Source organism: Pseudomonas sp. KCJK9111 (assembly GCF_046231935.1).
GTDB lineage: Bacteria > Pseudomonadota > Gammaproteobacteria > Pseudomonadales > Pseudomonadaceae > Aquipseudomonas > Aquipseudomonas parafulva_B.
Map to the genome: position 1 here is coordinate 1 of NZ_JBJJMO010000026.1, position 54,520 is coordinate 54,520.

Annotated in this window: 52 protein-coding genes and 1 pseudogene; 38 read left to right on the top strand and 15 right to left on the bottom strand. The window is 62.8% G+C overall.

What is annotated here, in order from left to right:
• From ACK59L_RS11070 to ACK59L_RS11095, 6 genes and pseudogenes are all read right to left on the bottom strand, one after another.
• A pseudogene (locus tag ACK59L_RS11070) lies at positions 1–472 on the bottom strand (electron transfer flavoprotein subunit beta); the annotation flags it as partial.
• 10 nt (positions 473–482) lie between these two features.
• Positions 483–1,715: an electron transfer flavoprotein subunit alpha/FixB family protein gene (locus tag ACK59L_RS11075; protein ID WP_100852396.1), complete on the bottom strand. Its 1,233-nt coding sequence runs from the start codon at positions 1,713–1,715 to the stop codon at positions 483–485.
• Complete coding sequence (gene dgcB, locus ACK59L_RS11080; RefSeq protein ID WP_196141917.1) at positions 1,715–3,670, bottom strand: dimethylglycine demethylation protein DgcB; 1,956 nt, start codon at positions 3,668–3,670, stop codon at positions 1,715–1,717. The genes ACK59L_RS11075 and dgcB overlap by 1 nt, the downstream gene beginning before the upstream one ends.
• A gap of 206 nt (positions 3,671–3,876) precedes the next feature.
• The gene (gene dgcA / locus ACK59L_RS11085) at positions 3,877–5,937 is read right to left on the bottom strand and encodes a dimethylglycine demethylation protein DgcA (protein ID WP_027913555.1); all 2,061 of its coding nucleotides are present in this window, start codon (positions 5,935–5,937) and stop codon (positions 3,877–3,879) included.
• 15 nt (positions 5,938–5,952) lie between these two features.
• Complete coding sequence (locus tag ACK59L_RS11090; RefSeq protein WP_013970507.1) at positions 5,953–6,483, bottom strand: DUF5943 domain-containing protein; 531 nt, start codon at positions 6,481–6,483, stop codon at positions 5,953–5,955.
• 77 nt (positions 6,484–6,560) lie between these two features.
• Positions 6,561–7,538, bottom strand: coding sequence for a dipeptidase (locus ACK59L_RS11095; protein WP_023532386.1), 978 nt, complete (start codon positions 7,536–7,538; stop codon positions 6,561–6,563).
• Positions 7,539–7,823: 285 nt separating this feature from the next.
• On the opposite strand from ACK59L_RS11095, the gene ACK59L_RS11100 reads away from it, so the two are divergent.
• The 3 genes from ACK59L_RS11100 to ACK59L_RS11110 all read left to right on the top strand — a co-directional run bounded on the left by ACK59L_RS11100 (position 7,824) and on the right by ACK59L_RS11110 (position 9,666).
• Complete coding sequence (locus ACK59L_RS11100) at positions 7,824–8,225, top strand: lysozyme inhibitor LprI family protein (RefSeq protein ID WP_409273579.1); 402 nt, start codon at positions 7,824–7,826, stop codon at positions 8,223–8,225.
• Between the two features lie 116 nt (positions 8,226–8,341).
• Complete coding sequence (locus ACK59L_RS11105; RefSeq protein WP_196134783.1) at positions 8,342–9,058, top strand: hypothetical protein; 717 nt, start codon at positions 8,342–8,344, stop codon at positions 9,056–9,058.
• A gap of 62 nt (positions 9,059–9,120) precedes the next feature.
• A complete protein-coding gene (locus ACK59L_RS11110; RefSeq protein WP_409273582.1) occupies positions 9,121–9,666 on the top strand; it encodes a hypothetical protein in 546 nt (181 codons plus the stop codon).
• Here the strand turns inward: ACK59L_RS11110 and ACK59L_RS11115 are convergent.
• Positions 9,663–10,619, bottom strand: coding sequence for a GlxA family transcriptional regulator (locus ACK59L_RS11115; protein WP_409273584.1), 957 nt, complete (start codon positions 10,617–10,619; stop codon positions 9,663–9,665). The two genes, ACK59L_RS11110 and ACK59L_RS11115, sit on opposite strands and share 4 nt — an antisense overlap.
• A 142-nt stretch (positions 10,620–10,761) precedes the next feature.
• Here ACK59L_RS11115 and choX point away from each other — a divergent pair, with 142 nt between their 5' ends.
• From choX to ACK59L_RS11135, 4 genes are all read left to right on the top strand, one after another.
• The gene (gene choX / locus ACK59L_RS11120) at positions 10,762–11,706 is read left to right on the top strand and encodes a choline ABC transporter substrate-binding protein (protein WP_409273586.1); all 945 of its coding nucleotides are present in this window, start codon (positions 10,762–10,764) and stop codon (positions 11,704–11,706) included.
• Between the two features lie 119 nt (positions 11,707–11,825).
• Entirely contained in the window at positions 11,826–12,710 is an 885-nt protein-coding gene (locus tag ACK59L_RS11125) for a 3-keto-5-aminohexanoate cleavage protein (protein WP_058638099.1), read from the top strand.
• A gap of 18 nt (positions 12,711–12,728) precedes the next feature.
• A complete protein-coding gene (locus ACK59L_RS11130; RefSeq protein WP_409273589.1) occupies positions 12,729–13,694 on the top strand; it encodes an L-carnitine dehydrogenase in 966 nt (321 codons plus the stop codon).
• Positions 13,695–13,704: 10 nt separating this feature from the next.
• A complete protein-coding gene (locus ACK59L_RS11135) occupies positions 13,705–14,184 on the top strand; it encodes a thioesterase family protein (protein WP_409273591.1) in 480 nt (159 codons plus the stop codon).
• A gap of 93 nt (positions 14,185–14,277) precedes the next feature.
• Here ACK59L_RS11135 and ACK59L_RS11140 read toward each other — a convergent pair whose 3' ends face one another.
• Entirely contained in the window at positions 14,278–16,671 is a 2,394-nt protein-coding gene (locus tag ACK59L_RS11140; protein ID WP_409273593.1) for a zinc-dependent metalloprotease family protein, read from the bottom strand.
• 374 nt (positions 16,672–17,045) lie between these two features.
• Between ACK59L_RS11140 and ACK59L_RS11145 the strand changes: the two genes are divergently transcribed.
• Complete coding sequence (locus ACK59L_RS11145; protein ID WP_196134777.1) at positions 17,046–17,303, top strand: hypothetical protein; 258 nt, start codon at positions 17,046–17,048, stop codon at positions 17,301–17,303.
• Positions 17,304–17,397: 94 nt separating this feature from the next.
• Here ACK59L_RS11145 and ACK59L_RS11150 read toward each other — a convergent pair whose 3' ends face one another.
• Together ACK59L_RS11150 and ACK59L_RS11155 are read right to left on the bottom strand one after the other, a co-directional pair.
• Positions 17,398–18,504 carry a GlxA family transcriptional regulator gene (locus tag ACK59L_RS11150; protein ID WP_023532694.1) on the bottom strand — a complete coding sequence of 369 codons (1,107 nt, stop codon included), beginning with the start codon at positions 18,502–18,504 and terminating at the stop codon, positions 17,398–17,400.
• A 447-nt stretch (positions 18,505–18,951) separates the two neighbouring features.
• Positions 18,952–20,328, bottom strand: coding sequence for an L-serine ammonia-lyase (locus ACK59L_RS11155; protein WP_409273596.1), 1,377 nt, complete (start codon positions 20,326–20,328; stop codon positions 18,952–18,954).
• A gap of 440 nt (positions 20,329–20,768) precedes the next feature.
• Here ACK59L_RS11155 and ACK59L_RS11160 point away from each other — a divergent pair, with 440 nt between their 5' ends.
• The 7 genes from ACK59L_RS11160 to trxC all read left to right on the top strand — a co-directional run bounded on the left by ACK59L_RS11160 (position 20,769) and on the right by trxC (position 31,148).
• Positions 20,769–21,716 (top strand): choline ABC transporter substrate-binding protein, encoded by a 948-nt coding sequence (locus ACK59L_RS11160; protein ID WP_023532510.1) that lies wholly within the window; start codon positions 20,769–20,771, stop codon positions 21,714–21,716.
• A gap of 82 nt (positions 21,717–21,798) precedes the next feature.
• On the top strand, positions 21,799–22,647 hold the full coding sequence (gene choW, locus ACK59L_RS11165; RefSeq protein ID WP_178102701.1) for a choline ABC transporter permease subunit: 849 nt from the start codon (positions 21,799–21,801) through the stop codon (positions 22,645–22,647).
• Positions 22,644–23,822 carry a choline ABC transporter ATP-binding protein gene (choV, locus tag ACK59L_RS11170; protein WP_023532472.1) on the top strand — a complete coding sequence of 393 codons (1,179 nt, stop codon included), beginning with the start codon at positions 22,644–22,646 and terminating at the stop codon, positions 23,820–23,822. Before choW ends, choV begins: the two co-directional genes overlap by 4 nt.
• A gap of 196 nt (positions 23,823–24,018) precedes the next feature.
• Complete coding sequence (locus ACK59L_RS11175; protein WP_058602953.1) at positions 24,019–25,761, top strand: potassium/proton antiporter; 1,743 nt, start codon at positions 24,019–24,021, stop codon at positions 25,759–25,761.
• Between the two features lie 35 nt (positions 25,762–25,796).
• Positions 25,797–29,105 carry a mechanosensitive channel MscK gene (mscK, locus tag ACK59L_RS11180; protein ID WP_409273599.1) on the top strand — a complete coding sequence of 1,103 codons (3,309 nt, stop codon included), beginning with the start codon at positions 25,797–25,799 and terminating at the stop codon, positions 29,103–29,105.
• A gap of 121 nt (positions 29,106–29,226) precedes the next feature.
• Positions 29,227–30,687, top strand: coding sequence for a protein adenylyltransferase SelO (gene selO / locus ACK59L_RS11185; RefSeq protein WP_409273601.1), 1,461 nt, complete (start codon positions 29,227–29,229; stop codon positions 30,685–30,687).
• Between the two features lie 26 nt (positions 30,688–30,713).
• Positions 30,714–31,148: a thioredoxin TrxC gene (trxC, locus tag ACK59L_RS11190; RefSeq protein ID WP_409273603.1), complete on the top strand. Its 435-nt coding sequence runs from the start codon at positions 30,714–30,716 to the stop codon at positions 31,146–31,148.
• A 2-nt stretch (positions 31,149–31,150) separates the two neighbouring features.
• Here the strand turns inward: trxC and ACK59L_RS11195 are convergent, their stop codons facing one another.
• Genes ACK59L_RS11195 through ACK59L_RS11205 form a run of 3 tightly spaced genes read right to left on the bottom strand, consistent with a single transcriptional unit; the run spans position 31,151 to position 32,639 of the window.
• The gene (locus ACK59L_RS11195; RefSeq protein WP_409273605.1) at positions 31,151–31,507 is read right to left on the bottom strand and encodes a type II toxin-antitoxin system HigA family antitoxin; all 357 of its coding nucleotides are present in this window, start codon (positions 31,505–31,507) and stop codon (positions 31,151–31,153) included.
• Positions 31,497–31,805, bottom strand: coding sequence for a type II toxin-antitoxin system HigB family toxin (locus ACK59L_RS11200; RefSeq protein WP_409273607.1), 309 nt, complete (start codon positions 31,803–31,805; stop codon positions 31,497–31,499). The genes ACK59L_RS11195 and ACK59L_RS11200 overlap by 11 nt, the downstream gene beginning before the upstream one ends.
• A gap of 60 nt (positions 31,806–31,865) precedes the next feature.
• The gene (locus tag ACK59L_RS11205; protein WP_058602947.1) at positions 31,866–32,639 is read right to left on the bottom strand and encodes a ParA family protein; all 774 of its coding nucleotides are present in this window, start codon (positions 32,637–32,639) and stop codon (positions 31,866–31,868) included.
• A gap of 267 nt (positions 32,640–32,906) precedes the next feature.
• Between ACK59L_RS11205 and ACK59L_RS11210 the strand changes: the two genes are divergently transcribed.
• The 22 genes from ACK59L_RS11210 to ACK59L_RS11315 are packed head-to-tail and all read left to right on the top strand — an operon-like array spanning position 32,907 to position 51,821.
• The gene (locus ACK59L_RS11210) at positions 32,907–33,659 is read left to right on the top strand and encodes a beta-ketoacyl synthase chain length factor (protein ID WP_409273609.1); all 753 of its coding nucleotides are present in this window, start codon (positions 32,907–32,909) and stop codon (positions 33,657–33,659) included.
• On the top strand, positions 33,635–34,453 hold the full coding sequence (locus ACK59L_RS11215; protein ID WP_409273611.1) for a lysophospholipid acyltransferase family protein: 819 nt from the start codon (positions 33,635–33,637) through the stop codon (positions 34,451–34,453). The genes ACK59L_RS11210 and ACK59L_RS11215 overlap by 25 nt, the downstream gene beginning before the upstream one ends.
• Positions 34,422–34,694 carry a phosphopantetheine-binding protein gene (locus ACK59L_RS11220; RefSeq protein WP_058602945.1) on the top strand — a complete coding sequence of 91 codons (273 nt, stop codon included), beginning with the start codon at positions 34,422–34,424 and terminating at the stop codon, positions 34,692–34,694. The genes ACK59L_RS11215 and ACK59L_RS11220 overlap by 32 nt, the downstream gene beginning before the upstream one ends.
• Before the next feature lie 9 nt (positions 34,695–34,703).
• A complete protein-coding gene (locus ACK59L_RS11225; protein WP_023532695.1) occupies positions 34,704–34,958 on the top strand; it encodes an acyl carrier protein in 255 nt (84 codons plus the stop codon).
• The gene (locus ACK59L_RS11230; RefSeq protein ID WP_409273614.1) at positions 34,955–35,500 is read left to right on the top strand and encodes a hypothetical protein; all 546 of its coding nucleotides are present in this window, start codon (positions 34,955–34,957) and stop codon (positions 35,498–35,500) included. The genes ACK59L_RS11225 and ACK59L_RS11230 overlap by 4 nt, the downstream gene beginning before the upstream one ends.
• Positions 35,497–37,176, top strand: a complete 1,680-nt coding sequence (locus ACK59L_RS11235) for an AMP-binding protein (protein WP_409273616.1) — start codon at positions 35,497–35,499, stop codon at positions 37,174–37,176. Before ACK59L_RS11230 ends, ACK59L_RS11235 begins: the two co-directional genes overlap by 4 nt.
• Complete coding sequence (locus tag ACK59L_RS11240) at positions 37,169–37,903, top strand: glycosyltransferase family 2 protein (protein ID WP_167340054.1); 735 nt, start codon at positions 37,169–37,171, stop codon at positions 37,901–37,903. The genes ACK59L_RS11235 and ACK59L_RS11240 overlap by 8 nt, the downstream gene beginning before the upstream one ends.
• Positions 37,900–38,838, top strand: a complete 939-nt coding sequence (locus ACK59L_RS11245; RefSeq protein WP_100852412.1) for a glycosyl transferase — start codon at positions 37,900–37,902, stop codon at positions 38,836–38,838. The genes ACK59L_RS11240 and ACK59L_RS11245 overlap by 4 nt, the downstream gene beginning before the upstream one ends.
• Positions 38,819–40,363, top strand: coding sequence for a histidine ammonia-lyase (gene hutH, locus ACK59L_RS11250; protein ID WP_409273618.1), 1,545 nt, complete (start codon positions 38,819–38,821; stop codon positions 40,361–40,363). The genes ACK59L_RS11245 and hutH overlap by 20 nt, the downstream gene beginning before the upstream one ends.
• Positions 40,356–40,781 carry an acyl-CoA thioesterase gene (locus ACK59L_RS11255; RefSeq protein WP_409273620.1) on the top strand — a complete coding sequence of 142 codons (426 nt, stop codon included), beginning with the start codon at positions 40,356–40,358 and terminating at the stop codon, positions 40,779–40,781. Before hutH ends, ACK59L_RS11255 begins: the two co-directional genes overlap by 8 nt.
• Entirely contained in the window at positions 40,778–41,392 is a 615-nt protein-coding gene (locus ACK59L_RS11260) for an outer membrane lipoprotein carrier protein LolA (protein WP_409273622.1), read from the top strand. The genes ACK59L_RS11255 and ACK59L_RS11260 overlap by 4 nt, the downstream gene beginning before the upstream one ends.
• A complete protein-coding gene (locus tag ACK59L_RS11265) occupies positions 41,382–43,703 on the top strand; it encodes an MMPL family transporter (RefSeq protein WP_409273639.1) in 2,322 nt (773 codons plus the stop codon). The genes ACK59L_RS11260 and ACK59L_RS11265 overlap by 11 nt, the downstream gene beginning before the upstream one ends.
• Positions 43,700–44,857, top strand: coding sequence for a sodium:proton antiporter (locus tag ACK59L_RS11270; RefSeq protein WP_409273624.1), 1,158 nt, complete (start codon positions 43,700–43,702; stop codon positions 44,855–44,857). Before ACK59L_RS11265 ends, ACK59L_RS11270 begins: the two co-directional genes overlap by 4 nt.
• Positions 44,844–46,091 (top strand): NAD(P)/FAD-dependent oxidoreductase, encoded by a 1,248-nt coding sequence (locus tag ACK59L_RS11275; RefSeq protein ID WP_409273626.1) that lies wholly within the window; start codon positions 44,844–44,846, stop codon positions 46,089–46,091. Before ACK59L_RS11270 ends, ACK59L_RS11275 begins: the two co-directional genes overlap by 14 nt.
• A complete protein-coding gene (locus ACK59L_RS11280; RefSeq protein WP_144964060.1) occupies positions 46,088–46,819 on the top strand; it encodes a class I SAM-dependent methyltransferase in 732 nt (243 codons plus the stop codon). The genes ACK59L_RS11275 and ACK59L_RS11280 overlap by 4 nt, the downstream gene beginning before the upstream one ends.
• Positions 46,816–47,301 carry a hypothetical protein gene (locus ACK59L_RS11285; protein ID WP_409273628.1) on the top strand — a complete coding sequence of 162 codons (486 nt, stop codon included), beginning with the start codon at positions 46,816–46,818 and terminating at the stop codon, positions 47,299–47,301. Before ACK59L_RS11280 ends, ACK59L_RS11285 begins: the two co-directional genes overlap by 4 nt.
• Complete coding sequence (locus tag ACK59L_RS11290) at positions 47,298–48,491, top strand: beta-ketoacyl-[acyl-carrier-protein] synthase family protein (protein WP_409273630.1); 1,194 nt, start codon at positions 47,298–47,300, stop codon at positions 48,489–48,491. Before ACK59L_RS11285 ends, ACK59L_RS11290 begins: the two co-directional genes overlap by 4 nt.
• Positions 48,488–48,955 (top strand): hotdog family protein, encoded by a 468-nt coding sequence (locus ACK59L_RS11295; RefSeq protein WP_023532704.1) that lies wholly within the window; start codon positions 48,488–48,490, stop codon positions 48,953–48,955. The genes ACK59L_RS11290 and ACK59L_RS11295 overlap by 4 nt, the downstream gene beginning before the upstream one ends.
• A complete protein-coding gene (gene fabG, locus ACK59L_RS11300; RefSeq protein ID WP_409273633.1) occupies positions 48,952–49,680 on the top strand; it encodes a 3-oxoacyl-ACP reductase FabG in 729 nt (242 codons plus the stop codon). The genes ACK59L_RS11295 and fabG overlap by 4 nt, the downstream gene beginning before the upstream one ends.
• On the top strand, positions 49,680–50,906 hold the full coding sequence (locus ACK59L_RS11305) for a beta-ketoacyl-ACP synthase (protein WP_058638110.1): 1,227 nt from the start codon (positions 49,680–49,682) through the stop codon (positions 50,904–50,906). Before fabG ends, ACK59L_RS11305 begins: the two co-directional genes overlap by 1 nt.
• Positions 50,907–50,927: 21 nt before the next feature.
• The gene (locus ACK59L_RS11310; RefSeq protein WP_058638111.1) at positions 50,928–51,359 is read left to right on the top strand and encodes a hypothetical protein; all 432 of its coding nucleotides are present in this window, start codon (positions 50,928–50,930) and stop codon (positions 51,357–51,359) included.
• A 15-nt stretch (positions 51,360–51,374) separates the two neighbouring features.
• Positions 51,375–51,821, top strand: a complete 447-nt coding sequence (locus tag ACK59L_RS11315) for a hypothetical protein (RefSeq protein WP_027913518.1) — start codon at positions 51,375–51,377, stop codon at positions 51,819–51,821.
• A 27-nt stretch (positions 51,822–51,848) separates the two neighbouring features.
• Here ACK59L_RS11315 and ACK59L_RS11320 read toward each other — a convergent pair whose 3' ends face one another.
• Positions 51,849–52,742, bottom strand: a complete 894-nt coding sequence (locus ACK59L_RS11320; protein WP_058602927.1) for a LysR family transcriptional regulator — start codon at positions 52,740–52,742, stop codon at positions 51,849–51,851.
• A 199-nt stretch (positions 52,743–52,941) separates the two neighbouring features.
• Between ACK59L_RS11320 and ACK59L_RS11325 the strand changes: the two genes are divergently transcribed.
• Positions 52,942–54,099, top strand: a complete 1,158-nt coding sequence (locus ACK59L_RS11325) for an MFS transporter (RefSeq protein WP_409273641.1) — start codon at positions 52,942–52,944, stop codon at positions 54,097–54,099.
• 11 nt (positions 54,100–54,110) lie between these two features.
• Here ACK59L_RS11325 and ACK59L_RS11330 read toward each other — a convergent pair.
• Positions 54,111–54,520 (bottom strand): cytochrome b/b6 domain-containing protein (locus ACK59L_RS11330; protein ID WP_409273636.1); only part of this gene is annotated, 410 nt, incomplete at its 5' end.

Below are 54,520 nucleotides of genomic sequence, written 5' to 3' on the forward strand. Positions count from 1 at the left end.
CCGTCGCCACCATGGGTAGGCGTACTTTCAAACGCCGGCGCTGACCGCGCGGTAGCGCCTGCAACACCTGGGCAGTACCGTTCTCGATGGATTCCACCTCGGCCAGCCCCACCACCAACGGCCAGCCAAGTTTTTCGGCGAGCAGGAACGGCAACATGCCCGACCCCTCCCCCGTCTCGGCCTGGCTGCCAGTAAGTACCAGTTGCGCACCGGCACCGCGCAGGTAATCGCCTAGCACTCCCAGCACATCGGCGCCAGCGGGTTGCTCAAGCACATCCAAATGTTCCAGGCCCATCCCCAGGTAACCGCGCAACGCTTCCTCACGGGGATCCCCTGCGTGCACGACTTGCAGGTCTTCGCCGGCCAGTTGCAGGCCCAACTCGACTGCCCGCGAGTCCTGCTCGGCGCGCCGCGTGCGACCGGAGCTTGGATGCGCACCGATCGAAACCAGGCTGATGACTTTCGTACTCATGCTCGTGCCCTTATGCCGCGTCACGCTGGGCGCCGTTGCGGAACTGTTCCACAGCGTCGATCAGTGCCTGAAGAATCGCCGCGCTGTCGCCAATCACCGACAGGTCGGCGCGTTTGATCATGTCGCAGCCTGGGTCCATGTTGATCGCCACCACCTTGTCACAGGCGCCGATGCCCTGCAGGTGCTGGATAGCGCCAGAGATACCTACCGCCATGTACACCCGAGCCGTTACCCACGTACCCGTGGCGCCGACCTGGCGATCACGGGGCATGTGGCCATCATCCACCGCCACCCGCGATGCGCCTTGGGTCGCGCCCAGTGCCGTGGTCGCCTTGTGGAACAGGGCCCAGTCCTTGACCCCGTTACCGCCGGATACGATGAACTCGGCTTCGGCCATGGCGATCTTGGCCGGGTCGACGGCCACCGAGCCCAGGTCCTCGATGCGCGAGATACTGCGCGCCACACTGCCGGACAATTCGACCGGCAAAGCCTCGTGACGGGTTTCGCTGACAGGCTCTGCACATTCGGCCGCAGCCAGGATCAGGCGTGGCAGCGCGCGTTGCATGTCTTGCTGGCCCGCACCGGCGCGGCCGATGCACTGCCCGTCCTTGACCTGCCAGACGCGTGTTGCCGGGCGCTCACCCAGCGCAGCACCCAGGCGTCGGCCGAGCTCGCCACCGCCGGTCCGGCTGTCTGGCAGCAGCCAGTGGCGCGGAGCGAACTGGTTGTCGACAGCGCGCAAGCCCTGCACCAACTGCTCCGGTGCATACCCTTGATACGCCTCGCCTTCGATGACCAGCAAGCGGTCCACACCTGCGCCGGCAAAGTTGGTTTCCTTGTGCTCGCCGAACACGATTGCCAGTACCGCACCGTCGCTGCCCGCCAGCCCATGGGCTAGGCCCAGCAGGTCGCGGTCATGGCTACCCAGGCGCCCGCCGATCATGTCCGGTACTACGGCAATGTAGAACGCAGGCTCTGGCACCTGGTGCAGCGGCAACTGCACTTCGGCCGCAGCGCTACGCCGTGCGCCACCACTGGTACCCTGCTGGGCCCCCGAGCGGTCGATGCGCTTGAGGCCGTTGGGGCCGATGAAGCCTGCTGCACTGGCGTGCGGGTTCTTGCGCACGAGGCCGTTGGGCCCCATCCAGCTGGTCTGTTGCGTCTGCATGGCCGCATGCAGCGGATGCAGACGGTTACGGGCGATCCACTCGGCGCGAGGGTCGCGGCGGATGATGTCGCTCATCAATGCACCTCCGCAGGTTCACGTTTGGATTTCGCAGGCTTGGCAGCCGCTGGCTGGGCCTCTTCCTCGATCAGTACATCGGCCACCAGTTCGGCCAGGTCCTTGATCAGCGGCCGTGGCTCTACTACACCCTCAAGCATGGCCGTGCACTGCGGGCAGCCCACGGCGACCACTTCGGCTTCGGTGGTACGGATGTCGTCCATGCGCATGTCGGGAATACGCTGTTTGCCAGGGATGTCAGTGATCGGCGCACCGCCGCCCCCGCCACAGCAACGTGAGCGAAAGCCCGAGCGCTCCATTTCGCGAACTTCGATGCCCAGCGCGCGGAGCACCTCGCGAGGCGCCTCGTACTCGCCGTTGTAGCGGCCCAGGTAGCACGGATCGTGGTAGGTGACGCTGCCGCCCTTGTGCTGTCCCAGGTTGAGCTTGTTGGCGCCAATCAGCTCGGCGATGTAGGTGCTGTGGTGCTGCACCTGGTAGTTGCCGCCCAGCGCGCCGTATTCATTCTTGAGCACATGGAAGCTGTGCGGGTCGCAGGTGACGATGCGCTGGAACTTGTACTTGGCCAGGGTCTGGATATTGCGTTTGGCCAGTTGCTGGAACGTCGCTTCGTCACCCAGGCGGCGCGCCACGTCGCCGCTGTCGCGCTCCTCCAGGCCCAGCACGGCGAAGTCCACACCCGAAGCCTTGAGTACCTTGACGAACGAACGCAGCGTGCGCTGGTTGCGCATGTCGAACGCGCCGTCGCCCACCCAGAACAGCACCTCGGTGCTCTTCACCTCGGACAGCAGCTTGAGGTTCAGGTCGGCAGCCCAGTTCATGCGGCCACCTGGTGCGAAGCCACCGGGGTTGTCAGTGGCAATCAGGTTGTCGAGCACCTCGGCACCCTTGTTCGGGGTGGCGCCTTTTTCCAGGGTGAGGTGGCGGCGCATATCGACGATGGCATCGACGTGCTCGATCATCATCGGGCACTCTTCAACACACGCGCGGCAAGTGGTGCACGACCACAGTGTCTCGGCATCGACCAGACCATTGACGATGGGCTGGTGGGGGTGGCCGCCGTGCTCACCCAATGGCTTGCCAGGATAGGGGCTGCCAGCGAACTTGGCGTCGGTCCCGCCCGCCAGGCCGATGACCATGTCCTGAATGAGTTTTTTCGGGTTCAACGGCTGCCCAGCGGCGAAGGCCGGGCACATGGCCTCGCACTTGCCGCATTGCACGCAGGCGTCAAAGCCCAGCAGCTGGTTCCAGGTGAAGTCCACCGGCTTTTCCACGCCAAGCGGCGCACGTGGGTCTTCCAGGTCCAACGGCTTGAGGCCGGTTGAGCGGCCTCCACCGAAACGCTCGGCGCGCCGGTGCCAGGCCAGGTGCAGGGCACCGGCGAAGGCGTGCTTCATGGGCCCGCCCCAGGTCATGCCGAAGAAGAGCTCCGACACGCCCCATAGCACGCCCAGGCCCAGAATGCCGACCATCACCCAGCCGCCCGTGTTGGCCGGCAGAATACCGGCCACTGGCAAGGTGGCGATGAAGAAGCTGGCAGCAAATACCAGCAGGCTCTTGGGCAGGCGCATCCACGGGCCCTTGGACAGGCGCGAAGGCGGGTTCAGGCGACGCTTGAAGACGAAGATGGCGCCGGTGAACATGATCACCGTGGCCAGCAGCAAGGCGTAACCCAGGATCTTGCTCTGCAGGCCGAAACCATGCACCAGGATCGCCAGCAGCGCCGAGAGCACGAAACCACCAGCGGTGGCCACGTGGGTGTTGGACATGTACTTGTCGCGCTCGACCACATGGTGCAGGTCCACCAGATAGCGGCGCGGCATGGCCAGCAGGCCGCCGACCAGGTCCACCTTGGAGGGCCGGCCACGGCGCCACATGTTCACACGGCGCAGCGCACCGAGCACGGCAAGCCCGAGCGCGGCGAACAGCAGGATGGGTAGAAGGGTGTTCAACATGGGAAGCTCCCACAACAGCTAGATTCTTGCGCCACCCCGAAGGCCAGCGCGGACCCCTGTAGGAGCGGCCTGTTACCGCGAAAAGGCTGCGAAGCGGCCCCAGCATCCTTGGTACTGATGAAATGCTGGGGCCGCTTCGCGATCCTTTCGCGGCGCAAGGCCGCTCCTACAGGGGGGCCAGTCCCGCTTTCAGAAAGGCGGTGCGATCAGAAGTCCTTGCACAGCCGCAAGGCATCGTAGATCGCCGCATGCACGTTACGCTGGGCTACACAGTCGCCGATGCGGTACAGCAGGTAGCCTTCGCCTGGCTGGCTCAGGATCGGCTGTGGCTTGATGGCGAACAGCGCCTCCACGTCGATCTGGCCCTTGTTGCGCGAGCCGTCCTTGAGGGCGTAGTACAGCTGCTCGTCCGGACGCACGCCGTTCTCCACCACCACCTGATCCACCACCCGCTCTTCCTTGGCGCCGGTGTACTCGTTCTCCAGCACAGCGACCAGCTTGTCGCCCTCGCGGTAGACTTTCTCCAGCATCATGTCCCCGGTCATGATCACTTCCTTGGGGTACATGCTGCGGTAGTAGGTCGGGAAGGTCGTACCGCCCATGGCCACACCCGGCTTGATGTCGTCGGTGACGATCTCGACCTGGCTCCCCTTGTCAGCGATGAAGTCGGCCACCGACATGCCGGTGAACTCGCAGATGGTGTCGTACACCAGCACGTTCTTGCCCGGCGCGACCTTGCCATCGAGCACGTCCCAGCTGCTGACCACCAGCCCTTCTGCTGCACCCCAATGTTCGTTCTGCTCCAGGAACGAATGCCCGCCCACGGCCAGCACAATGATGTCCGGGCGCAGATCCTGGATGGTGTCTACATCGGCCGCAGTGCCCAGGCGCAGGTCCACCTTCAGGCGGGCCAGCTCCAATTGGTACCAGCGGGTAATGCCAGCAATCTGGTCACGTTGCGGCGCCTTGGCCGCGATAGTGATCTGGCCACCGATCTGGTCGCGTTTTTCGAACAGGGTCACATCGTGGCCACGCTCGGCGGCCACGCGCGCCGCCTCCATGCCTGCAGGGCCGGCACCGACGATGACGACCTTGCGCTTGGCGCCGGTGGTCTTCTCGATGATGTGCGGCACACCCATGTACTCACGGGAGGTCGCGGCGTTCTGGATGCACAGCACGTCCAGGCCTTGGTACTGGCGGTCGATGCAGTAGTTGGCGCCGACGCACTGCTTGATCTGGTCGATCTGGCCCATCTTGATCTTGGCGATCAGGTGCGGGTCGGCCATGTGTGCACGGGTCATGCCGACCATGTCCACATAACCACCTTCGAGAATCCGGGTAGCCTGGTTCGGGTCCTTGATGTTCTGCGCGTGCAGGACCGGGACCTTGACCACTTCCTTGATGCCAGCTGCCAAATGCAGGAACGGCTCTGGCGGGTAGCTCATGTTCGGAATGACGTTGGCCAGAGTATTGTGGGTATCGCAACCCGAGCCCACCACACCGATGAAGTCGAGCATGCCGGTGCCATCGTAGTAGGCAGCGATCTGCTTCATGTCCTCGTGGCTGAGGCCATCGGGGTGAAACTCGTCGCCGCAGATCCGCATGCCCACGCAGAAGTCGTCGCCCACTTCGGCACGCACGGCCTTGAGCACTTCCAGGCCGAACTTCATGCGGCCTTCGAAGCTGCCGCCCCACTCGTCGGTACGCTTGTTGACGCGCGGGCTCCAGAACTGGTCGATCATGTGCTGGTGCACCGCCGACAGCTCGACGCCATCGAGGCCACCTTCCTTGGCACGGCGGGCCGCCTGCGCGTAGTTACCGATCACACGCCAGATCTCTTCCACCTCGATGGTCTTGCAGGTGGCGCGGTGCACCGGTTCGCGGATGCCCGAGGGCGACATCAGGGTCGGCCAGTTGAAGCCATCCCAGCGCGAACGACGACCCATGTGGGTAATCTGGATCATGATCTTGGCGCCATGCTTGTGCATGGCGTCGGCCAGGTTCTGGAAGTGCGGAATGATACGGTCGGTGGACAGGTTGACCGACGACCACCATTCCTGCGGACTGTCGATGGCCACCACGGACGAGCCGCCGCAGATCGCCAGGCCGATGCCGCCCTTGGCCTTTTCTTCGTAATACTTCACATAGCGGTCGGTCGTCATGCCGCCGTCAGTGGCGTAGACCTCGGCGTGCGCGGTGCTGAGCACGCGGTTGCGGACGGTCAGTTTGCCGATCTGGATCGGCTGGAACATTGCTTCGAATGCCATGACGCTATCTCCGGCTTACAACGGCTTCGTTACGAACAGGCCATCTTCGTGGCCTTCTTCCGACCCGCCATATACCTGCTCGGCAACGGTGCGGATCGAGCTGCCGCGGGCAGCGAGAATCTGGTCCATGGCACCGGCGAACCAGCCAGTGAACATGTAGTCGACCTTGCGGCCGCACTTGCCATAGACGTAGACGAAAGCCGAGTGCTTGAGCTTGACGCTGCACGTGCCCTTGTCCAGGTCGATGTCCTGGATCTCGAACAGCCCCCAGCCGCGCTGGCTCAGGCGTTTCATGTAGTGCTCAAAGACCGCGACCCCTTCCAGGCCATGGCACTCGGCTTCCTTCTCGCACCAGTGCCACGCCGACTTGTAACCGGCCTTGTAGAGAATTTCGGCGTACTTGTCGGCGCCCAGGACTTCTTCGATGCCCATGTGGTTGTTGACGAAGAAATGGCGTGGCACGTACAGCATCGGCAAGGCGTCGCTGGTCCAGACACCGGTCTCGCTGTCGACTTCGATTGGCAATTGCGGGGCGATCTTGGCCATGGAAACTCAACTCCAGAAAAAATTTTTATTGGGTTGCCCCGGCGTTGTTGGCAGGGGCTTGAAGCTTGGAGAGCGGCTTATTCGCCCCAGACGTCTTTCAATACGTTGACCCAGTTCTCGCCCATGATCTTGCGAACCACGCGCTCGGAGTGGCCACGTTTGAGCAGGGTCTCGGTGAGGTTGGGGAACTCGCCCACGGTACGAATGCCCAGTGGGTTGATGATCTTGCCGAAGTTGGTCAGGCGACGGGCGTAGCCCTTGTCGTGGGTAAGGTATTCGAAGAATTCCTTGCCGTGACCCTGGGTGAAGTCGGTACCGATGCCGATGGCATCTTCACCCACGATGTTCATGGTGTACTCGATGGCCTCGGCATAATCGTCGATGGTCGAGTCGATCCCCTTGGCCAGGAACGGTGCAAACATGGTCACGCCAACGAAACCACCGTGGTCGGCGATGAACTTCAGTTCCTCATCGGACTTGTTGCGAGGGTGCTCCTTGAGGCCCGATGGCAAGCAGTGGGAGTAGCACACCGGCTTTTTCGATTCGAGGATGACTTCCTCGGAGGTTTTGGACCCGACGTGGGACAAGTCGCACATGATGCCGACGCGGTTCATTTCGGCAACGATCTCGCGACCGAAGCCTGACAGGCCGCCATCGCGCTCGTAGCAGCCGGTCCCCACCAGGTTCTGGGTGTTGTAGCACATCTGCACGATGCCCACGCCCAGCTGCTTGAACACCTCCACGTAACCGATCTGGTCTTCGAAGGCATGGGCGTTCTGGAAGCCGAAGAGGATACCGGTCTTGCCCAGTTCCTTGGCCTTGCGAATGTCGGCGGTGGTGCGCACGGGCATCACCAGGTCGCTGTTCTCGCGGATAAGCTTCTGGCTGGCGGCGATCTGGTCGACGGTGGCCTTGAAACCTTCCCAAACCGACACGGTGCAGTTGGCGGCGGTAAGGCCACCTTTGCGCATATCCTCGAACAGCTCGCGGTTCCACTTGGCGATAATCAGGCCATCGATGACGATGCTGTCGGCGTGTAATTCGGCTGGGCTCATCAGGCGTCCCCTTTTATTGAATGGGCTGGCGCCAAACCTTGTGCCGGCGCTTTGGGGCCAGCATATGCCTGTGCCCCGAGGCGCCCCGATGCAAAAACGACAGGGGGTTTGCCGAAAGCGTCAACGCGCGACAACGCGCGCTCTGGCGCGGTCTGTGGCGATGAGACACAGTCTCGATAACGACCATGGAGGGTCCTTTGATGAACAATCTGCCCAGGTGATACCGTACGCGCCGAGAGTGCGCGAGAATCGTCGGCATTCGTCAGCCGATGGAGGAAACAGCGAATGAAGGCGATGGCAGCATTGGTACTGCTGGCGGTGGTGGCGGCAGCCCAGGCCGGTGAGGAGGAAAATACCCCGTGTGACAACGTCGAGACAGAGGCGCAAGCCCATGCCTGCGCAGCATTCAACAAGCAAGCCTCCGAGCGGGAGCTGAAATCGGCTTATGACGAACTTCTCCAGCGCGTTCATGACGCGTTCGACGACAAAGGCAGCATTGCAGCAACGATGATCGAGCGCTTGAAACAGGCTCAGGGGCTATGGACGCAGCTTCGCGATGCCGATTGCAAGGCGGAAACCTTCGCCCTGCCAACCAACGGCGGGGCTTACCAGGCAGCCTGGGACACCTGCGTTGCGCAGCGCACTGATGACCGGTCCGAGTACCTGCAATCGATTCTGCAACAGTAGAGCGAGACTGCCTGGTCAGGAAAAGTTTGCGGCTTATTCATCAAGCTGGCTCGTATCAAAGTGAGTGCCAAGCGCCTTATCCAAGGCGCTTCACCCACTTAACAGGAGTCGCAGATATGACCGTGAACCTCACTAAAACCGACATGGACAGTGCCATCGCTGCCTTGAAGAAAGAAGGCGAAGAGCGGGCCGTCATGGTGGCCAACACCGTGTGCATCTTCGCACCAGACGTACCGGCCAGCGTCGCTGAAGACGTGCTGGACGGCATGCGTCTGATGAACCTGTCGGCGAACAAGAAGTTCGACAAGGAAACGCAGCAGCGCGAGTGGTACAACTTCTACAATGATGGGCTCGGCAAGTTCGGCTGGACGCTCACTGGCGCCGCCCACGTCGAAGAGGCAATCGACAAGGACACCCATACCCTGGCAACCCTGGTGCCAGAAATCGTCTCGGTGCAGATTGGCCACAGTCATCGCCTGAACCGCTGCGTCAAACGCTCTTTCGAAGTGATCGTCAAGACACCCAAGGCCCAGCAGTTGCTGGAAGAAAGCGCCGCGAGCGTTTCCGGTAAATCCAGCACCGTGCAGATTTCGACCTGCGAAATGTCGCCACAAGGGCTGCCGATCATGCACATGACCAGCGTTCAACTGAGCTACGACAAAGCTGAGAAGACTGCCGGCGCCACTGGCCGCACCCTCGACAAGTCCAATACCCGTGTGTATCGCGCTTCGCAACAGGGTTCGTTCAGCATCCGCCACTTCAATGCCATGCGCGAAGCGGTCAGGCTGAAACTGGCCAGCCAGGCCGTCGATATTCTGGCCCTGGACATCTGACCAAGCCCTGGCGCCGCGCTGCGGCGCCAGGCTTCCCTGTTTGCCGAAGGCCTATCTAATCCATGGAAGTTGTCAGCCACCCTTACGAGGACCTGCAGGGCTGCCTGCGCGTGGCGCAATTGGAAGCCAACCTTGTCCACAATCAACACCTGGACAGCCAACGCTGGTTCGAGCATTTTCTGAACAACCTGGAGCGCTACGGCGCCTTGTTATTCGGGCGGACCACCAGGACGATACCTTACGTGCCCACCGAGGCAGTTTTCGAAGATATCTTCTCGGGTTGGATACCCGTCCCCCAAAGCAAGAATCTCAAGTTCCAACGTGTGGGCAACGACATTCTGCAGGGCCTGAAGCAGCCAGACCTGGCCTTGTTGAAGACTCGCTCGGCAAGCTCACACATGCTCATCGACTTCGATACTGACGAGGCGGCGCGGCCCGTGGCCATCGTTCTGCACATGGCATGCTCGACCCACCCAGATACGAGTCGAACCAAGGCGTTGCTTGAACTGGATCACTTGGGTATTCGGCTTGTCGATGAGTACGCAGCGCTGCACAGAGACTGCGTAGAACGACGTCTCGAGGCGCATAGCAGCATCGATCACCTCTAATTCGGCGGTGACGACTTCAAGACCTTGCGCTCTTCGCGTGGGCAGCGCCCGAAGCGTCGCTTGTAACGTCGGGTGAAGTACGACGGCAGTTCAAAACCGCATGCCACGCTGATCTGGGTGATCGTCATCTGGGTCTGGCGCAGCAACTGGCAGGCCTTGTCCAGGCGCAGGCCAAGGTAAAAGCCGCTGGGCGTATCGTTGAGATGCAATTTGAACAGGCGCTCCATCTGACGACGCGTGATCATCACGCGCGCGGCCAGTTCCGTTGTATCAAGGGGGTGTTCGGTGTGCTTTTCCATCTCTGTGATCACTTGCACCAGCTTGCGGTTGCTGATGCCATAGCGTGCAGCGATCTGCATGCGCTGATGATCCTGGCGCGGTCGAATACGGCTCAACACGAACTGCTCGGAAACCTGCACGGCCAGCTCGGCGCCATGGGCCTGGGCAATCAAATCGAGCATCAAGTCGATCGAAGCGGTCCCGCCCGCACAGGTTATGCGTTGCCGGTCAATTTCGAACAGCTCCTGGGTGGCATGCAGGCTGGGGTAGTTTTCCCTGAACGCATCCAGCGCCTCCCAATGCACGGTCGCACGATGACCATCGAGCAAGCCTGCCTCGGCCAGTACCACAGCGCCGGTATCGATACCGCCTAGCATGACGCCCTCGTAACCCAGGCGCCGTAGGCTTTGCTGAAGCTTGGGGGCGTAGCAGCCCAGGGGTTCGAAGCCTGCCACGATCAGCAATGTACTGCAGGGCATATGCGCGCCCAGCGCTGCATCGGCATTGACTGACATGCCGTTGCTGGCGTTCACGGCGCTCCCATCCAGGCTCAACACCTGCCAGTGGTATGCCTGGGCTTTGAACCTGTTGGCCACGCGCAGGGGCTCCAGGGCACTGATGAACCCCATGGCAGAGAAACCGGGTAACAACAGAAAGTGAATGATCTGCGCCATGGCATGCTCCAGCGAACAGGTCGCCTGCGTGCAAATGTTGGTCGCCGGCGTGCGATTTTCAATAGTGCCACCAGCGTAGCGTGTTCACACGGTCCGCAGAGGCCGCCACCATAACAATCTGTACTGCCGATGGAGAGCCACCATGCACAGCTTGATCCGCCGCAGCCTGTTGACCTTGGCCCTGACCAGCCTTGCTACCCCCTCGCTTTACGCCGCCGATGCCGCTGCTTGCAAGAATATCCGTCTGGGCGTGGTCAACTGGACCGATGTGATCGCGACCAGCGCCATCGCCCAGGCTTTGTTCGATGGCCTGGGTTACACCACCAAGCAAACCAGCGCGTCGCAGCAGATCATCTTCGCTGGCATTCGCGACAAACGCCTGGACATGTTCCTGGGCTACTGGAACCCGATCATGACCCAGACCATCACCCCTTTCATCGATGCCGGGCAGGTCAAGGTCATGGACAAGGCCAGCCTCGAAGATGCCCGGGCCACCTTGGCAGTGCCCAAATACCTGGCGGACAAGGGGCTGCGCACCTTCGCCGACATCCATAAATTCGAGAAGGAACTGGGTGGCAAGCTCTATGGCATCGAGCCGGGTTCGGGCGCCAACACCCAAATCAAGGCCATGATCGCCAAGAACCAGTTCGGCTTGGGCAAGTTCCAGCTGGTCGAGTCCAGCGAAGCGGGCATGCTGGCCGCCGTGGACCGGGCAGTACGGCGCAAGGAAGCCGTGGTGTTCTTCGGCTGGACCCCACACCCCATGAACGTGAACATCGACATGGTGTACCTCGGGGACAGCCAGGACGCGCTCGGCCCGGACGAAGGCCGCGCGACGGTGTGGACCGTCACCGCGCCCGATTATGCAGCGCGCTGCCCCAATGCCAACCGCCTGTTGGCCAACCTGAGTTTCAGCGCCGAGGACGAGAGCCGCATGATGCAGCCACTGCTCGATCACAAGGACGCGCTGGAATCGGCGCGCCAATGGCTCAAGGATCACCCCGAGGATAAGGCCCGCTGGCTTGAGGGTGTGACCACCTTCGATGGCAAGCCGGCCGCCGACAATCTCAAGCTTACCGCCAACTGAAACCGCCCCGTCACCGACAAACCAGCCCCTACAGATCCATGGACACCAAGGTTCGTCCAGAACCTTGCAGGGGTCGGCTTGCCGGCGAAAAGCCCACAACAGATCACACAGGATCCCCCATGAACCACGACGTCATCATTACGTGCGCCCTGACCGGCGCCGGCGACACTGCCTCAAAAAGCCATCTGGTCCCCGTCACGCCGAAGCAGATCGCCGCTGCGGCCGTGGAAGCCGCCAAGGCCGGCGCCACAGTGGTCCACTGCCACGTACGCGACCCGCAGACGGGGCGCTTCAGCCGTGATGTCGCCCTGTATCGCGAAGTCATGGAGCGCATTCGCGAAGCCGACGTGGACATCATCGTCAACCTCACTGCCGGCATGGGCGGCGACCTGGAAATCGGGCCCGATGAAAACCCCATGGCATTCGGGCAGGGCACTGACCTGATCGGCCCGCTCGAACGCCTGGCCCACGTCGAGGCGTTATTACCGGAAATCTGCACCCTGGACTGCGGCACCCTCAATTTCGGTGACGGCAATTCCATCTACGTTTCCACGCCCGCGCAACTACGCGCCGGCGCACGGCGCATTACGGAGCTGGGGGTCAAGGCAGAGCTGGAAATTTTCGATACCGGCCACCTGTGGTTCGCCAAGCAAATGATGAAGGAAGGGCTGCTCGACAACCCCTTGTTCCAGCTGTGCCTCGGGATACCGTGGGGCGCACCGGCTGACACCACCACCATGAAAGCCATGGTCGACAACCTGCCCGCCGATGTCACCTGGGCCGGCTTTGGCATCGGCCGCATGCAGATGCCCATGGCCGCGCAGGCCGTGTTGCTCGGCGGCAACGTGCGAGTCGGCCTGGAAGACAACCTGTACCTGGACCGTGGCGTACTGGCGAGCAACGGCCAGTTGGTCGAGCGCGCGGTAGAGATCATTTCGCGCCTGGGTGCCCGAGTCCTGAGCCCCGCAGAAGGCCGGGCAAAGATGAACCTGAACCGTCGCTGATCGCTTCTGGAGACCCGCATGAACTTCATCACTGACATCAAGACATTTGCCGCGTTGGGCAGCGGCGTGATCGGCAGCGGCTGGGTTGCACGCGCCCTCGCCCAGGGGCTGGACGTGATCGCCTGGGACCCGGCGCCAGGCGCCGAACAGGCCCTGCGCAAACGCATTGCCAACGCCTGGCCTGCCCTGGAGAAACAGGGCCTTGCCCCAGGCGCATCGCAAGCCCGCCTGACCTTTGTCGATACCGTTGAAACGTGCGTGCGCGAAGCTGATTTCATCCAGGAAAGCGCGCCTGAGCGGCTGGACCTGAAGCTCGATTTGCATGCACGGATCAGCGCCGCTGCCAAACCCGATGCAATCATTGCCAGCAGCACGTCGGGCTTGTTACCCAGCGAGTTCTACGCCTCGGCCGTTCACCCGGAGCGCTGTGTGGTCGGCCACCCGTTCAACCCGGTGTACCTGCTGCCACTGGTCGAGATCGTCGGCGGCAGCCGCACCACGCCTGAAGCCATCGAGGCGGCAAAGACCATCTACACCGCACTGGGCATGCGCCCGCTGCATGTGCGCAAGGAAGTACCCGGTTTCATCGCCGACCGCCTGCTCGAAGCGCTATGGCGCGAGGCCCTGCACCTGGTCAACGACGGTGTGGCGACCACCGGCGAAATCGACGACGCCATCCGCTTTGGGGCCGGCCTGCGCTGGTCGTTCATGGGCACGTTCCTCACCTACACCCTCGCGGGTGGCGACGCCGGTATGCGCCACTTCATGTCGCAGTTCGGCCCGGCGCTGAAGCTGCCCTGGACCTACCTGCCGGCACCGGAGCTGACCGACACGCTGATCGACGATGTGGTGGTTGGCACCTTGGAGCAACTGGGCGAGCGCAGCATTGCCGCGCTGGAGCGCTATCGTGATGACACCCTGCTGGCGGTGCTGGAAGCGGTGAAAACCAGCAAAGCCAAACACGGTATGGCCTTTGGCGATTGAGGAGCACGCGATGCCCGCACTGATCACTTACCGCACACCGGTCCTGGAGGACTGGGTCGACTACAACGGGCATTTGCGCGATGCCTTCTACCTGCTGATCTTCAGCTACGCTACCGATGCGCTGATGGAGCGCATCGGCCTGGATGCAGACAGCCGTGGGCACAGTGGAAATTCGCTGTTCACCCTGGAGGCGCATATCAATTACCTGCACGAGGTAAAGCTGGGCACCGAGGTGTGGGTGCAGACGCAGGTCATTGGCTTTGATCGCAAGCGCCTGCACATCTACCACAGCCTGCACCGTGCGGGGTTCGACGAAGTGCTGGCGGCCAGTGAGCAGATGCAGCTGCATGTGGACTTGGCGGGGCCGAAGTCGACGCCGTTCAGTGAGCGCAGTGGCGGGTTACTACAGGAGTTGGTGGATGGGCAGCAGGATCGCCACCCGGCCGAGTTTGTCAGCCGGGTGATGAGCCTGAACACACGACCCCGATGATGTTCGTGCCCCCTGCTTGAGCGGGCTCACCCGCGAACCTGGTAGCTTAATCCCCCTCAAAGCATAGCGCTTTGGAGGTTACAACCCTGATGTCTAAATCTCAGACCAGCGCCAGCGCTGCAGCGGGTTAGTGTCATCACAGGGAGCGTTGATTACCCTATCGTTGCTCGCATCGACGGCCAAGCACACGCCCCTCGGCGTCTTACCCCACTCAAGCAAAAACGAACCATCTGTCTGAGCCCTCGGGCTCCAGACCAGCCAGCTCCCCACCACCAGTCTCGGGTCTGGGCAGCCCGTCAGACGGAAGCCCCCGCCGCCGACAGGTTCAGCGAGGCACTCACCTGAGCCGTTCAGCGATATCGTGAGATTGCCACGGATAGAAACTGGCTTCCAGATGAAGTCCGTATCGGGCTCAGTACTTTCCGGGCATGCGCGAGCTTCCAGGTAACGGTTCTGCCCAACAACCATGCACGTGGGCTTGCCGTTTTCCTGGTGACCTTGGTTGAAAAGGTAGGGTGGCAGTGGCGGGTAAAAGCTTTCAGTCTGTTGGTACCGGTGTACGCTTCCGTTCATGTAGCTGCCTGTCTGGGTTCGTTTAATTTCCGCAGGTATGCCAGCAGTAGAGTCAAAATTCGCTACGCCAAATTTGCCTTGATATTTCCCCTTAAAGCATAAGGTGCGGCTATGGTCCTGATTAGAGAAACACGCATCTACTGCACTCAGGTTATTGACAGACTCATTAAAGATTCGCGCAGATCGTGCCAAACCCGCTGTGCCAGCGCAGCCAGCCTGATCAGCAACGGCAACGTCTTGACCGTCAGCCTGGAAGCCGCATAGCGGACTCTTGAAGTCCGCCTGACCAAACAGCAAAACCCCGCGTTTACCATAGAGAACATCCACAACATTACCCGACAGACCACCTCCTACAATTTGCGTGGTTAGGCCCGGGATCAGCAGTGCGCGGTCTAGATCAGGAACTTGAAAATTCTCGGGCGGCTCGCCTGAAGCTTCGTGATAACACACACTCCGCTCACCTGGACCATCGTAGAAGCACAGCGACTGCCCTTTCTCAAACCCCGATACCTTGAAAGAGCGCACAGCCTGGCTTGGGCATTGGCTGGCGAGATTGAGCGGGGCGCCGAATGGAATTGCTACAAAGCACGAACTGCCATGAAAACTGGTGTCGCTGTATAGGGTGAGTTCGACGCCTCTAAAGGGCGGGTAAAAATTCTCAAATTTTTCCCTCTGCTCGTTGAAGCGACGCGCAACGTCGTGGTGCTCAACAGTGCCCAAGGGGATTCCCTGATAGGTGAGCCTGGGAGTTGACAAGTAAGGAACTCGTGCGCAGGGTTGCCCTGGGCAACCATAGGACAGCTGGGTACGGAAGCGCGGCGTTTCAGTGTAGCGGTAGCCGTACTGGTAGGGCGGACTCTCAACAGTATCTCCCGGCGCCCAGTTGTGATGTGCACCGAAGTTATGACCGATCTCATGCGCAAGGGAAGACGGGCACGAAATAACAGAGTGCGCCTGAGCCGAACCGGGATTGACAAAAGCCAGCCCACAGAACTCCCTTGCGGTCGAATACATGGATACCAGATCCGCCCCCACGGCCGCCTGTAATTTAAGTACTTCTCCTGCAAACGGCTGAGCCAAGCGAATATCGTTTAGTTGTTGATCGTAATCTCTGCCGGTCTCGTCATAGGGGCCAGGATAGAATGCGGCCAGTTGAAAAGTAACGTCCACTTGACTGTTTCTCATGTATTGGTTTGCGTCGTTCAGGGCATTAGCCAACTCGGCCTTGTAATTGGGCGAAGCCGCCCGCCGCTGATTGGTCGCTATGAACAGTACACGAATGACACTGTGGCTCGACTGCGGAGTTTTTGCAGTTTTTTCATCGGTAGCATTTACCTGTTCCGGCTCAAGGGGTTCTCCTTCCGGCTGCAATTTCGACTCGTCGATCTTGATCAGCGCGTGCTGCGCTGGCCCGACATGGTCAATTCGGTATCGCTGGCCGTCGATGATGACGCTGCCTATCAAGGTTTGTCCATCACGGACCAGCGACAGGTAATACAGCGGGTCTATATCGATTTCACTGGACGACGATGGCGCATGGCCCGGCTTCCAGGTAGAAGCCTTGTAACCTACCCAGCCTTGCAAACCTTCAAAAATCGTATTGAAGCTGCGCAGGTGGAACTGCGCGTGTTTGCCATCGGGCAATGTCACCGCCAGGTCATGAGTTTGGCTGTTGACGAGCGCAGGCTCCAATTTTATTAGCGTGATTTGCTCATTGGCGGGGTTGTCTAACAGGCGCTTGAGGTAATCCCCTCCCGTTCGCTGCAGCGTAGCGCGGTCAGGTGTGGACTCCAGCGTAAACAATTGCGGCACACCCTTTTCACTTGTTGCCGAGGGCGATGCGGCCATCGAACTTGCCATCACCAGCAATACGCCAGTGCCCATCAATATTCGTAGCCACTTCAGACGTTTCATCGTGTGCTCCAATAAAAGAGACCTATTCCCTTTATCAGAGCAGGAATTAAAAAGTGGGTAACCTGACAAAATTATCAGGTGCATGGAATGTTGAAATCGCCCGATTAAGCAAAAAAAATAACCCCGGAAAGCCGTGAGCATCCGGGGCCAAGAGCGAGCAACATCCACTGTGCACGAACGCGGGTGACCAAACCTGCGTTGCCGTAGATGGCTTGAGTGTGCGTACTTCCCAGGCGCTGGATTTAGCCATAAACGACCTGTTCTTAGCCAAAGCAGCCATGCCACCATTCTGTTGTTGCGGGGATGTCGGGGGCGTCACAGAATCGATCGTAAATCACAGCAGCACTCTCTTAGTGATAAAAGGGACAACAGCCATGATGCATGCGGATTTGATTGATCAAGACGACCTGGCGGGCCATCTGCGGGCACGCGGGTTCGACATTCCGGCCGGTGCCAGCGCCGAGCAGGCGTGTGAGGCCGTAGTACGCGGGCTCACCGAACCGAACGCGCGGGCGCTCAAGGGGATGGTCGAGCAGATGTACGCGGGCAGCGCCACCCTGTTACCGGCCGTGCGGCAGGCGATTGATAAACAGCTGCTGCCAGCCTTGGCGCAATTCAACAAGCGCGACTGAGCGATTGCTCCGATGCCGGCGTGATCGTCGGCAAGCCGGCCCCTGGAGGGGCCGCGCAATGCTGGCGAACGGGCTGCAGCGCAGCCCTGAACCCTTAGAGCCTTACACTGGCAAACGTTGACTCATTACGCGCCTGGCTCAATGCCGCCATCGGACCACTGTGGGGCGACAGGGTGATGGCCTGTGGAATCGGCATCATCGCCACCTGCTGGGTGGTATTGGAGCCAACACGCTCGTCGCGCGGTGGAATGCCGAAGTATTCGCGGTAGCACTTGGAGAAGTGCGGCGTGGACACGAAGCCGCAGACCGAAGCCACCTCGATGATCGACATCGGCGTCTGCTTGAGCAACTGGCGTGCGCGTATCAGCCGCAGCTTGAGGTAATAGCGCGAAGGCGAGCAGTGCAGATACTTCTGGAACAGCCGCTCCAGCTGCCGACGCGACACGGATACGTAGACGGCGAGTTCGTCCAGGTCGATCGGCTCCTCGAGGTTGGCTTCCATCAGGGCGACGATTTCCTGCAGTTTCGGCTGATTGGTGCCCAGCATGTGCTTGAGCGGTACGCGCTGGTGATCCTGCTCGTTACGGATGCGCTCGTAGACAAACATCTCGGAAATGGCCGCCGACAATTCCCGACCATGATCGCGGCTGATCAAGTGCAGCATCATGTCCAACGGCGCGGTGCCGCCTGAGCTGGTGAAGCGGTTGCGGTCGAGCGTGAACAGGCGGGTGCTCATGTTGACCCGTGGGTAGGCCTCTTGCATGGCCGCCAGGCATTCCCAGTGCACGCTGCAATCGAAGCCGTCGAGCAGGCCGGCACAGGCCAGCGCCCAACTGCCGGTGCACACCGCCCCAAGGCGGCGCGACTGGCGAGCCTGGGCTTGCAGCCAGGTCACGTGCTCACGCGTCACGGTGCGCTGGATGCCCACACCGCCACAGACGATGACCGTGTCCATGGGGGGCGCGCTGTGCATGGCGGCATCGGGTGTGATCTGCAAGCCGTCGCTGGCCCAGACCTGGCCGCCATCGACGGTCAGGGTATGCCAGCGGTACAGCTCGCGGCCGGACAGCTGGTTGGCCATGCGCAGCGGCTCGACCGCCGACGCCAGAGAAATGAGGGTGAAGTTGTCCAGGAGAAGAAACCCGATGGACTGGGGGGTTGTGCGGTTCTGGGTTGGGTTCCCGGAGGTGTACGACGTCATCGCGATTTCTCCTCACACAAATGCAGGGCGTGCCTCAGGCGGACACTGATTTCTTGTTATTGCCCCGGGGTCGTCCACGGGGCTTGGTTGTCTATCACTACGCAAACGCCGTGCCTGAAATTGAACAGCTATCCGAAAAAACCTGAAAACGACCTACTCAGTCGTCAAAATCAGGACTTTCCTACAAGTCTGTTACAGCCCTCAAACAGGCGTTCTAGGCGGCATGCGTGTCACCCCTGAGCACTTTAGTGACACGCATTACCCAAGTTGCCCAGAAACGACACTCTTGAGTGTCACCGACAACGCCTGCACCGATCGCGACATCCGACTGACGGTAGGCATCGTCTTGCACGTTTTAAGGTCACGAGGTGGTGCTTTGCACCGTTATGATGAGCGTGGTGCCAGCGCCGATCGCTCGACGATGACACCGCAGGTCGAAGAAGTGCATCAGCACTCGATGGCGCTGACGGCAAGGCCGCCGCGCGAGGTTTCCTTGTACTTGTCGTGCATGTCGGCACCTGTATCACGCATGGTGCGGATCACCTGATCGAGGGAGATGAAATGCTCGCCATCACCACGCAACGCCATCTGCACGGCGTTGATGGCTTTCACCGCAGCAATTGCATTGCGCTCGATGCAGGGCACCTGCACCAGCCCACCTACCGGGTCGCACGTCAGGCCCAAATTGTGTTCCAGGGCAATCTCGGCTGCGTTTTCAACCTGGGGCGGGGTAGCGCCCAGTACCTGGGCAAGTCCTGCAGCGGCCATGGCGCAGGCCGAGCCCACTTCACCCTGACAGCCCACCTCGGCCCCTGAGATCGAGGCGTTCTTCTTGCACAGGATGCCCACGGCGGCGGCCGCCAGGAAGAAATCCACCACACTGGACTCGTCCACCTCGTCACTAAAGCGCATGTAGTAGTGCAGCACCGCCGGAATGATGCCGGCCGCGCCATTGGTAGGCGCGGTGACCATGCGCCCGCCCGCGGCGTTTTCCTCGTTCACGGCCAAGGCGAACAGGTTGACCCACTCCATGGCGCTCATGGTCGAGCCGATCACGTTGGGCTTGCCGATTTCCTGCAGGCTGCGGTGCAGCTTGGCAGCACGACGACGGACATTCAGCCCGCCCGGCAGCGTGCCTTCGTACTTGAGCCCATTGTTGACGCACTCCTGCATGGCATCCCAAAGCGTGTGCAGGCCGGCCCGAATTTCTGCCTCGCTGCGCCAGACCCGTTCATTGGCCATCATCAATTGCGACACACTCAGGTCGTTTTGCTCGCACAGGCGCAACAGCTCGGCCGCGCTGTTGAAATCGTAGGGCAACACGGTCTGGTCGGCGTCCAGCACGCCACTGGCGGCCTGGGCGGCATCGACCACGAAGCCACCGCCGACTGAGTAGTAGGTGTCTCGGTGAATTTCGCCCTGCTCGCCTTCTGCCACAAGGGTCATGGCGTTCGGGTGGTAAGGCAGGTTCTCGTCAAGCAGCAGCATGTCACGGGCCCAGATGAAATCGATGGGCAGGCGGTTATCGAGTTTGAGCACCTGGGTTTCGCGCAGGTCGGCAATACGCGGGACAATCTGGGTAGGGTCGATGGCGTCTGGCCATTCGCCCATCAGCCCCATGATGGTGGCGTTGTCGGTTCCATGGCCGATACCGGTAGCCGACAGCGAACCATACAGGCGCACCTCGACCCGCTTTACCTGCTCCAGCTCGCCGCGCTCGCGCAGCCCCTGGACAAACAGGGCACCGGCTCGCATGGGGCCGACGGTATGCGAGCTGGAAGGCCCGACACCGATCTTGAACAGGTCGAACACGCTGATGGCCATTGTCGAATCACCTCTTGCTGGGCTTGTCTGTACGCGCAATGCGCAGGGCGGGGCAGCTGCTAGGCTGGACTGCAGGCCGCCTTCAATGCACGCATCATCGGGCTTTTGCCACCCTGCTCGCCGTCTGCAACCGACGTAGTCTTGTCCAGCCGCGCCGCCTGTTCTGCAGGCTCAGTGCGCCGCTTTCCGGTGCCTTGGTGACGCAAAAAAGCGGCAGGATGGGTAGAAGCATCCATAAGCGACATTGCCCATACTGGATGCGACCCGTTGCGTACTGGATACGACCCCACCAGTAGGCGATTGCCCGGCGCTGGAGGATTATCGAAAGCGACTCGTAAAGCACGGCCACGCAACCTGCCCTCTGCAGGCCTGATCGATCGGACCCTCAGAACGTCCGACGAACCACGCGAACCCGAAGACAAAATCACAGGAGTCCACCCATGAAAGGTTCACCCTCGCTGTTGCTGGTCGCGTTGCTGTCCGCACCGGTACTGGCCCAGGCCGCAGAACCCGAGCAGTGCCAGACGGTGCGGTTTTCGGATGTCGGCTGGACCGACATCACGGTAACCACGGCCACCACCAGCGCTGTGCTCGACGCCCTGGGCTACAAGACGCACACCACCATGATCTCGGTGCCGGTGACCTACAAGTCGCTGGCGGCCGGCAAGGACCTGGACGTGTTTCTCGGCAACTGGATGCCGACCATGGAGAACGACATCAAGCAGTACCGCGACGCCGGTACGGTAGAAACCCTGCGCGCCAACCTGGAAAACGCCAAGTATACGCTCGCAGTACCGCAAGCCCTGTACGACAAGGGCTTGAAGGATTTCAGCGACATTCCCAAGTTCAAGGATGAGCTAGGCGGCAAGATCTACGGGATCGAGCCGGGCAACGATGGCAACCGCACCATCCAGAGCATGATCGACAAGAACGCCTTCGGCCTGAAGGACGCCGGCTTCAAGATTGTCCAGTCCAGCGAGGCCGGCATGCTTTCCCAGGTGGACCGCTCGCAGAAACGTGGCGAGGCCATCGTGTTCCTGGGATGGGAGCCGCACCCGATGAACACCCGGTTCAAGATGCAGTACCTGACCGGTGGCGATGAGTTCTTCGGCCCCGATTTCGGCAAGGCGACGGTGTACACCAATACCCGCAAGGGGTATGCGCAGGAATGCAGCAACGTCGGCCAACTGTTGAAGAACCTGTCGTTCGAGCTCAAGGACGAAAGCACCATGATGGGCTATGTCCTGGACGACAAGATGAAGCCTGACGCCGCTGCGCGCAAATGGCTCAAGGACAATCCCGGCAAGCTGGACACCTGGCTGGCAGGCGTGACCACTGTGGATGGCAAACCTGGCCTCGAGGCGGCCAAGGCCAAGCTGACGCAATAACCGAACTACGCAGTAGCGCTACCTCGGGGCAGGACCGTGCCCGCCCCGGGTTGATTTCAATCTACGCAGGTGGAAGCTCGCTATCATGCTTATCGATCAGAAAATACCCCTGGGCCAGTACATGTCCTCGTTCGTCGAGTGGCTGACCCAGCACGGCGCGAATTATTTCGACGCCATCGCCCAAGGCCTGGAGTTCATGATCCATGGCGTCACCAGTACCCTGACCTGGTTCAACCCGCTCGTGCTCATCGCCCTGTTCGCTGCACTGGCTCACCTGATCCAGCGCAAGTGGGCATTGACCGCCTTCGTCGCATTGTCCTTCCTGCTGATCCTCAACCTGGGCTACTGGCAGGAAACCATGGAAACCCTGGCCCAGGTCAGTTTCGCCACCGTGGTCTGCGTGGCCATCGGCGTGCCGCTGGGTATCGTCGCCGCACACAAGCCGATGTTCTACACCGCCATGCGGCCGGTGCTCGACCTGATGCAGACGGTCCCCACCTTCGTCTACCTGATCCCTACCCTTACCCTGTTCGGCCTGGGCGTAGTGCCTGGGTTGATCTCGACGGTGGTGTTCGCCATCGCCGCCCCCATCCGCCTGACCTACCTGGGCATCTGCGATGTCCCCCAGGAACTGATGGACGCCGGCAAGGCCTTTGGCTGCTCGCGCCGTCAACTGCTCACCCGTATCGAACTGCCCCATGCGATGCCGAGCATCGCCGCAGGCGTCACCCAATGCATCATGCTGTCGCTGTCGATGGTGGTGATCGCCGCCCTGGTGGGCGCCGACGGCCTGGGCAAACCCGTGGTCAACGCACTGAACACCGCCGATATTTCCCTGGGCTTCGAAGCGGGCCTGGCAATCGTGCTGCTGGCGATCATGCTCGACCGTATCTGCAAGCAACCGGAGCTGCCGGCCAGGAGTGAAGCATGAGTATCATTCGATTCGAAGACGTCGACGTCATCTTCTCCAACAAGCCACGCGAAGCGCTGTCGTTGCTGGACCAGGGCAAGACCCGCGAAGAGATTCTCAAGCAGACCGGCCTTGTGGTCGGCGTAGAGAAAGCCAACCTGGACATCCAGAAAGGCGAGATCTGCGTGCTCATGGGCCTTTCCGGTTCGGGCAAGTCCAGCTTGCTGCGCTGTATCAACGGGCTGAACACCGTGAGCCGCGGCAAGCTGTTCGTTGAGCACGAAGGCAAGCACATCGATATCGCCCACTGCACCCCGGCTGAACTGAAGATGATGCGCACCAAGCGTATCGCCATGGTGTTCCAGAAGTTCGCCCTGATGCCTTGGCTCACGGTGCGCGAAAACATCAGCTTCGGCCTGGAAATGCAGGGCCGCCCCGAGAAGGAACGGCGCAAGCTGGTCGACGAAAAACTCGAACTGGTAGGCCTGGCCCAGTGGCGCAACAAGAAGCCCGATGAATTGTCCGGCGGCATGCAACAGCGCGTAGGCCTGGCACGCGCGCTGGCCATGGACGCCGACATCCTGCTGATGGACGAACCGTTCTCGGCCCTGGACCCTTTGATCCGCCAAGGCCTTCAGGACGAACTGTTGACCCTGCAGAGCCAGCTGAACAAGACCATCGTCTTCGTCAGCCACGACCTGGACGAGGCGCTCAAGCTGGGCAGCCGGATCGCGATCATGAAGGACGGACGGATCATCCAGTACAGCAAGCCCGAGGAAATCGTGCTGAACCCGGCCGATGAATACGTGCGCACCTTCGTGGCCCATACCAACCCGCTGAACGTGCTGTGCGGACGCAGCCTGATGCGCTCGCTGGACAACTGCAAGCGCGTCAACGGTTCGGTCTGCCTGGACCCCGGCGGCGACTCGTGGCTGGACCTGGGTGAAGGCAATTCGATCAAGCGTGCACGGCAAGGCCAGAATGGCCTGGAGATGCAGAACTGGGCGCCTGGGCAGGCAGTGGAAGGCCTGAGCCGCAGGCCAACCCTGGTGCATGCCGACATCGGCATGCGTGAGGCCCTGCAGATTCGCTACCAGACCGGCAACAAGCTGGTGCTGCAGGAAAACGACAAAGTCGTGGGCATTCTGGGAGACACCGAGCTGTATCACGCGTTGCTGGGCAAGAACCACGGTTGATTGCACGAGGGCCGCACTCGCGGCCCTCTTCTTTGAGGGGAACGGTTCGCGCTGCGGGCTGGCTTGCCTACATCTTCAGAAACGCTTTACAGGCTGCCAATTCATCAGGTTAGAATCGGTTGGCACGCGACCTGCTAGCAAACATCGAATACGCGCTACCACGTCTTCCCTCCTCGTTGTCCCGGAGTACCTGCCTTTGGATGCCAGTACCATCAATAGCCTGTTCCTGATCGGCGCATTGCTGGTAGGGGCGAGCATCCTGGTCAGTTCGCTGTCGTCGCGGCTCGGCATCCCGATTCTGGTCATCATCCTGGCCGTCGGCATGATCGCTGGCGTGGACGGGGGTGGCATCATTTTCAACAACTACCCGACCGCCTACCTGGTGGGCAACCTCGCGCTTGCCGTGATCCTGCTCGACGGTGGTCTGCGCACGCGGGTAGCAAGCTTCCGGGTCGCCTTGTGGCCGGCGCTTTCGCTGGCAACGGTCGGGGTCATGATCACCACGGCGCTGACCGGCATGGTGGCGGCTTGGTTGTTCGACCTGAGCCTGATCCAGGGCCTGCTGATTGGCGCCATCGTGGGCTCCACCGATGCCGCGGCGGTCTTTTCACTGCTGGGCGGTAAAGGCCTGAACGAACGGGTCACCGCCACGCTGGAAATCGAATCGGGTAGCAACGACCCGATGGCGGTGTTCCTCACCGTGACCCTCATCGACATGATTGCCAGCGGCCAGACCGGGCTGCACTGGAGCCTGCTGGGCCACCTGCTGCGCGAGTTCGGCATCGGCGGGCTGCTGGGGCTGGGCGGCGGCTGGGTGATGCTGCAGCTGGTCAACCGCATCAACCTGGCAGGCGGCCTGTACCCGATTCTGGTCGTGGCCGGTGGCCTGGTGGTCTTCTCGCTGACCAACGCCCTGCATGGCAGTGGTTTCCTGGCGGTCTACCTGTGCGGGCTGGTGCTGGGCAACAAGCCGATCCGCAGCCGCCACGGCATTCTGCACATGCTCGACGGCATGGCGTGGCTGGCCCAGATCGGGATGTTCCTGGTGCTGGGCCTGTTGGTAACACCTCACGACCTGCTGCCTATCGCCCTGCCGGCACTGGGCCTTGCCCTGTGGATGATTCTGGTCGCACGCCCCTTGTCGGTGGTCGCCGCACTGCTCCCCTTCAAGGCGTTCCACGACCGCGAGAAGGCCTTCATTTCCTGGGTGGGCCTGCGCGGCGCCGTGCCCATCATTCTGGCGGTATTCCCGTTGATGGCCGGCCTGCCGGACGCCCAGCTGTTCTTCAACCTGGCGTTCTTCATCGTCCTGGTTTCGCTGCTGGTGCAGGGCACCAGCCTGCCCTGGATGGCCAAACTGCTGAAGGTGACGGTCCCGCCAGACCCGGCGCCCATTTCACGCTCGGCACTGGAAGTGCACATCACCAGCGAATGGGAGATGTTCGTCTATCGCCTGGGTGCCGAAAAGTGGTGCATTGGCGCAGCGCTGAGGGAGCTGAAGATGCCAGAGGGCACGCGCATCGCCGCGCTGTTCCGTGGCGAACAATTGCTACACCCTTCGGGCAGTACGGTGCTGGAAGTGGACGACATGCTGTGCGTGATCGGCCATGAGCACAACCTGCCTGCACTGGGCAAACTCTTCAGCCAGGCACCCCAGCGCGGCCTGGACCTGCGCTTCTTCGGCGACTTCGTGCTCGAAGGCGATGCCGAGCTCGGCGCCGTGGCATCGCTCTACGGCCTCAACGTCGACAGCCAGGATGCCCACATGCCGCTGGCGCAGTTCATCCGACAGAAGGTCGGAGGCGCGCCAGTGGTAGGCGACCAGGTCGAATGGCATGGCACGATCTGGACCGTGGCGACCATGGACGGGAACAAGATTCAGAAAGTGGGCGTCAGATTCCCCGAAGGATCGCGACCAGGACCAGGATTGTTCCTCTAAACTTCGTTTCTGCCTGATCCACAAGTAGTCTGCCTATGTCCTTTCGCCTGCACCTTCGCACAGCCCTGCTCGGGCTGTGCCTTTGCCTTCCCCTGGCGGTCGCCGCCGCTGAAGCCCCCACCACCGCCAGCGTCCAGGAAAGCCTCGACAGGATCGCCGAACGCAAGCTGCCCGAAGCCGATCAGAAGGCCTTGCAGCAAGTGCTCGAGCAGACCCTCGGCCTGCTGGCCAGCAAGGAAGACAACGAACGCAAGCTGGCTGCCCTCAAGCAGCAACTGGCCAGCGCGCCCAAGGAAACCAGCGACAGCCAGAAGGAGCTGGCAAGGCTCAAGCAGAGTTCGGTGCAGTCGGTGGCCCAGCGCTACGCAAACCTAAGCGTGCCGCAGCTCGAGCAGATGCTCAGTGAGCGCACTACCCAGCAAGGCGAGCTGCAAAAAGCGCTGTCCGAAGCCAACAGCCTGATCATCAATTCGCAGACCCGTCCCGAACGGGCCCAGTCCGAGATCAGCAGCAGCCAGGCGCGGGCCCAGCAAATCAACAGCATCCTCAAAAGCGGCAAGGACGCGGGCAAGCCTGTCAGCCCCGACCTGCGCAACCAGCTCAACGCCGAACTGGCCTCGCTCAACGCCCTTACCCAGTTGCGCCGCCAGGAGCTGGCTGGCAACAGTGTGCTGCAGGACCTGGGCAATGCCCGCCATGACCTGCTGATCGAGCGCACAGCACGCCTGGAACAGGAAATCCAGGACCTGCAGACCCTGATCAATGACAAACGCCTGGCCCAGTCCCAGGAAACCGTCACGCAGCAGTCGATCGAAGCCCAGAAAGCCGGCGGCAGCAGCCTGCTGGCCACCGAAAGCGCAGCCAACCTCAAGCTGTCCGACTACCTGCTCAGAAGCACCGACCGGCTCAACGAATTGACCCAGCAGAATCTGCGGACCAAGCAGCAGCTCGACACCTTGACCCAGGCCGACCAGGCGCTGGACGAGCAGATCAGCGTGCTCAAGGGCAGCCTGCTGCTGTCCAAGATCCTCTACAAACAGAAACAGACCCTGCCGCATCTCAAGCTCGACCGTGACCTGGCTGACCAGATCGCCGACACACGCCTGTACCAGTTCGAGGTCAATCAGCAGCGCGAGCAGATGAGCAGCCCGGTCAGCTACGTGGACAAACTGCTGGCAGCCCAGCCCCCCGAAACCGTCACCCCCCAGTTGCGCAAGGCATTGCTGGAAGTGGCCATCACCCGCAGCGACTTGCTCGAACGCCTGAACCGGGAGCTGTCGGCCCTGCTCAACGAATCCATTACCTTGCAGCTGAACCAGAAGCAGCTGCTGGGCACTGCCCAAAGCCTGCGTACCACGCTGGACGAGCAGATGTTCTGGATACCCAGCAACAAGCCATTGGACTGGGACTGGCTGGCCTATGTGCCGCAACGCCTGGCTGACCAGGTGGCGGACCTGCCGTGGGGCTCGGGCCTCAAGGAGCTGGCTGACGGGTTGAGCCAGCGCCCGTTGCTGTTCCTGCCGCTGTTGCTGGTGATCGGCGCGTTGCTGTGGCGACGCAAGTACCTGTACCAGCGCCTGGGCAAGGTGCACCAGGACATCGGCCATTTCCGCCGCGACAGCCAGTGGCACACCCCTCAGGCGATCTTGATCAACATCCTGCTGGCGATGCCGGTGAGCCTGGGTCTTGCGCTGTGCAGCTATGCCTTGCAGATCGACGCCCGCGGGCAGAACGCCAACCTTGGCGCGGCGCTGTGGCAACTGGCCCAGGCCTGGCTGGTGTTCTATACGGCCTACCGCATTCTCTCGCCTGGCGGGGTGGCCGAGATCCACTTCCGCTGGTACAAGCCGCAAGTGGAGTTCCTGCGCGGCTGGGTCCGGCGTCTCGGCACCGTGGTGCTGGCATTGGTAGGGGTGGTGGCGGTAGCCGAACACCAGCCCTCGGCGCTGGCCGACGACGTGCTGGGGATTGGCGTGGTACTGACTTGCTACGCATTGATGGCCTGGTTGCTCAGCCGCCTGTTGCTGAGCAGCCCTGCCCACCGCGACACCTCGCTGTTTCGCAAGGCAGTGGGTGTGGCGTTCACGGCCTTGCCCATCGCCCTGTTCATCGCCGTGTGCTTCGGCTACTACTACACGGCGCTGAAACTCACCGACCGCCTGATCTACACCCTCTACCTGCTGCTGTTCTGGCTGGTGATCGAGGCGGCATTCGTGCGCGGGCTGTCCGTGGCCGCCCGACGCCTGGCCTACCAGCGCGCGCTCAGCAAGCGGGCTGCGGCCAAGGAAGGGCTCGATGGCGAAGTCGTCGTCGAAGAGCCGACGCTGGATATCGAACAGGTCAACCAGCAGTCCTTGCGCCTGATCCGCCTGGCCTTGCTCGGCGGTTTCATCGCCGGCCTGTACTGGGTGTGGTCGGACCTGCTCTCGGTGTTCGCCTACCTCAACAACTTCGTGCTGTACGAATACACCAGCGGTACAGGCGCTGCGGCGAGCATGGTCCCCATCAGCCTCGGTGACCTGCTCGGCGCCCTGGTGATCGTGGGCATCACCTTCGCCCTGGCCGGCAACTTGCCCGGCCTGCTGGAGGTGCTGGTACTGTCGCGGCTGAACCTGGCCCAGGGCAGCGCCTACGCCACCACCACACTGCTGTCCTACACCATCGTCGGCGTCGGCATCGTCAGCACCCTCTCCACCCTGGGGGTCAGCTGGGACAAGCTGCAGTGGCTGGTCGCCGCGCTGTCGGTAGGCCTGGGTTTCGGCATGCAGGAAATTTTCGCCAACTTCATTTCGGGCATCATGATCCTGTTCGAACGCCCGGTGCGTATCGGTGACACCATCACCATCGGCAACTTGTCGGGCACGGTGAGCAAGATCCGCATCCGCGCCACCACCATCACCGACTTCGACCGCAAGGACATCATCGTCCCCAACAAGACGTTCATCACCGGGCAACTGATCAACTGGTCGCTCACCGATACCGTCACCCGCGTGACCCTGAAGCTGGGCATCGACTACGGCTCGGACCTGGACCTGGTGCGCGACCTGCTGCTCAAGGGTGCACATGAGAACCCCAGGGTACTCAAGGACCCCGAACCCCTGGTGTACTTCCTGCAATTCGGCGAAAGCTCGCTGGACCACGAACTGCGCATGCATGTCCGTGACCTGGGCGATCGCAACCCGACGCTGGACGAGATCAATCGCTACATCAACCGGGAATTCAAGGCGCACGACATCAAGATATCCGTACGCCAGGTCGAGGTGTTCCTGATGGATCCCAAAGCCGGCAAACAACAGTTGATACCGATGGACTCGCCAAAATCCGATGGCACTCCACCGGTGTGATTGGACTCCATAGGGCAGATACGCCCGTTCCACCCGCGAGGGCGTGGTCCTCGCTCACGGCCGGTCCGCCCGCACAGGGCCACGCAGCGGCCTCTTGCCACCTCGACTCAGGAGCAGCCCCGTGAAAGCCCTCGACCAGCTCACCTTCGACAACCGCTTCGCCCGCCTGGGCGACGCATTCTCTACCCAGGTGCTGCCCGATCCCATCGCCGACCCTCGCCTGGTGGTCGCCAGTGCGTCGGCCATGGCGCTGCTCGACCTTGACCCGGCCCAGGCCGAGCTGCCGTTGTTCGCCGAGCTGTTCAGCGGCCACCAGCTCTGGGAAGGCGCCGATCCGCGGGCGATGGTGTACTCCGGCCATCAGTTCGGCGGCTACAACCCGCGCCTGGGGGACGGGCGCGGCCTGTTGCTGACCGAGGTGGTCAACGATGCCGGTGAACATTGGGACCTGCACCTCAAGGGCGCCGGCCAGACCCCCTATTCGCGCATGGGCGATGGCCGTGCCGTGCTGCGTTCCTCGATCCGTGAGTTTCTGGCGAGCGAAGCTTTGCATGCCCTGGGCATCCCTAGCAGCCGCGCCCTGTGCGTAATCGGCTCCAGTACCCCGGTGTGGCGCGAAACCCAGGAAAGCGCTGCCATGCTCACCCGCCTTGCCCAGAGCCATATCCGCTTTGGCCATTTCGAGTACTTCTACTACACCCAGCAGCCCGAGCAGCAGCGCGTGCTGATCGACCATGTACTCGATGAGCATTACCCGCAGTGCAAAGACGCCGAACAGCCTTACCTGGCCATGTTCCAGACCATCATCGAGCGCAATGCCGAGCTGATCGCGCGCTGGCAAGCGTACGGTTTCTGTCACGGCGTGATGAACACCGACAACATGTCGATCCTGGGGATCACCTTCGATTTCGGTCCGTTCGCATTCCTCGACGATTTTGATGCCAACTTCATCTGCAACCACTCCGATGACCGCGGCCGCTACAGCTATGCCAACCAGGTACCGATCGCCCATTGGAACCTCAGTGCGCTGGCCCAGGCCTTGACCACGGTGATCGATGTCGAAGCGCTCAAGCAGGCGCTGGCGCTGTTCCTGCCCCTGTACCAGGCCCATTACCTGGACCTGATGCGTCGTCGGCTCGGCCTGACGACGGCCGAGAACGAAGACATGGCCCTGGTCGAGCGCCTGCTGCAACGCATGCAGAGCGGTGGCGTGGACTACAACCTGTTCTTCCGCCGACTGGGCGATCAACCGCTGGCCGATGCGCTGCAATCGGTACGTGACGACTTCGTCGACTTGGCGGGTTTCGACGCCTGGGCGGTAGACTATCAAGCGCGCTGCGAACGTGAACCGAACCATGCTGGCGGGCGGCGTGAGCGCATGCACGCCGTGAACCCGCTGTATGTGCTGCGTAACTATCTGGCGCAGAACGCCATCGAAGCGGCCGAGGCAGGCGACTACACTGAGGTCAGGCGCTTGCATCAGGTGCTCAGCCGCCCGTTCGAGGAACAGACCGGGATGCAGGCCTATGCAGCGCCGCCCCCTGCCTGGGGCAAGCACTTGGAAATCAGTTGCTCGTCCTGAAACCCACTTACTCGAACGGAGATGAAATGACCAATCCGCTGGTTGTCCCTTGCCCTCACTGCAACGGCTTGAACCGCCTGCCCGCCGACCGTCTGGGCGACGCGCCCAAGTGTGGCCGCTGCAAGCAGCAGGTCGTGCTCCAGACGCCGTTCGTGCTGACCGAGAGCAGCTATGCCAGCCAGGTCAAAGGCGACCTGCCCTTGCTGATCGATGTCTGGGCCGATTGGTGCGGCCCCTGCAAGGCCTTCGCGCCAGTGTTCGAACAGGCGGCCCGCCAATTGAGTGGCCGCTGCCGCCTGGCCAAGCTCGACAGCGAAGTCAACCGCACCCTGGCCGGGCAACTGGGCATTCGCTCAATCCCGAGCCTCATCCTGATGCGCAACGGCCGCGAGATCGCGCGCCAGGCAGGGGCCCTTCCCCTTCAGGCACTGCTGGAGTGGCTGCGCAGCAAAGGGGTTTGACTTTAGGTACCCCCCAGCAGCGACTCATAGGGGATGCGTAGCCCCTCGTGCAGGCGTCTGATCATGGAGAGGCTCAGCCTACGCTTTCCATTCAAGACCTCAGATACCCGGCCACTGGGCCCGATATAGGGCTCTAAGTCTCGAGGGGTAAGACTTTGTTGTTCCATGCAGAACTTAATGGCTTCCAGAGGGGTAGCCGACTGAATGGGATAGTGCTTGTTTTCATACACTTCAATCAGGGTAACGAGTACTTCCATTTCATCGGCTTCGGGGGTGCCCGGTTCGGCTTGGAAGATAGCCTCAAGCCGCCTAAAGGCCGCGTGCAGATCCTCATCACTGCGACTAGGCTTAATATTCACACACTGTCTCCACGTCAATTTCGTCATAGCGTTCATGGGTGCCGACGAATTTCACCCAGGCGATACCTGCCTTATATTGCATTTCCACGACGAGGCGATATTTATTACCGCTACTGTTGAAAACAATGCGGTTCCTTCCACAGATGCTAGCGTTGCCGAGCTGATCTTTCACATCCTGCGGCGTTAGCCAAGTAGCTTTGATCACTAAGTCATACCAGCTTTCCAATGCAGCCTTGGCATCGTGATTACCGGGCATCTCCCAAAATTTCACCAGGCTGCTCTTGGCAATCACCCGCATTTCGCTATTCTCCCGTTTTGGGAGATTATGATCAGCACCAGACTTTTACGCAAGCTGCACCTACTCATCCCCACCCAGCAAATCATGCAGCGCCACGAATTGCTGGGTCAGTTTGTGGCGGGGGTCGAGATGGATCAGGGGCAGGCTGGCGTGGTGCGACTCACGCATCTTCACCGAACTGCCCAGATACACCGGCAGCACCGGCAAGCCTTCGGCCAGTAGCGCGTCCAGCATCTGCTGCGGCAGGCTGGCACGGGGCTGGAACTGGTTCACCACGATGCCCTCGACGATCAGGTGTTCGTTGTGGTCTTCCTTGATGTCCTCGATCTCGGCCAGCAGCCCGTACAGGGCCTGGCGCGAGAAGCTGTCGCAGTCGAACGGAATCAGCACACGGTCCGCTGCGATGAGCGCCGAGACGGCGTAGAAGTTGAGGGCCGGTGGGGTGTCGATGTAAATCCGCTCATAGTCTTCACTCAAGTTTTCGAGCAATTTTCGCAGCTTGTTGATCTTGTGCTTGGCTTCGAGCTTGGGTTGCAGGTCGGCCAACTCAGAGGTGGCGGTGACCACGTGCAGGTTGTCGAATGGCGTCTGGTGGATTTCGACCTTGTTCTTCTTCGCTCCAGGTCCGCCGGAAAGGCTTTGCTTGAAGAAATCGGCGATCCCCATGGGAATGTCCTCGCCCACCAGCCCAGTGAGGTACTGGGTCGAGTTGGCCTGTGCATCCAGGTCGATCAGCAAGGTTCGGTAGCCTTCATGGGCACTTACCGCGGCCAGGTTGCAGGCGATGCTGGACTTGCCCACCCCGCCTTTCTGATTGAACACCACGCGTCGCATGACTGAGCTCCGGATAGGGACGAGGTTCCGAGTATGTGGCGACGCTGTGTTCATGACCAGCGCTGCTACAGCGACCGCCCACCACGCATGGCGCCGTGCCGGCTGTCGGAAAAAGGAAACTATTCAATCGGACCACGCCACATCCGCTTGAAGGCGTTGTCTCTTTGGATCCGAATCCATTGCTACATCACCGCCGCACCGGGATAATGCGCGCCACTCGATGAACGCACCACCCCTGACAGGCAGGCGCCGAGTCGTTCGCTCGGCATGGAAGCCCCTCAGGGCGGGAAGAAGACCACCGTGATCACCTTCAACATCACCCAATGGCGTGCATGGGCTCCGGGCATTTCGGCGCCTGCCGACTGGCACGCCTGGGCTAGCGGCAATTCGCCATCGGGTGCGGACGCCTGCGCGCCTGACGTGGCCTTCCTGCCGGCCATGCAGCGTCGTCGGCTGAGCCACATGGCGCGCATGGCGTTCGCGGTGGCCTGGCCATTGGCAGAGGGCCAGCCGCCGCTGCCGCTGGTGTTCGTTTCACGCCACGGTGAAACACCCCGCACGTTTTCGATTCTGGGCGAACTGGCTGCCGGGCAGCCGCTGTCCCCTACCCAGTTCAGTCTCTCGGTGCACAACGCGGTCATTGGCCTGTGGTCGATCCTGCGCGGTTCCACCTGCGAGATGACGGCTCTGGCCGCTGCCGGGGATGGTTTCGAACAGGGCGTGGTAGAAGCCGCAGCGCTCATGGCTGATGGCGCCCCAGCCGTGCTGCTGATCGTCACCGAAGAGCAGCCACCACCGGCCTATGGCCCCTGGATAGACGACGTACCGTTCGCCTACGCGCTCGGCCTGTTGCTGACCCCAGGCCGGCAATGGCAGCTGGCGCCCGGAGAGGTCGCCGCGTCACCTGCCGTGCCTGCGCTGCCTCACGGCCTGGCCTGGCTCAAGGCCATGCTCAACGGCCGCACCGATTTCACTCACACAGGGAAGCGTCGTACATGGAATTGGCACCGACAGCCGTGAGCAGGCCAGGCGACGCCTATATCTGGCGCCTGCTGGCCACCGCCACGAGCTTTATGCTGTTTGGCGTGGGCTGCCTGACCCTGCGGCTGCTCGTGTTTCCGCTGCTGGCCTGCCTGCCCGGTGGCCAGGCACGACACCGCGAGCGGGCCCGGCGCACCATCAGCTGGCTGTTCTGGCGCTTCGTGCAGTTCATGCGCGCCATGGGTGTGCTGACCTACGAAATCGAAGGGGCCGAGCGCCTGGGCCGGCCGGGTCAGATGATCATCGCCAATCACCCGTCCCTGATCGACGTGGTGTTCCTGATCGGCTTGGTACGCCAGGCCAACTGCGTCGTGAAGCAGAGCCTGTTCGACAACCCGTTCACGCGCGGACCGGTCAGCGAGGCGCAGTACATCGGCAACGATGGCAGCATGGACATGCTCGACACCGCCGTCGCCTCGCTGCAACAGGGCCAGACCCTGGTGATTTTCCCGGAAGGCACGCGTACTTCGCCCGGTCAGGCGCCGGCCTTTCACCGCGGCGCGGCTGCGATTGCCCTGCGCGGTGCAAGCGTCATCACCCCTGTCACCATCAAGGTCAGCCCGACCACGCTGACCAAGAACGAACCCTGGTACCGCATACCCGTAAGGCGGGTGCACTTCACCCTTTCGGTGGGCCCGGACGTGCATCCCGACGCCTACACGGCCCTGGGCCCTGCGCCCAAAGCTTCCCGTTTGCTCAACGATTATCTGCACAACTACTACATCAAGGAGCTCGCCGCCGATGAGCGCGCCACAGCAAAACCTCAACCGTGATCTCAAGCAACTGATCATCGACGCCCTGGGCCTGGAGGACATCAGCGTCCAGGACATCGACGACGAGCAGACCCTGTTCGGCGAAGGCCTGGGCCTGGATTCGGTTGATGCGCTCGAGCTTGGCCTGGCCATCCAGAAGCGCTATGGCATCAAGATCGACGCCGATGCCAAGGACACCCGCAACCATTTCAGCAGTGTCGCCGCCCTGGCGGCGTTCGTCACCGCCCGTCAGGCCGCCTGAGATCGCATCATGCAAACCCGTGAAGACATCTTCAACATTCTGCGCGACGCCTTGGTCGAATTGTTCGAGCTCGAGCCTGAGCGCATTAGCCTGGACGCCAACCTCTACCAGGATCTGGAGATCGACAGCATTGACGCCGTCGACCTGATCGATCACATCAAGCGCCAGACAGGCAAGAAGATCGCCGCTGACGAGTTCAAGTCGGTGCGTACCGTCAACGACGTGGTCGAGGCTGTGTTCCGCCTGGTGAACCCGGCGGCATGAAGCGACTGATCGGCGCCGGCCTGCTGATCGCCGGGCTGCTGTATCCGTTCGCCGTGCATTTCGGCATGGCGCACTACGCCCCCTGGCAATTTGCCCTGCTGCTCGGCGGCCTCTGGCTGGCACGTGCGCTGAGCGCGCCTCGCCGGCCCGGCAGCCTGTGGATGGCAATCGCCGCCCTGGCGTTCTGTGGGCTGCTGGGGCTATCGGACAGCCAGGCACTGCTGCGTTGGTATCCGGTGCTCATCAGTACCTTCATGCTGGGGCTGTTCGGTAGCAGCCTGGTGCACGGCATGCCGGTGGCCGAACGCCTGGCACGCTTGAGCGACCCGGCGCTGCCGCCGCGCGCTGTGCGTTATACCCGGCAGGTCACCCAGGCCTGGTGCCTGTTCTTCCTGCTCAACGGCCTGATCGCGGCCGCCCTTACGCTGTGGGCGCCGTTGGGCTGGTGGACGCTCTACAACGGCGTGATCGCCTATGCCGCGATGGGCGTGCTGTTCGCCCTCGAATGGCTGATTAGACAACGTGTGCGAGGACGCTCATGAACTGGATCAACCTCGAACACCTGCTGCTGCCGCTGGATGCGCCGCGCCAGGTGACCCAAGCCCCCGCCCTGGACCACGCCGAACTGAGCCAGCAGGCACTGCGCCTGGCCGGTGGCCTGCGTGCGCGGGGTGTTCGCCGATTGGCGGTGCACCTGGAGGACGCCGCGCAACTGGCCGCCGTCCTGCTCGGTGCATGGCGGGCCGAGGTCGAGGTCTTGCTGCCGGCCGACCTGCAACCGGCCACCCGCGAGCGCTGGAATGCCCACGTAGACCTGTGGCTCACGGATCTGGCTGAGGACACATCGCCCAACAGCTTGCTGGACGCGCCCTTGCCACCTGCCATTCTGGACCTGGCCCGGTGCCGCATCAGCCTGTGTACCTCCGGGTCAAGCGGCGAGCCCAAGCGCATCGACAAGCAGGTCACGCAACTGGCCAGCGAGGTGAATGCGCTGGAGCACCTGTGGGGCAAGGCTCTGGGCCCTGCCTGGATCATCGGCAGCGTCGCTACCCAGCACATCTACGGCCTTCTGTTCCGCGTGCTGTGGCCCTTGTGCGCCGGGCGCGGGTTCGAGCGCCGCCAGTTGCCGTTCCCCGAGGACCTGCAACGGGCCAGCCGCGTCCACCCGGCCTTTGCCTGGGTCGCCAGCCCGGCGCTGCTCAAGCGCATGGGAGAAAACCTCGACTGGCCAGCCCTGCAACCGGTGCGCAAGGTGTTCTCGTCAGGCGGTGAGTTGCCCGCCGATGCAGCCGAGCGCCTGCACCAGCGGCTGGGCCAATGGCCAGCAGAGATCCTCGGCAGCTCGGAGACCGGCGGGATCGCCTGGCGCCAGGGGCAGTCGTTGTGGCAGCCGTTTGCCGGTGTACAGCTCAGCCAGAATGACCAGGGGGCGCTGTGCATCGCCTCGCCCTACCTCCCAGCGGGGCATGTGGAACACAGCGCCGACGCCGTCGAATTCTCGTCCGACGGGCGCTTTCGCTTGCTGGGGCGACTGGATCGGATCGTCAAGCTCGAAGAAAAACGAATTTCGCTCCCCATGCTCGAACAGGCCTTGTGCACGCATCCATGGGTGTCTGAAGCACGTCTTGGCATGATCGAAAACGGCCGGGCCAGCCTAGGCGCCGTGCTGGTGCCGACCCCCGCAGGCCTGCACGCCCTGCGCAACCAGGGGCGGCGGGCCTTGGTCGAGGCCCTGCGCAGCCACCTGGCAGGCCACTGCGAGGCGCTGGCACTGCCACGCCGTTGGCGCCTGGTGCAGCACTTGCCGCTCAACAACCAGGGCAAGCTGACCCAGGCTGCGCTGCAGGCATTGCTGCTGGCGCCTCGCAGCATGGCCCCGCATGTGCTGGAGCAGCACCGCGAAGGTGACGAGCTCCAGCTCAAGCTCGGCGTGCCCCTGGACCTTGCCTGTTTCCCAGGGCATTTTCCCCGCACGCCGGTGTTGCCCGGTGTGGTCCAGATCGACTGGGCCGTCGCGCTGGCCGCTGAGCTGACCGAGTCGCCGCTGCGGTTTGCTGGCATGGAGGTGCTCAAGTTCCAGCAGTTGGTGCGGCCCGGCGATGAGCTGGCGCTGAGCCTTCGCCTGGACACGTCACGCGGCAAGCTTTACTTCGCCTTCACCTGTGCCGGTCAACCGTGTTCGAGCGGCCGGGTTCTGTTGGAGAACGCCTGTGCATAAGCCCTGCGCGGTGATCCCGGTCTACAACCACGAACAGGCCGTCCCGGCGGTCGTGGACGATTTGCTGCGCGCGGGCCTGCCCTGCGTGCTGGTCGACGATGCCAGCGATGCAGGCTGCGCGCAGGTGCTCGCCCGGCTGGCCGAACAGAGGGATGTGTTCCTGGTCACCCTGCCTGTCAATCAGGGCAAGGGCGGTGCAGTCATGGCCGGCCTGCGCGAGGCGGCGCGACTGGGCTTCAGCCATGCGCTGCAGGTCGATGCCGATGGCCAGCACGACCTGGGCGATGTGCAGACGTTTCTGGAGCATTCCCGCCGTGCCCCCCAGGCACTGGTGTGCGGTTATCCACAGTACGACGCCAGTGTGCCCAAAGGGCGGCTGTACGCGCGTTACCTGACCCACGTCTGGGTGTGGATCAACAGCCTGTCGCTGCAGATTCCCGATTCCATGTGCGGGTTTCGGGTCTATCCGCTGCCAGCCACGCTGGCCCTGATCGACAACGTGCGCCTTGGCAAGCGCATGGACTTCGACCCGGAAATTCTCGTGCGCCTGGCCTGGCGCAACCAACCGATGCGCTGGTTACCGACGCGGGTACATTATCCCCAGGATGGCCTGTCGCATTTTCGCCTGGTCCACGACAACGCACTGATCTCCAAGATGCACGCCAAGCTGTTCTTCGGCATGCTGGTGCGAGCACCTGCAATCCTCTGGCGTCGGTGGCAGTCATGAGCACACCGTCGCAGCACTGGGCCGACCACCAGGAGCGGGGCAGCTTCTGGCTGATGAAGTTGACTGCCACCCTGGTACGGTTGCTTGGCCGCCGTGTGCTCAGCCCATTGATCCACCTGATCGTCGCCTACTTCTTCCTGTTCGGTCGCCGCGCCCGCCGCAGCGCGTGGCAGTACCAGCAACGCTTGCACCAATGGAACGCCGGGCAGACGCCTGCCCCAAGCTCATGGCAGGTCTTTCGTCAGTTCATGGCCTTTGCCGAGGCCCTGCTGGACAAGCTTGACGTGTGGAACGGCAAGCTGCGCATCGAGGATATCGAAATCCACGACCCGGCCGGCTTGCGTCAGCAACTGCGCGGCGCTCGCGGGCAGATGCTGGTGGGTGCTCACCTGGGCAACCTGGAAGTCTGCCGGGCCCTGGCCGAAATCGGCGAGCAGGTGACCATGAACGTGCTGGTGCACACCCGCCATGCCGAGCGCTTCAACCGCCTGCTGGGCGAGGCGGGAGCCACCAACCTGCGACTGATCCAGGTCAGCGAGCTGGACCCTGCGGTGATGCTGCAACTGTCCGAACGCCTGGAGCGTGGTGAATGGCTGGCCATCGCTGGGGATCGCGTGCCGCTGCACGGCGGGCGCACTGTCGAGGTGGACTTTCTAGGCCATCGCGCCGCCTTCCCGCAGGGCCCATGGTTACTGGCGGGCATGCTCGAATGCCCGCTCAACCTGCTGTTCTGCCTCAAGCACGACGGCCGCTATCACGTCACCCTCGAGCCCTTTGCCGAACGCCTGCAATGGCGACGTGGCCAGCGCGATCAAGTCATCGCCCAATGGGCCGCCCGCTACGCCGATCGCCTGGGCCACTACTGCACGCGCGCACCCCTGCAGTGGTTCAATTTCTACCCTTTCTGGAAGACCGATGACGATGCAAGCGCATGAACCTGTCACGTTCGGCGAATCGCCGCTGGCTATCGAAGACGTCGTGGCGCTGGCCGAAGGCCGTGCCACGGCACACCTGCAGGACGATGCTGCCTACCGCGAGCGCATTGCCCGCGGGGCGCGCTTTCTCGACACCCTGCTCGACAAGGAAGGGGTGATCTACGGCGTGACCACCGGCTACGGTGACTCCTGTGTCGTGGCCGTGCCGCTTGAACACGTCGAGGCGCTGCCACGCCACCTCTACACCTTCCACGGTTGCGGCCTCGGCAAGCTGCTGGACGCCTCGGCCACTCGCGCAGTGCTGGCTGCACGCCTGCGTTCACTCAGCCACGGCGTATCGGGTGTTCGCCTGGAACTGCTCGAGCGCCTGCGCGACTTCATTGCCCACGACATCCTGCCGCTGATCCCCGAAGAAGGTTCGGTAGGCGCCAGTGGCGACCTTACCCCGCTGTCCTACGTAGCCGCGACGCTCTCGGGCGAGCGCGAGGTGATGTTCCAGGGTCAACGCCGCCGCAGCGCCGACGTGCACCGCGAACTGGGCTGGCAGCCCCTGGTGCTCAGGCCCAAGGAAGCCCTGGCCCTGATGAACGGCACGGCAGTGATGACCGGCCTTGCGTGCCTGGCATTTGCCCGCGCCGATTATCTTCTGCACCTGGCAACCCGGATCACTGCATTGAACGTGGTTGCCTTGCAAGGCAACCCCGAGCACTTCGACGAGCGCCTGTTCGCCGCCAAGCCGCACCCTGGCCAGGCGCAGGTCGCCGCCTGGCTGCGCCAGGACCTGGCGATCGACGCCCCCCTGCCGCCCTTGCACCGCCTGCAGGACCGCTATTCGCTACGCTGCGCGCCCCATGTCCTGGGGGTGCTGGCCGACAGCCTGGACTGGTTGCGCGGTTTCATCGAGACCGAGCTCAACAGCGCCAACGACAACCCGATCATCGACGGTGATGCCGAGCGCGTGCTGCACGGTGGGCATTTCTACGGCGGGCACATCGCCTTTGCCATGGACAGCCTGAAAACCCTCGTCGCCAACGTGGCCGACCTGCTCGACCGACAGCTCGCGCTGGCGGTGGATGTGCGTTACAACCACGGCCTGCCGAGCAACCTGTCGGGCGCACCGGCCGAGCGCGCCATGATCAACCATGGGTTCAAGGCTGTGCAGATCGGGGCCAGCGCCTGGACCGCCGAAGCGCTCAAGCAGACCATGCCCGCCAGCGTGTTTTCGCGCTCAACCGAATGCCACAACCAGGACAAGGTGAGCATGGGCACCATCGCCGCCCGCGATGCCCTGCGGGTCCTGGAGCTGACCGAGCAAGTCGCCGCCGCGGCACTGCTGGCCGCCAATCAGGGCGTTTGGTTGCGCAGCCAGCAGGCTCAGGCACACGCGTTGCCCCCTGCGCTGGCGCAGATGCACGAGGCGTTGCTGCAGGAGTTCGCGCCGGTCATCGAAGACCGCGCACTTGAAGGCGACCTGCGCCACTGCCTGGTGCGCATCGGTCAACGTCACTGGAGGCTGCATGCGTAACCCTGGCGTTTTCCACGTCGACACCGAGGTCATCGTGCCGTTTTTCGATGTCGACAGCATGCATGTGGTCTGGCATGGCCATTATGTGAAGTACCTGGAAGTGGCACGATGCGCCCTGCTCGACCGCCTGGCGCACAACTATGTGCAGATGCAGGCCAGCGGCTATGCATGGCCGGTGATCGACCTGCAGCTGCGCTACATGCGCGGCGCGACGTTCGGCCAGCGCCTGAATGTGAGGGCCAGCCTGGTGGAATGGGAAAACCGCCTGAAGCTGCATTACCTGATCAGCGATGCCGGGACCGGGGAGCGCATGACCCGTGCCAGTACGGTTCAGGTGGCCGTGCACATCGACAGTGGCGAGATGCAGCTGGCCTCGCCGCAGGCCATGCTCGATGCCGTGCAGCAGGTGTTGCCATGACCCCTGCGCTAAAACGGCTGGCCCGCGTGCTGGCAACGCTGGCGGTGCTGATCGTCAGCCCCTTGAGCGCAGCCTTCGACCTGGACGACCTGCAACGCCAGCTCAGCGCACCTGCGGTGGTCAAGGGCCCATTCATTCAGGAAAAACACCTGCGTGCCCTGCCTCAGCCCTTGCTGAGCGAGGGTGAGTTCGTGCTTGCCCGTGATCATGGCCTGCTCTGGATGCTGCATACCCCCCTGCGTCAGGACTACCGGATCGACGCCCAGGGCATTGCCCGGCGCGACCCGAGCGGCTGGCAAGTGTTGCCAAGCCGCAGCGCCGGTGCGCAGCAAAACCAGCTGTTCTTTGCCGTGCTGCAAGGTGACAGCACCGGGCTGCAGCGTGATTTCGAACTGGCGTTGAGCGGCGATGCAACCCAGTGGCAGCTGCGTCTGAAGCCACGCTCGTTGCTGCTCAAGCAAATCTTCAGCCGCATCGACATCAGCGGTGGGCGTTTCGTGCAGCGCATCGAGCTGAGCGAGACCCAAGGCGACAGCACGGTATTGCGCCTGCCTGAAAGCACCGGTGCGGCCGAGCTGAGCGACATGGAGCGCAGTGACTTTGCCGATTGAACGCCAGTTGCCGCGCCTGTTCGCCTGCCTGCTGCTGATCATGCTGGCCGTGGCCGGCTGGCAATGGCACCGTGGCGCGCCCTTGTCTGCCGACTTGATGGCGCTGGTGCCCGGCGCGACCCAAGATCCTCTGGTGCAACAGGCCGAGCAGCGGATGCAGGAACCGCTCAACCGCGAGTTGCTGCTTCTGGTCGGCCACGCTCAGCGTCAACAGGCAGTGGCGCTGGCACAACGGTTGGCGGATCAGTGGCAGGTCAGTGGCCTGTTCGAAAAGGTGCAGTGGAGCCTGGACACCGACCTGCAGGCGGTGCGAGACCAGTTGCTCAAAGGCCGCCTGGCCATGCTGCCGGCCTCTGACCGGCAACAATTGCAGCAGCAGCCGGACGCCTTCGTGGCGCAGCGCGTCCAGAGCCTGGTCGACCCCTTTGCAGGGTTCAGCCTGGTGCCGGGCCAGGACGACTGGTTAGGGCTGACCGGGCGCATCCAGAATGCCCAGCCCAAGCCCGCGAACGTGGAACTGGACACCGCCAGCGGTGCCTTGATTGCCCAGGCCGAAGGGTATTACTGGGTGCTGGTGCGCGCGCGCACCCTGGGCAATGCCTTCGACATGCATCTGCCCCTACAGGTGGCGGATTTGCTGGCCCAGGGGCGTGTGCAGGCGAGCGCCGTCGATGCGCGGTTACTGGCCGCCAGCGGCCTGCTGCACGCCGCCGCCGGCCAGCAGCAAGCCAGCCGGGAGATCACCTGGGTAGGCGGCGGGGCAACGCTGGGTATCTTGCTGTTGCTATTGCTGGCCCTGCGCAACGTGCGCGCGCTGCTGGCGTTCGTGCCCGTGCTGGTCGGCATGCTGTTTGGCTCAGTGGTGTGCGTGGCAGTGTTCGGCCAGATGCACGTCATGACCCTGGTCCTGGGCTCCAGCCTGATCGGCGTCGCGATAGACTATCCGCTGCATTATTTGACCAAGAGCTGGAGCCTCAAGCCCTGGCAAAGCTGGACGGCCGTGCGCCTGACCCTGCCAGGCATGAGCCTGAGCCTGGCCACCAGTTGCATCGGCTATCTGGCATTGGCCTTCACCCCATTCCCGGCGCTGACCCAGATTGCCGTTTTCTCCGCCGCTGGTCTGATGGGCGCCTACCTTGGTGCGGTGTGCCTGGTTCCGGCCCTACTGACCAAGGCTCAACTGCAACCCGCGGATTGGCCGATGCGTATCGCCCAGGCGCTCACCCGCTGGCGTGAGGCATTGCTGCGCAAAGTGCCGAGCGCAGCGTTGCTGGCCCTGCTACTGCTGTTCTGCGCCAGCGGCCTCTGGCACCTGCAGACCCACAACGATATCCGCCAATGGGTGGGCACCCCGCCGCAGCTGTTGCAGCAAGCCCAGGCAGTAGCACGTATCACCGGTTACCAGCCCACCAGCCAGTTCTACCTGGTGCGGGCTGCCGACCAGCAGCAATTGCTCGAACGCACCCAGCAGCTGGGGGCCAAGCTGGACGAGTTGGTGGCGCTGGACAAGCTCAAGGGCTACATGAGCCTCGGCCAACTGATCGCTACCCCTGCCGAGCAAGCACAGGTGCGCGAGGCCTTGGCTGCGCTACCTGAGCATTGGCAGCCGCTACTGGCGCTCGGCGTTCCCCAAGCGGCCCTAGACGCTGAAGTCGCGCAACTGCGCGCACTGCCACTGCAGCGCATCGACGACGTGCTGGCAGGCCCATTGGGCGAGGCATGGCGACCCTTGTGGCTGGGCAGCGCAGGTGACGGCGTTGCTGCCATCGTCAGCCTGCAAGGCTTGTCTGACGCCGCCCTGTTGCGGTTGCAGACGCAGGACCTGCCCGGTGTACAGCTGGTTGATCGTCTCGGCGAGCTGAACCAGTTGTTCGCCGCCACCCAGGTCAGCGCAGCGGAGCTCAAACTGCTTTCGTGCGCGTTGATCTTGATGCTGCTGGCCGTACCTTTCGGGTTGCGGGGATCTTTGCGCATCGTGGCCCTGCCGCTGCTGGCTGCGCTGTGCAGCCTGGCGAGCCTCGGCTGGCTGGGCGAGCCGTTGACACTGTTCAGCCTGTTCGGGCTACTGCTGGTGACAGCCATCAGCGTCGACTACGCCATCCTCATGCATGAGCGCATAGGCGGCGCCGCGGTGAGCCTGCTCGGAACCTTGCTGGCTGCGTTGACCACATGGCTGTCGTTCGGCCTGCTGGCACTGTCCAGCACGCCGGCCGTCAGCAACTTTGGCGTGGCGGTGAGCCTGGGGCTGGTGTTCAGCTTCCTGCTGGCGCCTTGGGCAGCGCCCCGCGAGGGAGCACACGACCGCTCATGATGATCGTTATCTTCTGGGCGCTGGCGCTGGCGCTCTTCACCCTGGCCAGCAGGCTGGGCAAGCGCCTCGGGTTGATCCCGATCGTCAGCCATCTGTTGCTGGCAGCGCTGGTGCTCCCTGCCTTGATGGGCCTGTGGGTGACGCCGCATTGGCGCTTGGAGGGCACTGCGCTGATCGCACCGGCATGGGTAAAAACGCTCTACGGCGGTAGTTTCGCCCTGTTGCTCGGCCACATTCTGATCGACGTGCTGGCGCTGCGCCCGGACCGCCAGGCGCTGAAACTTGCCGTACCCAGTTTCCTGCTGCCGTTCGCCTGCGGTATCGCCTGTGCCTTCTGGGTGATAGGGCTGAGCGGTGTCGGTGCGCTAGCACTGGGGCTGGTGTTCGCGATCACCGCCATACCGGTGCTCTACCTGTATCTCCAGGCAATCGGTTATCCCCCGGCGGCCAGCCGGCGGTTGTTGCAGGCTGCCATCCTGATCGACCTGGCATGCTGGCTGTTGCTAGGGGTAGGCCAGGGCAGCCTAGACCCCGGCACACTGGCCTTGCCGCTATTGGCGGCACTGCTGCCGTGGCCATTGCACGCACTGGGCTTGCGTGCGCCTTCGCTGTATGGCGCGTTGTTCCTAGTGCTGTTGTTCATTGCCGAACACTACAAGCTCAACGCACTGGTGCTGGGGGTTGGCTATCTGGCGTGCCTGGCCTGGCTCAAGGTCGCGGCGGCATTGCCGCTACCAGAGCGGTACAACCGCCGCGTGCAGCAGGGTTTGGCGGTACCCATGATCCTGACTTACGGCGTGGTGCAGATCGATGCCCATCAAGCCTTGGGGCAGTTGGACGCGTGGCAGCTAGTTGCCCTGCTGGTGCTTCCGATCGTCAGCAAGTTGCTGGGCAACTGGCTGGGCCTGTGCTGGGCTGCTCCGTCGCCCGGCGCTGCCGGCAAATGGCGCGAGAGCCTGCTGCTGAACATTCGCGGCCTCAGTGAAATCGTTTTCCTCAACCTGCTGCTTTCCCAGCAGTTGATCACCCCAGCGGTGTACTTCGCGCTCATGCTGATGAGCCTGGTCGCCACCCTGATGCCGGCGCTGGCTGGCCTTCATCGCCTTCCACTCAACACAGAACCCATGGCAAGGAGCCCGCATGCCAAACCTTGAAACCCAACAACGCGAGGTCCTGGTCATCGGCGCCGGGCCTTCCGGCGCCATCGCGGCGGCCTTGCTCAAGCGCAGCGGGCACGACGTACTGGTGATCGAGCGTCAGCGTTTCCCGCGTTTTTCCATCGGCGAAAGCCTGCTGGCGCACTGCCTGGACTTCGTCGAAGAGGCGGGCATGCTGGACGCCGTGCGGGCGGCAGGTTTCCAGTACAAGAATGGCGCTGCATTCGCCTGGGGCGACGAATACACCGCCTTCGACTTCGGGCAGACCTTCACGCCAGGCAAGACCAGCACCTTCCAGGTGCAGCGTGCCCGCTTCGACCAGATACTGGCCGACCAGGCCCAGGCTCAGGGCGTGGAAATCCGCTACGAGCATGAAGTTGTCAGCGCCGACATGGGCGGGCCCCAGCCGCAGGTAGTGGTGCGCCGGCCCGATGGCAGCGAGTACCTGCTCCAGGCCCAGTTCGTCCTGGATGCCAGCGGCTACGGCCGCGTGCTGCCGCGCCTGCTGGACCTTGAAGCCCCGTCCGCTTTCCCAGTGCGCAAAGCGGTCTTCACGCACATCGAAGACCGCATCGACCACCCCGGCTTCGATCGCGACAAGATCCTCATCACCACCCACCCCGAGCACCGTGACGTCTGGTTCTGGACCATTCCCTTCAGTGATGGTCGCACCTCGTTGGGGGTAGTGGCTGCCGCTGAGCGCTTTGCCGCTGCCCCTGACGACCTCGATGCGTGCCTGAAGCACTTCGTGGCGCAAGCGCCTGGCCTGGCCAAGGTGCTGGCCAATGCAGTCTGGGACACCCCGGCTCGCACCATCGGCGGCTATTCGGCCAACGTGAAGGCGCTGCATGGGCCGGGCTACGCCCTGCTGGGCAATGCAGCGGAATTCCTTGACCCGGTGTTCTCCTCCGGTGTCACCATCGCCATGCGCTCTGCCAGCATGGCTGCCGGCCTGCTGCACCGCCAACTGCAAGGGGAGGCAGTGGACTGGCAGAGCGCGTTTGCCGAGCCGCTGCAGCGTGGCGTCGATACCTTCCGTGTGTACGTGGAAGGCTGGTACGACGGCAGTTTCCAGGATGTGATCTATCACCCCGGCAGCTCATCGGAGATTCGCGCCATGATCAGCTCCATACTGGCCGGGTATGCCTGGGATACACGTAACCCGTTCGTCGCCGAGCCGCGGCGCCGGCTGCGTACTCTGGCCGAACTGTGCGCAAGGGACACCCCATGACCCAGCGCCCGTTCCTGAGCGAGACTTACGTGGAAGAAACCCGCATCGGGTTTCGCTTCCTGAGCAGCCACACCTGGCAGCATCACGTGCTGCGGGTGGCAATCGATGACCTCGCCCGGCTCTTCGCAGGCGCCCTTCCCCAGGCGCCGGTTCTGCTCGATGCCGGCTGCGGGCAGGGCAAGTCGTTCAAGCACCTGCAGCGGGTATTCGCTCCCTCCAGGCTGCTGGGCACCGACGCCGATCCGCACAGCCTCGACCTCAGCGCAGCCGAGGCCAAGCGCCTCGGCATCGAGGTGGAGTTGTCAGGCGGTGACTGCGCCAACCTGCCCTACCCCGATGCCAGCATCGATGTACTGTTCTGCCACCAGACCTTCCATCACCTGGTCGAGCAGGAAAAGGCCCTGGCCGAGTTCTACCGCGTACTTAAACCGGGCGGCTACCTGCTGTTCGCCGAATCCACGCAAGCCTATATCGATACCTGGGTCATTCGCTGGTTCTTCCGTCACCCCATGCACGTGCAGAAAAGCGCCGAGGGCTATCTGCACATGCTGCGCGTGCAGGGGTTCGCGTTCGGGCCCGACAACGTGTCCTATCCCTACCTGTGGTGGAGCCGGGCCAAGGACTTCGGCCTGCTGGAGCGCCTGGGCCTGCGCAAGCCTCCACCGGTCGGCGAACGCGATGAAACGCTGGTCAATGTAGTGGCTCGCAAGCCCCTGGAGCACGCATGAAACCCTGGATGGCGGTTGCCCTTTGCCTGATGCTCGGTGCCTGCGCCGCCAGGGCACCACTGCCCGCATCCCTTCCGGCGCTTGCCCTGCCGCAGCAACTGCATGTTGAGCGCGCCCAGGCCGGGCAGCGCCAGGACTGGCTGCTGGTGATCCAGGACGAGGGCGGCCGTCTGCGCTGGTCGCTGCTCGACCTGCTGGGTATTCCCCAGGCGCGACAAGTGCTGGACGGCCAGCAATGGCAGGCCGACGGCTTGCTGCCACCTAACCCGGCGGCCCGCGAGTTGTTCGCCGCCGTGCTGTTCGCCCTCACGCCACAGGACCAGCTGGTCCGGTTGTATCCCCAGGCCCGGGAGCAGCAGGGGCAGCGTTGGCTGGGCGCGCGCTGGCGGGTAACCTACCGCACGGCCCACGCGTTTGACTTGCACCTGGACCAAGGCCTGCGCTATGTAATCGACTCCCTGCCCCGTGAGCACACACCATGACCGCCTACCTCAATGCCCTGGGCCTGATCTGCGCCCTGGGCCATGGCCAGGCCGACGTCGCCGCACGCCTGTTTGCCGGCGACGGTTCAGGGATGCGGCCCGCCGCAGGCTGGATTCCCGAGCGCCAGCCGCCGGTGGGCGCGGTGACGCAGCCGCTGCCAGCCGTCCCCTTGCCGGAGCAGCACAGCCGCAACAACCAGCTGTTGTACGCCGCCGCGCTGCAGATCGAGCCCGCCCTGCGCCAGGCGATCACGCAATACGGTGCCCACCGTGTTGGAGTGGTCTTGGGCACCAGCACGTCGGGCATCGCCGAAGGCAGTACCGCCATCGGCCACTTCCTGGCGGGCGGCCACTTCCCGGCCGATTATCACTATGACCAGCAAGTGTTGAGCGCGCCGGCGGACTTTCTCGCCGACTGGCTGCAACTGGGCGGGCCGGCCTATGTGATTTCAACCGCGTGCACCTCCAGCGGTCGCGCGCTGCTGAGCGCTCGGCGTCTGCTGGACCTGGGCGTATGCGATGCGGTGTTGTGCGGCGGGGTGGACAGCCTCTGTCACCTCACGCTCAACGGGTTCAGCGCCCTGGAAGCGATCAGCGAGCGCCGCTGCAATCCGTTCTCGGCCAACCGCGACGGCATCAACATCGGCGAGGCTGCCGCCTTGTTCTTGATGACCCGCGCGCCCGAAGCGCAAGGCGAGCGCATCGCCTTGCTCGGCGCAGGCGCCAGTTCCGACGCCCACCACATCTCCGCGCCCGACCCAACTGGCGCCGGTGCCTTGCAGTGCATGGGCAAAGCGCTGGACAATGCCGGGCTTGAGCCCGCGCACATCCATTACCTGAACCTGCACGGCACCGCCACGCCCCATAACGACGCCATGGAAAGCCTGGCCGTCGATACCCTGTTCGGCGCCGGCCTGCCGTGCTCATCCAGCAAGCCGATGACGGGCCATACCCTGGGCGCTGCCGGTGCGCTCGAGGCGGCGTTCTGCTGGCTGAGCCTGAGCAGGCACAACCCGTTGGGCTTGCTGCCGCCGCACCTGTGGGACGGCCAGCCTGACCCTGCCCTGCCTGAACTGACCCTGGTCGACGGCAGCCAGCGCCTGGCAACCCATGGCCCACGCCGACTGATGAGCAACTCGTTCGCCTTCGGCGGCAACAACGTCAGCCTGATTCTTGGAGACATCGCATGATCACCTGGCCCCTGGCCGAGCTGCTGCCCCATGCTGGCGACATGATCCTGATCGATCACATCGAGCACTGTGACGAGGAGCAGATCAGCACCCGCACCACCGTACGGCCCGGCGCACTGTTCAATCGCGCCGATGGCAGCCTGCCGGCCTGGTTCGGCATCGAGCTGATGGCCCAGAGCGTCGCCGCCTACGCCGGTTGCCGGGCGCGACGCAATGGCCAGGCCGTCGAGCTGGGTTTTTTGCTCGGTGCCCGCAAGTACACGTGCGATGTCGAGTCTTTCCCGGCCGGCGCCCAATTGCATGTCCATGCCCAACGCTCGCTCGAAGACGAGAACGGCATGGGCGTTTTCGAATGTCACCTGCGCGGCCCCGGCATCCACGCCACCGCCCGCCTGAATGTGTACCGCCCGCCTCAAGCGGCCAGCTACCTGGCCGAAGCGGGCCCTGAGGAGCCCCTATCATGACTGATACCATCCTGGTGACCGGTTCGAGCCGTGGAATCGGCCGTGCCATCGCCCTGCGCCTGGCACGTTCGGGTTACGACCTGGTACTGCATTGCCGCAGCGGCCGGGCCGAAGCCGACGTGGTGGCCGATCAAGTGCGTGCTCTGGGGCAGCAGGCGCGCGTATTGCAGTTCGACATCGGCGAACGCGCCGCCTGCCGCGTGGCGCTCGAAGCCGACGTGGAGGCGCACGGTGCCTACTACGGCGTGGTGTGCAATGCCGGCCTGACCCGCGATGGCGCTTTCCCCGCGCTGACCGACGAGGATTGGGACCAGGTGCTGCGGACCAACCTGGACGGTTTCTACAATGTGCTGCAGCCACTGACCATGCCCATGATCCGCCGCCGCGCGCCGGGCCGCATCGTCTGCATCACCTCGGTTTCAGGGCTCATCGGCAACCGCGGGCAGGTCAATTACAGCGCTTCGAAGGCGGGCCTGATCGGGGCGGCCAAGGCCCTGGCAATCGAACTGGGCAAGCGGCGCATCACCGTCAACTGCGTAGCGCCCGGGCTGATCGACACGGCCATGCTCGACGAACATGTGCCGGTGGAAGAACTGATGAAGATGATCCCTGCCGGGCGCATGGGCACCGCTGAAGAGGTAGCAGGCGCCGTCAACTTCCTCATGTCGCCGGAGGCCAGCTACATCACCCGCCAAGTGCTGGCGGTCAACGGGGGGCTGTGCTGATGCGCCGCGTGGTCGTCACCGGCATGGCCGGCATCACCTCGCTGGGCAACGACTGGGCAACCATTGCCGGTCATTTCGCCAGCCAACGCAGTGGTATCCGCCGCATGGACGAGTGGGACCGCTTCGAGGAAATGAACACGCGCCTGGCCGGGCCCATCGATGATTTCAAGGTCCCGGCGCACTGGACGCGCAAGCAGCTTCGCAGCATGGGCCGGGTGTCGCGCCTGGCCGTTGGCGCTGCCGAACAGGCCCTCGCCGATGCAGGCTTGCTCGGCGACCCGAGCATTCGCGATGGCCGCATGGGCGTTGCCTGCGGTTCATCCACCGGCAGTACCGACGAGATCAAGGCGTTCGGCAACATGCTGCTCAACTCGGTGGCCGACGGGCTCAACGCCAATTCCTATGTGCGCATGATGCCGCACACGACCGCCGCCAACATCAGCATTTTCTTCGGCCTGACCGGGCGCCTGATCCCCACATCCAGTGCCTGCACCAGCGGCAGCCAGGGCATTGGTTATGCCTATGAAGCCATCAAGTACGGGCGCTTGCCGATGATGCTGGCCGGCGGTGCCGAAGAACTGTGCCCGACCGAGGCCATGGTCTTCGACGCGCTCTATGCCACCAGCCTCAAGAACGACACGCCGCACCTCAGCCCGCGCCCCTACGACTGCGGCAGGGATGGCCTGGTGATCGGCGAAGGCGCCGGCATGCTGGTGCTCGAAGAGCTTGAGCATGCACGGGCGCGAGGCGCGAAGATTCATGCCGAAATCATCGGTTTCGGCAGCAACGCCGACGGCCAGCACACCACCCGACCCGAACAGTCGACCATGCGCCGGGCCATGGAACTGGCGCTCGAAGATGCAGGCCTGGCACCGGAGGCGATTGGCTATGTGAACGGCCATGGCACCGCGACCGAGCAAGGCGACATCGCCGAAACCCTGGCCACCAGCAGCCTGTTCGGCCCACGCATGCCCCTCAGTTCGCAGAAGAGCTTCCTGGGCCATACCCTGGGGGCGTGCGGTGCGCTGGAGTCCTGGTTCAGCATCGAAATGATGAACAGCGACCGCTATGTGCACACGCTGAACCTGGACGCGGTAGACCCTCGCTGCGGCGAACTGGATTACCTGCGTGGTGAGTTCCGCCACATGAGCCACGGGTTCGTGATGAACAACAATTTTGCCTTCGGCGGGGTCAACACGTCGCTGATCTTCCGCCGCTGGCCCTGACCCTCGATAGGAGCGCAAGGAATGTCCTCACTGCTACGCGCCGCTGCACTAGGGCTGGTACTGGCCGGCCTTGCCGGTTGTACCTCCAAGCCGGTGCTCAACCCCTCGGAACAACTGGCTGCTGCCACCCCTTACACCCAGCAGCAGGTCCAGCAGGCGATCCTCAAGGCCATCGTCGAGCGTGGCTGGACGGCCCGTTCGGTGGGCGCCTCGGTCATTCAGGCCGACATCACCGTGCGCAATACCTTCTACGCCGCCGTGGATATTCACTACAGCGCCAGCCAGTTCCGCATCGATTACCGCGATAGCCGCGAACTGGGCTATGACGACGGCAAGATCCACCGCAACTACAACCGCTGGGTCTACAACCTGGACCGCAGCATCGTGCGCCAGCTCAACGCACTGTCCGCCGATCAGCTTCTGCAACGCAGCAACGCCTCATCCAACCACTGACCAAGGAAGACCCCGATGCGCTTGAAAACCTTGACCGCCGCCACCGCCCTGCTGCTCGCTGCCCTACCCGGCCTGAGCCAGGCTCGCGACACGGCGCTGTACCTGCCGTTCGAAAAGGTGGTGCAGCAGATGCTCGCCGAAAAGAAGCTCGATGGCTCGGTCAAATTCTACCTGGCCGGCGTAAAGCCGCGCGGCAAGGTCACCGTGATCAGCCCCAACTCGGTCACCAACAAGAAAACCAACGCCTTCAACAAGAGTGACGAGGCTGCCTGTGAGTGGGCCCTGCAATCCGCGTTGCTGACCTTGCAGGACGCTGCTCGCAAGGCCAACGCCAATGCCGTGACGAACATCGCCAGCTACTACAAGCGCAACGAGCGCAAGGACGCTTCCACCTACGAATGCCACGCCGGTGCAGTGATTGCCGGTGTTGCGCTCAAGGGTGACCTGGCCCGCGTCAACTGATGACCTGCCCCGCTCACCGGGCAGGTTTCATCCCTGAACCTGCCCGGTGAGCAGCTCGGCAAACGCCTCGGCCATCGCCGACCTGCGGCACTGGCGCTGTACCAGCCAGACCGCCGAGGTGGCCTGCTCGTCCAGCAAGGTGCGGTACACCACGCCCTCGATGCGCATGCGCTGATAGGACGCCGGCAGCACCGACACCCCAAGCCCCGCCGACACCAGGCCGATGATGGTCATGGCCTCCCCTGCTTCCTGCGCGAAATGGGGACTGAAACCCGCCTGGCGCGCCAGATCCAGTAACTGCGCGTACAAACCACTGCCGTAGCTGCGTGGAAAGAAAACGAAAGGCTCGTGGGCCAGCGCTGCCAGGTGCACACCCTGCTCGGCGCCGTTGGCCAGCGCATGGGAGGCGTTGATCACTGCCACCAAGGGCTCACGAAACAGTTCGGTCGCAACCAGGCCGTCGGCCAGCGGCATGGGTCGCATCAGCCCCACTTCGATGGACTCGTCGAATACGCCCTGCGCCACTTCGCGGCTGCTCATCTCCATGAGGTTCAGGTGCACGGCAGGGAAGCGCTGCCGGAACGCATGAATCGCCTTGGGAATTTTCGATGTGAACGGGGCCGAGGATGTGAAGCCGATCTTCATTTCACCCAGTTCGCCCAACTGTGCGCGGCGGGCGACATCGGCGGCCTTTTCGACCTGCGCCAACACCTGACGGGCCTCTTCCAGAAACAGTCGCCCGGCCTCGCTGAGCTCGACACGGCGGTTGGTCCGCTCGAACAGCCGCGCACCGAGTTCCTGCTCGAGCGCAAGGATCTGTTGGCTAAGTGGCGGCTGCGAGATGCCCAGTTGCTGGGCTGCCCGGCCGAAGTGCAGCTCTTCGGCAACCGCGACGAAATAGCGTAAGTGGCGCAGCTCCATCACCTACCTCATAGGTCGTGAAACGTCTTAATTAGGTCGAACAATATATTGGACCTAATTATTAGCCAGCTATATGATTTTTTCACTGCCTCTGAGGTACTTGCCCGTGAAAACCGCTGTAGCCCTCGTATCGACCAAACCCGAACCCGAGCCTGTGACCTCGCACGACGCCTGGATCGAAAAGGGCAGCCCGGCGTTCATGAGAACGGTACTGGCGCTGTTCAGCGGCGGCTTCGCCACCTTTGCCCTGCTCTACTGCGTACAACCGATGATGCCCTTGCTGTCGAAGGAATTCGGCATCAACGCTGCACAGAGCAGCCTGGTGCTTTCGGTCTCGACTGGCATGCTGGCGCTTGGGCTGCTGGTCACGGGCCCGATCTCTGACCGCATCGGCCGCAAGCCAGTGATGGTGGCGGCCCTGGGCTGCGCGGCCTTGTCCACGATAGCCAGCGCGCTGATGCCGACCTGGGAGCTGGTCCTGGCAACTCGGGCCTTGGTCGGGTTGTCGTTGAGCGGGCTGGCGGCCGTGGCCATGACCTACCTCAGTGAAGAGATCCACCCACAGCACATTGGCCTGGCCATGGGCCTGTACATCGGCGGCAATGCCATCGGCGGCATGTGCGGGCGCCTGATCACGGGCGTGCTGATCGATTTCGTCAGCTGGCACGCGGCATTGCTCACCTTGGGAAGCCTGGCACTGCTGGCGGCCATTGTGTTCTGGAAGGCATTGCCCGAGTCGCGCAACTTCCAGCCTCAGACCCTGAACCCACGCACGCTGGTCAACGGGTTCCTCATGCACTTCAAGGACGCCGGCCTGCCCTGGCTGTTTCTCGAAGCCTTCCTGCTCATGGGCGCCTTCGTCACGCTCTTCAACTACATCGGCTACCGCTTGCTGGCCGAGCCTTATCACATGAATCAAGCTCTGGTGGGTTTGCTGTCGGTCGTCTACCTGTCTGGCATCTACAGTTCGGCCCAGGTGGGCGCTCTGGCTGACAGGCTGGGGCGACGCAAGGTGTTCTGGGCCAGCATCGTGGTCATGGGCGGCGGCCTGCTGATGACCCTGGCCACCCCGCTGGCGCTGGTGATCATTGGCATGCTGGTGTTCACCTTCGGCTTCTTCGGTGCGCATTCGGTGGCCAGCAGCTGGATTGGCCGTCGGGCGCTGAAGGCCAAAGGGCAGGCTTCATCGCTATACCTGTTCAGCTACTACGCAGGGTCCAGCGTGGCCGGCACGGCCGGTGGGGTGTTCTGGCACCAATGGGGCTGGAATGGGATCGGCCTGTTCATTGGCAGCCTGCTGACCGTGGCGTTGCTGGTGGCCTTGCACTTGAGCAAGCTACAACCCAAGGCTGCCTGACCGGCGGTCGCTCAGGGAAGCATTCGACTTATTACACGCCGCCCAGCAAATTCATGCATGACGACTGCCCCCACGTGCAACGCAACGACCAAAGCCAAGGCGGCGTTCGATGCGATATGCAGCGTAAACCAGGCGCTTAGCCAAAACGGATCAGTGAGCAAGGGCACGATTGCAAACCAGCCAAATACGTCAATTGCTCGGTCCATCATCAGCACGCCTGAAGTCAGCACCAAAGCGGTCAGCCAGTAGATGCCTTCGTGAACGACATGCGCTATGCGCCGTAAAAAGGGGTTCTCGTTTGACACACAAGGCCTTGGCTTCATATAACGCATCAACCAACGCAGCAGAAAGACCGGAATGAACAGCGTAGTCAGCCCTACATTCACGAACCCGACCCACTGAGCTGTGGCGGGCTCCCCAG

Bases quoted from the DNA above. Each gene is read 5' to 3' on its own strand.
- ACK59L_RS11075 (WP_100852396.1), bottom strand. From the start codon at position 1,715: ATGAGCGACATCATCCGCCGCGACCCTCGCGCCGAGTGGATCGCCCGT.
- dgcB (WP_196141917.1), bottom strand. From the start codon at position 3,670: ATGTTGAACACCCTTCTACCCATCCTGCTGTTCGCCGCGCTCGGGCTT.
- dgcA (WP_027913555.1), bottom strand. From the start codon at position 5,937: ATGGCATTCGAAGCAATGTTCCAGCCGATCCAGATCGGCAAACTGACC.
- ACK59L_RS11090 (WP_013970507.1), bottom strand. From the start codon at position 6,483: ATGGCCAAGATCGCCCCGCAATTGCCAATCGAAGTCGACAGCGAGACC.
- ACK59L_RS11095 (WP_023532386.1), bottom strand. From the start codon at position 7,538: ATGAGCCCAGCCGAATTACACGCCGACAGCATCGTCATCGATGGCCTG.
- ACK59L_RS11100 (WP_409273579.1), top strand. From the start codon at position 7,824: ATGAAGGCGATGGCAGCATTGGTACTGCTGGCGGTGGTGGCGGCAGCC.
- ACK59L_RS11105 (WP_196134783.1), top strand. From the start codon at position 8,342: ATGACCGTGAACCTCACTAAAACCGACATGGACAGTGCCATCGCTGCC.
- ACK59L_RS11110 (WP_409273582.1), top strand. From the start codon at position 9,121: ATGGAAGTTGTCAGCCACCCTTACGAGGACCTGCAGGGCTGCCTGCGC.
- ACK59L_RS11115 (WP_409273584.1), bottom strand. From the start codon at position 10,619: ATGGCGCAGATCATTCACTTTCTGTTGTTACCCGGTTTCTCTGCCATG.
- choX (WP_409273586.1), top strand. From the start codon at position 10,762: ATGCACAGCTTGATCCGCCGCAGCCTGTTGACCTTGGCCCTGACCAGC.
- ACK59L_RS11125 (WP_058638099.1), top strand. From the start codon at position 11,826: ATGAACCACGACGTCATCATTACGTGCGCCCTGACCGGCGCCGGCGAC.
- ACK59L_RS11130 (WP_409273589.1), top strand. From the start codon at position 12,729: ATGAACTTCATCACTGACATCAAGACATTTGCCGCGTTGGGCAGCGGC.
- ACK59L_RS11135 (WP_409273591.1), top strand. From the start codon at position 13,705: ATGCCCGCACTGATCACTTACCGCACACCGGTCCTGGAGGACTGGGTC.
- ACK59L_RS11140 (WP_409273593.1), bottom strand. From the start codon at position 16,671: ATGAAACGTCTGAAGTGGCTACGAATATTGATGGGCACTGGCGTATTG.
- ACK59L_RS11145 (WP_196134777.1), top strand. From the start codon at position 17,046: ATGATGCATGCGGATTTGATTGATCAAGACGACCTGGCGGGCCATCTG.
- ACK59L_RS11150 (WP_023532694.1), bottom strand. From the start codon at position 18,504: ATGACGTCGTACACCTCCGGGAACCCAACCCAGAACCGCACAACCCCC.
- ACK59L_RS11155 (WP_409273596.1), bottom strand. From the start codon at position 20,328: ATGGCCATCAGCGTGTTCGACCTGTTCAAGATCGGTGTCGGGCCTTCC.
- ACK59L_RS11160 (WP_023532510.1), top strand. From the start codon at position 20,769: ATGAAAGGTTCACCCTCGCTGTTGCTGGTCGCGTTGCTGTCCGCACCG.
- choV (WP_023532472.1), top strand. From the start codon at position 22,644: ATGAGTATCATTCGATTCGAAGACGTCGACGTCATCTTCTCCAACAAG.
- mscK (WP_409273599.1), top strand. From the start codon at position 25,797: ATGTCCTTTCGCCTGCACCTTCGCACAGCCCTGCTCGGGCTGTGCCTT.
- trxC (WP_409273603.1), top strand. From the start codon at position 30,714: ATGACCAATCCGCTGGTTGTCCCTTGCCCTCACTGCAACGGCTTGAAC.
- ACK59L_RS11200 (WP_409273607.1), bottom strand. From the start codon at position 31,805: ATGCGGGTGATTGCCAAGAGCAGCCTGGTGAAATTTTGGGAGATGCCC.
- ACK59L_RS11205 (WP_058602947.1), bottom strand. From the start codon at position 32,639: ATGCGACGCGTGGTGTTCAATCAGAAAGGCGGGGTGGGCAAGTCCAGC.
- ACK59L_RS11210 (WP_409273609.1), top strand. From the start codon at position 32,907: ATGGAAGCCCCTCAGGGCGGGAAGAAGACCACCGTGATCACCTTCAAC.
- ACK59L_RS11215 (WP_409273611.1), top strand. From the start codon at position 33,635: ATGGAATTGGCACCGACAGCCGTGAGCAGGCCAGGCGACGCCTATATC.
- ACK59L_RS11220 (WP_058602945.1), top strand. From the start codon at position 34,422: ATGAGCGCGCCACAGCAAAACCTCAACCGTGATCTCAAGCAACTGATC.
- ACK59L_RS11225 (WP_023532695.1), top strand. From the start codon at position 34,704: ATGCAAACCCGTGAAGACATCTTCAACATTCTGCGCGACGCCTTGGTC.
- ACK59L_RS11230 (WP_409273614.1), top strand. From the start codon at position 34,955: ATGAAGCGACTGATCGGCGCCGGCCTGCTGATCGCCGGGCTGCTGTAT.
- ACK59L_RS11235 (WP_409273616.1), top strand. From the start codon at position 35,497: ATGAACTGGATCAACCTCGAACACCTGCTGCTGCCGCTGGATGCGCCG.
- ACK59L_RS11245 (WP_100852412.1), top strand. From the start codon at position 37,900: ATGAGCACACCGTCGCAGCACTGGGCCGACCACCAGGAGCGGGGCAGC.
- hutH (WP_409273618.1), top strand. From the start codon at position 38,819: ATGACGATGCAAGCGCATGAACCTGTCACGTTCGGCGAATCGCCGCTG.
- ACK59L_RS11255 (WP_409273620.1), top strand. From the start codon at position 40,356: ATGCGTAACCCTGGCGTTTTCCACGTCGACACCGAGGTCATCGTGCCG.
- ACK59L_RS11260 (WP_409273622.1), top strand. From the start codon at position 40,778: ATGACCCCTGCGCTAAAACGGCTGGCCCGCGTGCTGGCAACGCTGGCG.
- ACK59L_RS11270 (WP_409273624.1), top strand. From the start codon at position 43,700: ATGATGATCGTTATCTTCTGGGCGCTGGCGCTGGCGCTCTTCACCCTG.
- ACK59L_RS11275 (WP_409273626.1), top strand. From the start codon at position 44,844: ATGCCAAACCTTGAAACCCAACAACGCGAGGTCCTGGTCATCGGCGCC.
- ACK59L_RS11280 (WP_144964060.1), top strand. From the start codon at position 46,088: ATGACCCAGCGCCCGTTCCTGAGCGAGACTTACGTGGAAGAAACCCGC.
- ACK59L_RS11285 (WP_409273628.1), top strand. From the start codon at position 46,816: ATGAAACCCTGGATGGCGGTTGCCCTTTGCCTGATGCTCGGTGCCTGC.
- ACK59L_RS11290 (WP_409273630.1), top strand. From the start codon at position 47,298: ATGACCGCCTACCTCAATGCCCTGGGCCTGATCTGCGCCCTGGGCCAT.
- ACK59L_RS11295 (WP_023532704.1), top strand. From the start codon at position 48,488: ATGATCACCTGGCCCCTGGCCGAGCTGCTGCCCCATGCTGGCGACATG.
- fabG (WP_409273633.1), top strand. From the start codon at position 48,952: ATGACTGATACCATCCTGGTGACCGGTTCGAGCCGTGGAATCGGCCGT.
- ACK59L_RS11305 (WP_058638110.1), top strand. From the start codon at position 49,680: ATGCGCCGCGTGGTCGTCACCGGCATGGCCGGCATCACCTCGCTGGGC.
- ACK59L_RS11310 (WP_058638111.1), top strand. From the start codon at position 50,928: ATGTCCTCACTGCTACGCGCCGCTGCACTAGGGCTGGTACTGGCCGGC.
- ACK59L_RS11315 (WP_027913518.1), top strand. From the start codon at position 51,375: ATGCGCTTGAAAACCTTGACCGCCGCCACCGCCCTGCTGCTCGCTGCC.
- ACK59L_RS11320 (WP_058602927.1), bottom strand. From the start codon at position 52,742: ATGGAGCTGCGCCACTTACGCTATTTCGTCGCGGTTGCCGAAGAGCTG.
- ACK59L_RS11325 (WP_409273641.1), top strand. From the start codon at position 52,942: ATGAGAACGGTACTGGCGCTGTTCAGCGGCGGCTTCGCCACCTTTGCC.